General features: G+C 61.0%; 52 protein-coding genes, 2 tRNA genes and 2 pseudogenes (1 of these 56 cut by a window edge). 20 read left to right on the forward strand and 36 right to left on the reverse strand.

Annotation, left to right across the window (positions count from 1 at the left end):
• Nucleotides 1-99 precede the first annotated feature (99 nt).
• From ACM6JM_RS03645 to ACM6JM_RS03655, 3 genes are read left to right on the forward strand one after another with little or no spacing between them, the layout of a single operon-like run.
• Nucleotides 100-759 (forward strand): paraquat-inducible protein A, encoded by a 660-nt coding sequence (locus ACM6JM_RS03645; protein WP_414881354.1) that lies wholly within the window; start codon nt 100-102, stop codon nt 757-759.
• A complete protein-coding gene (locus ACM6JM_RS03650; protein WP_007951771.1) occupies nt 746-1369 on the forward strand; it encodes a paraquat-inducible protein A in 624 nt (207 codons plus the stop codon). The genes ACM6JM_RS03645 and ACM6JM_RS03650 overlap by 14 nt, the downstream gene beginning before the upstream one ends.
• A complete protein-coding gene (locus ACM6JM_RS03655; RefSeq protein WP_210710072.1) occupies nt 1362-3665 on the forward strand; it encodes a PqiB family protein in 2304 nt (767 codons plus the stop codon). The genes ACM6JM_RS03650 and ACM6JM_RS03655 overlap by 8 nt, the downstream gene beginning before the upstream one ends.
• Nucleotides 3666-3734: 69 nt before the next feature.
• Here the strand turns inward: ACM6JM_RS03655 and mksF are convergent, their stop codons facing one another.
• The 3 genes from mksF to mksB are packed head-to-tail and all read right to left on the reverse strand — an operon-like array spanning nt 3735 to nt 8543.
• Nucleotides 3735-6575, reverse strand: a complete 2841-nt coding sequence (gene mksF / locus ACM6JM_RS03660; protein WP_039766389.1) for an Mks condensin complex protein MksF — start codon at nt 6573-6575, stop codon at nt 3735-3737.
• Nucleotides 6572-7273: an Mks condensin complex protein MksE gene (mksE, locus tag ACM6JM_RS03665; protein WP_011335946.1), complete on the reverse strand. Its 702-nt coding sequence runs from the start codon at nt 7271-7273 to the stop codon at nt 6572-6574. The genes mksF and mksE overlap by 4 nt, the downstream gene beginning before the upstream one ends.
• Nucleotides 7263-8543 (reverse strand): Mks condensin complex protein MksB, encoded by a 1281-nt coding sequence (gene mksB / locus ACM6JM_RS03670; protein ID WP_162803847.1) that lies wholly within the window; start codon nt 8541-8543, stop codon nt 7263-7265. Before mksB ends, mksE begins: the two co-directional genes overlap by 11 nt.
• Before the next feature lie 218 nt (nt 8544-8761).
• Here mksB and ACM6JM_RS03675 point away from each other — a divergent pair, with 218 nt between their 5' ends.
• Nucleotides 8762-9508 carry a hypothetical protein gene (locus ACM6JM_RS03675; protein ID WP_039766385.1) on the forward strand — a complete coding sequence of 249 codons (747 nt, stop codon included), beginning with the start codon at nt 8762-8764 and terminating at the stop codon, nt 9506-9508.
• Entirely contained in the window at nt 9501-9953 is a 453-nt protein-coding gene (gene rimI, locus ACM6JM_RS03680; protein WP_039766383.1) for a ribosomal protein S18-alanine N-acetyltransferase, read from the forward strand. The genes ACM6JM_RS03675 and rimI overlap by 8 nt, the downstream gene beginning before the upstream one ends.
• A 15-nt stretch (nt 9954-9968) precedes the next feature.
• On the opposite strand, the gene ACM6JM_RS03685 is transcribed toward rimI, so the two are convergent.
• Nucleotides 9969-10373 (reverse strand): hypothetical protein, encoded by a 405-nt coding sequence (locus tag ACM6JM_RS03685; RefSeq protein WP_039766381.1) that lies wholly within the window; start codon nt 10371-10373, stop codon nt 9969-9971.
• Nucleotides 10374-10514: 141 nt separating this feature from the next.
• Between ACM6JM_RS03685 and can the strand changes: the two genes are divergently transcribed.
• Entirely contained in the window at nt 10515-11159 is a 645-nt protein-coding gene (can, locus tag ACM6JM_RS03690) for a carbonate dehydratase (protein WP_007951756.1), read from the forward strand.
• A gap of 8 nt (nt 11160-11167) precedes the next feature.
• On the opposite strand, the gene ACM6JM_RS03695 is transcribed toward can, so the two are convergent.
• From ACM6JM_RS03695 to ACM6JM_RS03715, 5 genes are all read right to left on the reverse strand, one after another.
• Nucleotides 11168-11695 (reverse strand): lysine methyltransferase, encoded by a 528-nt coding sequence (locus ACM6JM_RS03695; RefSeq protein WP_039766379.1) that lies wholly within the window; start codon nt 11693-11695, stop codon nt 11168-11170.
• Between the two features lie 177 nt (nt 11696-11872).
• Nucleotides 11873-13045: a hypothetical protein gene (locus ACM6JM_RS03700; protein WP_085668212.1), complete on the reverse strand. Its 1173-nt coding sequence runs from the start codon at nt 13043-13045 to the stop codon at nt 11873-11875.
• A gap of 62 nt (nt 13046-13107) precedes the next feature.
• Nucleotides 13108-14835 (reverse strand): J domain-containing protein, encoded by a 1728-nt coding sequence (locus ACM6JM_RS03705; RefSeq protein ID WP_414881355.1) that lies wholly within the window; start codon nt 14833-14835, stop codon nt 13108-13110.
• 11 nt (nt 14836-14846) lie between these two features.
• Nucleotides 14847-16544, reverse strand: coding sequence for a molecular chaperone HscC (locus ACM6JM_RS03710; protein WP_414881356.1), 1698 nt, complete (start codon nt 16542-16544; stop codon nt 14847-14849).
• 200 nt (nt 16545-16744) lie between these two features.
• Nucleotides 16745-18163: a short-chain fatty acid transporter gene (locus ACM6JM_RS03715; RefSeq protein WP_039766372.1), complete on the reverse strand. Its 1419-nt coding sequence runs from the start codon at nt 18161-18163 to the stop codon at nt 16745-16747.
• Between the two features lie 199 nt (nt 18164-18362).
• Here ACM6JM_RS03715 and ACM6JM_RS03720 point away from each other — a divergent pair, with 199 nt between their 5' ends.
• The 4 genes and pseudogenes from ACM6JM_RS03720 to ACM6JM_RS03735 all read left to right on the forward strand — a co-directional run bounded on the left by ACM6JM_RS03720 (nt 18363) and on the right by ACM6JM_RS03735 (nt 21794).
• Nucleotides 18363-19676, forward strand: a complete 1314-nt coding sequence (locus ACM6JM_RS03720; RefSeq protein ID WP_414881357.1) for an MFS transporter — start codon at nt 18363-18365, stop codon at nt 19674-19676.
• 208 nt (nt 19677-19884) lie between these two features.
• A pseudogene (locus ACM6JM_RS03725) lies at nt 19885-20523 on the forward strand (PAS domain-containing protein); the annotation flags it as partial.
• A 156-nt stretch (nt 20524-20679) separates the two neighbouring features.
• Nucleotides 20680-21111: pseudogene (locus ACM6JM_RS03730) on the forward strand (methyl-accepting chemotaxis protein); the annotation flags it as partial.
• Between the two features lie 83 nt (nt 21112-21194).
• On the forward strand, nt 21195-21794 hold the full coding sequence (locus tag ACM6JM_RS03735; RefSeq protein ID WP_074692318.1) for a flavin reductase family protein: 600 nt from the start codon (nt 21195-21197) through the stop codon (nt 21792-21794).
• Nucleotides 21795-21931: 137 nt separating this feature from the next.
• Here the strand turns inward: ACM6JM_RS03735 and ACM6JM_RS03740 are convergent, their stop codons facing one another.
• A complete protein-coding gene (locus ACM6JM_RS03740) occupies nt 21932-22303 on the reverse strand; it encodes a helix-turn-helix domain-containing protein (RefSeq protein ID WP_039766364.1) in 372 nt (123 codons plus the stop codon).
• Between the two features lie 187 nt (nt 22304-22490).
• Entirely contained in the window at nt 22491-24323 is a 1833-nt protein-coding gene (ggt, locus tag ACM6JM_RS03745; protein ID WP_414881358.1) for a gamma-glutamyltransferase, read from the reverse strand.
• A gap of 155 nt (nt 24324-24478) precedes the next feature.
• On the opposite strand from ggt, the gene ACM6JM_RS03750 reads away from it, so the two are divergent.
• Nucleotides 24479-25585: a DUF2817 domain-containing protein gene (locus tag ACM6JM_RS03750; protein WP_414881359.1), complete on the forward strand. Its 1107-nt coding sequence runs from the start codon at nt 24479-24481 to the stop codon at nt 25583-25585.
• 76 nt (nt 25586-25661) lie between these two features.
• Here ACM6JM_RS03750 and ACM6JM_RS03755 read toward each other — a convergent pair whose 3' ends face one another.
• The 4 genes from ACM6JM_RS03755 to ACM6JM_RS03770 form a co-directional block, all read right to left on the reverse strand.
• Entirely contained in the window at nt 25662-25913 is a 252-nt protein-coding gene (locus ACM6JM_RS03755) for a bacteriocin immunity protein (RefSeq protein WP_039766356.1), read from the reverse strand.
• Nucleotides 25914-25919: 6 nt separating this feature from the next.
• Nucleotides 25920-27170 (reverse strand): S-type pyocin domain-containing protein, encoded by a 1251-nt coding sequence (locus ACM6JM_RS03760; protein ID WP_414881360.1) that lies wholly within the window; start codon nt 27168-27170, stop codon nt 25920-25922.
• 225 nt (nt 27171-27395) lie between these two features.
• Nucleotides 27396-27472: transfer RNA gene (locus ACM6JM_RS03765), tRNA-Met, on the reverse strand.
• A 115-nt stretch (nt 27473-27587) separates the two neighbouring features.
• Entirely contained in the window at nt 27588-29645 is a 2058-nt protein-coding gene (locus tag ACM6JM_RS03770) for a methyl-accepting chemotaxis protein (protein ID WP_414881361.1), read from the reverse strand.
• A 333-nt stretch (nt 29646-29978) separates the two neighbouring features.
• Here ACM6JM_RS03770 and ACM6JM_RS03775 point away from each other — a divergent pair, with 333 nt between their 5' ends.
• Complete coding sequence (locus tag ACM6JM_RS03775; protein ID WP_414881362.1) at nt 29979-31196, forward strand: MFS transporter; 1218 nt, start codon at nt 29979-29981, stop codon at nt 31194-31196.
• A 63-nt stretch (nt 31197-31259) separates the two neighbouring features.
• On the opposite strand, the gene ychF is transcribed toward ACM6JM_RS03775, so the two are convergent.
• The 8 genes from ychF to ACM6JM_RS03815 all read right to left on the reverse strand — a co-directional run bounded on the left by ychF (nt 31260) and on the right by ACM6JM_RS03815 (nt 38184).
• Nucleotides 31260-32360, reverse strand: coding sequence for a redox-regulated ATPase YchF (gene ychF / locus ACM6JM_RS03780; RefSeq protein ID WP_007951727.1), 1101 nt, complete (start codon nt 32358-32360; stop codon nt 31260-31262).
• A gap of 22 nt (nt 32361-32382) precedes the next feature.
• Nucleotides 32383-32967: an aminoacyl-tRNA hydrolase gene (pth, locus tag ACM6JM_RS03785; protein ID WP_007951726.1), complete on the reverse strand. Its 585-nt coding sequence runs from the start codon at nt 32965-32967 to the stop codon at nt 32383-32385.
• Nucleotides 32968-33138: 171 nt separating this feature from the next.
• On the reverse strand, nt 33139-33741 hold the full coding sequence (locus ACM6JM_RS03790; protein WP_011335926.1) for a 50S ribosomal protein L25/general stress protein Ctc: 603 nt from the start codon (nt 33739-33741) through the stop codon (nt 33139-33141).
• Between the two features lie 141 nt (nt 33742-33882).
• Entirely contained in the window at nt 33883-34824 is a 942-nt protein-coding gene (locus tag ACM6JM_RS03795; RefSeq protein ID WP_003171603.1) for a ribose-phosphate pyrophosphokinase, read from the reverse strand.
• A gap of 47 nt (nt 34825-34871) precedes the next feature.
• Nucleotides 34872-34946: transfer RNA gene (locus tag ACM6JM_RS03800), tRNA-Gln, on the reverse strand.
• A gap of 37 nt (nt 34947-34983) precedes the next feature.
• The gene (ispE, locus tag ACM6JM_RS03805; protein ID WP_039766349.1) at nt 34984-35835 is read right to left on the reverse strand and encodes a 4-(cytidine 5'-diphospho)-2-C-methyl-D-erythritol kinase; all 852 of its coding nucleotides are present in this window, start codon (nt 35833-35835) and stop codon (nt 34984-34986) included.
• A gap of 3 nt (nt 35836-35838) precedes the next feature.
• Nucleotides 35839-36456 (reverse strand): lipoprotein insertase outer membrane protein LolB, encoded by a 618-nt coding sequence (gene lolB / locus ACM6JM_RS03810; RefSeq protein ID WP_039766346.1) that lies wholly within the window; start codon nt 36454-36456, stop codon nt 35839-35841.
• Nucleotides 36457-36459: 3 nt separating this feature from the next.
• On the reverse strand, nt 36460-38184 hold the full coding sequence (locus tag ACM6JM_RS03815; protein ID WP_414881363.1) for a tetratricopeptide repeat protein: 1725 nt from the start codon (nt 38182-38184) through the stop codon (nt 36460-36462).
• A 182-nt stretch (nt 38185-38366) separates the two neighbouring features.
• On the opposite strand from ACM6JM_RS03815, the gene hemA reads away from it, so the two are divergent.
• The 6 genes from hemA to ACM6JM_RS03845 all read left to right on the forward strand — a co-directional run bounded on the left by hemA (nt 38367) and on the right by ACM6JM_RS03845 (nt 43727).
• A complete protein-coding gene (hemA, locus tag ACM6JM_RS03820; protein WP_039766341.1) occupies nt 38367-39653 on the forward strand; it encodes a glutamyl-tRNA reductase in 1287 nt (428 codons plus the stop codon).
• Nucleotides 39650-40732: a peptide chain release factor 1 gene (prfA, locus tag ACM6JM_RS03825; protein ID WP_085668187.1), complete on the forward strand. Its 1083-nt coding sequence runs from the start codon at nt 39650-39652 to the stop codon at nt 40730-40732. The genes hemA and prfA overlap by 4 nt, the downstream gene beginning before the upstream one ends.
• Nucleotides 40733-41563: a peptide chain release factor N(5)-glutamine methyltransferase gene (gene prmC, locus ACM6JM_RS03830; RefSeq protein ID WP_163976459.1), complete on the forward strand. Its 831-nt coding sequence runs from the start codon at nt 40733-40735 to the stop codon at nt 41561-41563.
• The gene (locus tag ACM6JM_RS03835; protein ID WP_039766333.1) at nt 41557-42312 is read left to right on the forward strand and encodes a molybdopterin-synthase adenylyltransferase MoeB; all 756 of its coding nucleotides are present in this window, start codon (nt 41557-41559) and stop codon (nt 42310-42312) included. Before prmC ends, ACM6JM_RS03835 begins: the two co-directional genes overlap by 7 nt.
• On the forward strand, nt 42305-43096 hold the full coding sequence (gene murI / locus ACM6JM_RS03840; protein ID WP_163976457.1) for a glutamate racemase: 792 nt from the start codon (nt 42305-42307) through the stop codon (nt 43094-43096). Before ACM6JM_RS03835 ends, murI begins: the two co-directional genes overlap by 8 nt.
• Nucleotides 43097-43208: 112 nt before the next feature.
• Nucleotides 43209-43727 carry an acyloxyacyl hydrolase gene (locus ACM6JM_RS03845; RefSeq protein ID WP_039766327.1) on the forward strand — a complete coding sequence of 173 codons (519 nt, stop codon included), beginning with the start codon at nt 43209-43211 and terminating at the stop codon, nt 43725-43727.
• Nucleotides 43728-43784: 57 nt separating this feature from the next.
• Here the strand turns inward: ACM6JM_RS03845 and ACM6JM_RS03850 are convergent, their stop codons facing one another.
• From ACM6JM_RS03850 to ACM6JM_RS03905, 12 genes are all read right to left on the reverse strand, one after another.
• The gene (locus ACM6JM_RS03850; protein WP_007951707.1) at nt 43785-44090 is read right to left on the reverse strand and encodes a YkgJ family cysteine cluster protein; all 306 of its coding nucleotides are present in this window, start codon (nt 44088-44090) and stop codon (nt 43785-43787) included.
• A 52-nt stretch (nt 44091-44142) separates the two neighbouring features.
• Nucleotides 44143-44634: a DUF2878 domain-containing protein gene (locus tag ACM6JM_RS03855; protein WP_039766325.1), complete on the reverse strand. Its 492-nt coding sequence runs from the start codon at nt 44632-44634 to the stop codon at nt 44143-44145.
• The gene (locus ACM6JM_RS03860; protein WP_414881364.1) at nt 44627-45898 is read right to left on the reverse strand and encodes a class I SAM-dependent methyltransferase; all 1272 of its coding nucleotides are present in this window, start codon (nt 45896-45898) and stop codon (nt 44627-44629) included. The genes ACM6JM_RS03855 and ACM6JM_RS03860 overlap by 8 nt, the downstream gene beginning before the upstream one ends.
• Nucleotides 45885-46700, reverse strand: a complete 816-nt coding sequence (locus tag ACM6JM_RS03865) for a DUF1365 domain-containing protein (protein WP_414881365.1) — start codon at nt 46698-46700, stop codon at nt 45885-45887. Before ACM6JM_RS03865 ends, ACM6JM_RS03860 begins: the two co-directional genes overlap by 14 nt.
• Nucleotides 46697-47944, reverse strand: a complete 1248-nt coding sequence (locus ACM6JM_RS03870) for an NAD(P)/FAD-dependent oxidoreductase (protein ID WP_414881366.1) — start codon at nt 47942-47944, stop codon at nt 46697-46699. Before ACM6JM_RS03870 ends, ACM6JM_RS03865 begins: the two co-directional genes overlap by 4 nt.
• Nucleotides 47941-48723: an SDR family NAD(P)-dependent oxidoreductase gene (locus tag ACM6JM_RS03875; RefSeq protein WP_039766318.1), complete on the reverse strand. Its 783-nt coding sequence runs from the start codon at nt 48721-48723 to the stop codon at nt 47941-47943. Before ACM6JM_RS03875 ends, ACM6JM_RS03870 begins: the two co-directional genes overlap by 4 nt.
• The gene (locus tag ACM6JM_RS03880) at nt 48720-49142 is read right to left on the reverse strand and encodes a nuclear transport factor 2 family protein (RefSeq protein ID WP_039766317.1); all 423 of its coding nucleotides are present in this window, start codon (nt 49140-49142) and stop codon (nt 48720-48722) included. The genes ACM6JM_RS03875 and ACM6JM_RS03880 overlap by 4 nt, the downstream gene beginning before the upstream one ends.
• Nucleotides 49135-50580 carry a deoxyribodipyrimidine photo-lyase gene (gene phrB, locus ACM6JM_RS03885; RefSeq protein ID WP_178082884.1) on the reverse strand — a complete coding sequence of 482 codons (1446 nt, stop codon included), beginning with the start codon at nt 50578-50580 and terminating at the stop codon, nt 49135-49137. The genes ACM6JM_RS03880 and phrB overlap by 8 nt, the downstream gene beginning before the upstream one ends.
• A gap of 20 nt (nt 50581-50600) precedes the next feature.
• Nucleotides 50601-51542 carry a MerR family transcriptional regulator gene (locus ACM6JM_RS03890; RefSeq protein ID WP_074690983.1) on the reverse strand — a complete coding sequence of 314 codons (942 nt, stop codon included), beginning with the start codon at nt 51540-51542 and terminating at the stop codon, nt 50601-50603.
• Nucleotides 51542-52504 (reverse strand): YbgA family protein, encoded by a 963-nt coding sequence (locus ACM6JM_RS03895; RefSeq protein WP_074690984.1) that lies wholly within the window; start codon nt 52502-52504, stop codon nt 51542-51544. The genes ACM6JM_RS03890 and ACM6JM_RS03895 overlap by 1 nt, the downstream gene beginning before the upstream one ends.
• Before the next feature lie 112 nt (nt 52505-52616).
• Nucleotides 52617-52832 (reverse strand): TIGR02450 family Trp-rich protein, encoded by a 216-nt coding sequence (locus tag ACM6JM_RS03900; protein ID WP_039766311.1) that lies wholly within the window; start codon nt 52830-52832, stop codon nt 52617-52619.
• On the reverse strand, nt 52829-53815 hold the full coding sequence (locus tag ACM6JM_RS03905; RefSeq protein ID WP_039766309.1) for an NAD(P)/FAD-dependent oxidoreductase: 987 nt from the start codon (nt 53813-53815) through the stop codon (nt 52829-52831). Before ACM6JM_RS03905 ends, ACM6JM_RS03900 begins: the two co-directional genes overlap by 4 nt.
• Nucleotides 53816-54012: 197 nt before the next feature.
• Here ACM6JM_RS03905 and ACM6JM_RS03910 point away from each other — a divergent pair, with 197 nt between their 5' ends.
• Together ACM6JM_RS03910 and hemH are read left to right on the forward strand one after the other, a co-directional pair.
• On the forward strand, nt 54013-54915 hold the full coding sequence (locus ACM6JM_RS03910; protein WP_039766308.1) for a TIGR01777 family oxidoreductase: 903 nt from the start codon (nt 54013-54015) through the stop codon (nt 54913-54915).
• A gap of 13 nt (nt 54916-54928) precedes the next feature.
• Entirely contained in the window at nt 54929-55954 is a 1026-nt protein-coding gene (gene hemH / locus ACM6JM_RS03915; RefSeq protein ID WP_039766307.1) for a ferrochelatase, read from the forward strand.
• Between the two features lie 175 nt (nt 55955-56129).
• On the opposite strand, the gene ACM6JM_RS03920 is transcribed toward hemH, so the two are convergent.
• Nucleotides 56130-56407 carry the end of a uracil-xanthine permease family protein gene (locus ACM6JM_RS03920; RefSeq protein ID WP_039766305.1) on the reverse strand. 997 nt of this gene lie beyond the right edge of the window, so the window shows 278 of its 1275 coding nt (coding positions 998-1275); its start codon lies off the right edge, out of view; it ends in the stop codon at nt 56130-56132.

Here is a 56407-nt window from a genome sequence, read left to right on the forward strand (position 1 = left end):
CGTTGAAAAGTTTTTACTCGCGACAGCGAACAAATTTGCACAGTTATTTTCGAATCAGAACACTAGAATAGCCCCACCTTTTTCGGAGCCAGAGCCTTTATGTCAGATCCGGTTGGCGCCCAAGGGCTGTCAGAATTACCGCTGGAAGACTTGGTGGCCTGTCACGAGTGCGACCTGCTGATGCGCAAGCCAACCCTTGCTCATGGCGAAAAAGCCCTCTGTCCACGTTGCGGTTACGAACTGTATGCCCATCGCCATAATGTGGTGCAGCGTAGCCTTGCCCTGGTGATTGCGGCATTGCTGTTGTATATCCCGGCAAACTTTTTACCCATCATGCAGCTCAATATCCTCGGGCAATCCTCGCAGGATACGGTATGGAGCGGTGTGCTCGGTCTGTTCAACACTGATATGCAGGGCGTTTCGATCGTCGTGTTTCTATGCAGCATGGCTATACCGCTGCTCAAGCTGCTCTGCCAGTTGTTCGTTTTACTCACAATCCGCTTCAATATCGGCCGCAGCTATGGTCTGTTGCTCTACCGCATTTATCACCACCTCAAAGACTGGGGCATGCTTGAGGTCTACCTCATGGGCGTCCTTGTCGCGATCGTCAAACTGGCGGACATGGCGGCCATCACCGTCGGCCTCGGTCTGGCATGTTTCATCGGTTTGTTACTGGTTCAGGTCTGGCTTGAAGTGGTGATGTCGCCGCACCAGATCTGGCAGGCGTTATCAGGAGAAGATGCCCATGCGGGCGATTGATGCAGGCATTCTGATCTGTACCGAATGCCACGAACTGAACAGGCAGGATACCGACAGCGATGTGCAGACCTGCACCCGATGCGGTGCGCTGGTTCACGCCCGGCGGCCCAACAGTCTTGCGCGAACGTGGGCGCTGTTGATCACGGCCGCGATTATCTACATCCCGGCCAACGTGCTGCCGATCATGACCGTCAGCTCGCTTGGTCAGGGGGATCCGAGCACGATCATGTCCGGTGTCATCCAATTGGTGCAGCACGGCATGATTCCCATCGCCGCCGTGGTGTTCATCGCCAGTATCCTGGTGCCGACCTTCAAGCTGGTGGGCATCGCGCTGCTTCTGTTTTCCGTACAGCGCCGCCAGCCCTTGTCCGCACGTCAGCGGATCTGGATGTATCGCTTCATCGAGTTTATTGGCCGCTGGTCGATGCTCGATATTTTCGTGATCGCCATTCTGGTGGCGGTCGTCAACTTCGGCCGGCTTGCCAGTGTCGAAGCCAATCTTGGCGCCATCGCCTTCGCCAGTGTGGTGATTCTGACGATGCTCGCCGCTGTCACTTTCGATCCCCGACTGATTTGGGATAACACGGAGTCGGACGCCGACCATGACTGATTTGCCTGTAGCTAAAACCCGACCGGCTTCGAACTGGTCTGCCATCTGGGTGCTGCCCCTGATCGCTCTGATTATCGGCGGCTGGCTCGGCTGGCGTGCCTACAATGAAACCGGTATCGAGATTCAGGTGCGTTTTGAAAGCGGTGAAGGCATTCAGGCCAACAAGACCGAAGTGGTCTACAAAGGCATGCCGGTCGGCAAGGTGAAAACCCTCAAGCTCGATGATGAAGGCAACTCCAAAGGTGTCATCGCAACTATCGAGATGAACAAGGATGTCGATCAGTACCTGAAGACCAGTACCCGTTTCTGGCTGGTCAAGCCGAGCGTGACGCTGGCCGGGATCACGGGGCTGGAAACTCTGGTATCGGGTAACTACGTCGCTATCAGCCCTGGTGAAGGCGAGCCGACCCGAAAGTTCAAGGCCCTGGCCGAGGAGCCGCCGCTGTCGGACTCCAAACCCGGTTTGCACCTGACGATCAAGGCTGATCGCCTCGGTTCGCTGAACCGTGGCAGCCCGGTGTTCTACAAGCAGATCAAAGTCGGTCAGATCAAGAGTTACGTGCTGTCGGAAGACCAGAGCACGGTCGAACTGAAGGTGTTCATCGAACCGACCTACGCCAAACTGGTGCGCAAACACACACGGTTCTGGAACGCCAGCGGCATCAGCATCGACGCCAACCTGTCCGGCGTGAAAGTGCGCAGCGAATCCCTGGCCAGCATCGTCGCCGGCGGTATTGCCTTTGCCACCCCGGAGAACCGCAAGGACAGCCCGCCCACCGATCCAAGCCTGCCGTTCCGTCTCTACGAAGACTTCGATGCGGCCGCCGCCGGCATCCGCGTGAAGGTCAAACTCAGCGATTTCGAAGGCCTGCAAGCCGGGCGCACTCCGGTGATGTACAAGGGCATTCAGGTCGGTAACCTGAAAGCGCTGAAGATCGATCCGGATCTGTCCAGCGCGACCGCCGAACTGACCCTCGACCCGCTGGCCGAAGACTATCTGGTGACCGGCACGCAGTTCTGGGTGGTCAAACCATCGATCTCCCTGGCTGGCATCACCGGTCTGGAAGCGTTGGTAAAAGGTAACTACATCGCCGTACGCCCGGGCGACAAGGGTGGTGCGCCACAACGTGAATTCGAAGCCCGGCCAAAAGCGCCGCCGCTGGATCTGCGCGCACCCGGTCTGCATCTGGTGCTGTTCACCGACACCCTCGGCTCGATCGATGTCGGCAGTCCGATCCTCTACAAGCAGGTCAAGGTCGGTTCGGTGCAGAGCTATCAGTTCTCCAAGACCCGCAAACAACTGGTGATCGGCGTCCACATCGAGAAGGAATACGAAAACCTGGTCAACGCTTCGACCCGGTTCTGGAACGTCAGCGGCGTCACGCTGACCGGCGGTTTGACCGGTGGGATTCAGGTCAAGAGTGAATCGTTGCAGACCCTGATGGCCGGCGGCATCGCTTTCGAGACGCCGCAAGCCAAGGCCCCGCTACAAAAGCGCATCCCGCGCTTCCGTTTGTTCGCCAACCATGATGAAGCGAATCAGAAAGGCGCCGTCGTCACCATCAAGGTCGATCGCGCGGACGGTTTGCGCAGTGGCACCCCGGTTCGCTTCAAAGGCCTGGACGTGGGCAAGATCGAAAGTGTCGACCTGACCGATGATCTGCAATCGGTAATCCTCACCGCGCGCATCACTGAAGTGCCGGAGAAGATTGCTCGAGTCGGCAGTCAGTTCTGGGTGGTCAAACCGGAGTTGGGTCTGATCAAGACCTCGAACCTGGAGACCCTGGTCACCGGCCAGTACATCGAAGTGCAACCTGCGGCGAAGAACCTCGGCCCGCAGAAGAACTTCGTGGCCCTGGCCAATCCGCCGGAAGTCACCAAGCAAGAGGCCGGCTTGAGTCTGGTATTGAGCGCTGCCCGTCGCGGTTCGCTGAAGCCGGGTGTGCCGGTCACCTACCGCGAAATCACCGTGGGCAAAGTCACCGGTTACGAACTGGGCCAGACAGCGGATCGCGTACTGGTGCACATCCTGATCGAACCGAAATACGCGCCACTGGTGCGCAGCGGCAGTCGCTTCTGGAACACCAGCGGCGTCGGTTTCGACATCGGCCTGTTCAAAGGCGTGACCGTACGCACCGAGTCTTTGGAGACAGTGATTCAGGGCGGTATCGCCTTCGCCACGCCGGACGGCGAGCAGATGGGCAACCCCGCGCGCGCCGAACAAACCTTCCCGCTCTTCGACAAGTTCGAAGACGAGTGGCTGAACTGGGCGCCGAAAATCCCTCTCGGCAAATAATCCAGAGCCCATGAAAAAGGGCCGCGATCCAATGGATCGCGGCCCTTTTTTGTGCCCGTCAGTTACGCATCAAACCGCATCCAGCTCCGGCTCGTCGGCCTGGACATTGATGGTGGCCTTCACCACATCGTGGCGACGGATGTACTTCCAGTCCGCCTCGTCGATGTAGATACCGGCCGGGCCGCTGCCGCCTTCCAGGTCGATGGCGACACTGGCGCAGACCTGCGGCTTCACGCTCGCCAGAATCGGCACGAAGCCCAGTTGCAGGCTGGTTTCCAGCAGCGCAGCCTGGTTCTTCTCGTCGATGTCCGCCGCCTCGTCGAGGTAGTACGGCAGGCGCACGCGACCGGCCAGGTCGCGGTCCATCAAGTGCAGCAACAGGTACATGTTGGTCAGCGCCTTGATGGTCATCGTGGTGCCGTTGGACGCTGCGCCATCGATGTCGGTGTGGATAACCGGCTGGCCGTTGACCTTGGTGATCTCGAACGCCAGTTCGAACAAGTCCTTGAGACCGAGCTGGTTGTGGTTCGCCGCCACCAGCCGCGCCAGGTATTCCTTGGCCTCTTCGTTCTTGTTGTCCTGTTCCGCACTTTGGCTCAGGTCGAACACCGACAGGGTTTCGCCTTCCTCGTACTGACCGGCGCTGTGGATGATCTGGTCGATGTGCTTGAGCGCTTCCTTGTTCGGCGCCAGCACGATACGGAAGCTCTGCAGGTTGGACACCTGACGCTTGTTGATCTCGCGGTTGAACAGCGCCAGTTGGTGCTCGAGGCTGTCGTAGTCGCTGCGGATGTTGCGCAGGGTCCGTGCGATATCGGTCACGGCTGCACGACGGGCCTTGCCCAGGGTCAGGGCTTCGTCGGTACGGTGCGCGTAAGCGTTGATCAGCAGCGACAGACGACGCTCCATGTCGTCTTCACTGTCGAACTTGGCTACGCCTTTAAGGCGCACCTGCGCGTACAGCGCTTCGATCTGGCCATCGGCGCGCAGCAGGCCTTGCCAGCTGTCCTGATAGTCGTTGAGCAGCGGCAGCAGGTTGTCCATCGAATCGTCGACCGGATCCATGAACGGCGTACCGAACGGCAGATCTGCCGGCAGCAGCTGACGACGACGCAGGGCATCGTCGAGGGTGCGCTGCTTGGCTTCCATGTCGGCAATCTGCCGGCCGACCAGTTGCAGCTTGGCCGACAGCTGCTGGACGCGCTCGGTGAACGCATCGCTGGAGCGCTTGAGTTCGTCCTGCGCGGCTTCCATCTGCGCCAGTTGCTCCAGCTTGTCGCCTTCTTCGGCGCTCAGCGTCTGGGTGCGGCGGAAGTCTTCCAGCGCCTTCTGCGCATCCAGCACCTGCTGGTACAGCGCTTCGGTCTGGGTCTTGCTCGCGGCGCGGTCGGCGGCCACCGCTTGCTGGGTCTTGAGTTGCTTAAGCTCTTTTTCCAGACGCTCTTTCTGGTCGCGCAACGCGGCACGGTCGGCCAGCGCTTGCAGGGCCGGCGGCTCGATGTGCGAGATGTCGATCGACAGGCCCGGCACTTCGAAACGCTCGCCCTTGAAGCCGTCGAGGATCAGCTCGACGGATTTCACCCACTCGCCGTCCTCGTCGAGAGTGATGCCATGTTCGCCCAGCGGCAGGCTGAACAGTGCGCTGTTGAACAGGCGCATCAGGCGCTCGACGTCCTGTTGCGAGAATTCTTCCCGCAGGCGGGCGTAGCTGTTGTTGTCGGCGTGATCGAGTTGCTGCTTCACCGACTTCAGGCGTTTTTCCAGATCGCGAAGACGTTCTTCGAGATCCTCGGCACTGAACTGACGAGACTGCGCCAGCGCACCGGCCAGTTCGTCGTGAGCGTCCTTGGCCGCCAGCAGTTGCTGCTCAAGAACCTTGACGTCATCGACCAGGGCGAAGCGGTTCTTCAGAACGGACAACTCGCCGAGCCAGCGCTGGATGCCGGAGATTTCCCGTTCCAGACGCATTAGTTCCTGAGTGCCGCCACGCTGATCGTTTTGCAGATCGTCCTGCTCACGACGGTAATGCTCGGCCTGAATGGTCAGCTCTTCCTTGCGCGCCGTGGCGTAATCCGACCAGGTGCCGAGCAACGAGTCGAGCAGCGGCGACAGGCGATGCAGTTTGCCGCGCAGTACATCGCGCTGTTTCACGCCGTTGGCCAAGGCTTCGACCAGCGGGCCGGCAGCCACCAGCGAGTTGTAGTCCTGTTCCATGCGACGTACATCGCGGAAGGCTTCTTCGCACGCCGCAATGTAGTCGACGCTGCCGGAACGCAGGCTGTGTTCGAACGCATCGAGGAACAGCTGCTTGAGCTTGGCCGCGGTGATTTCGCGCATGTGCAGCAGGTTGATGAACAGCGCGCGGAAGGTCTTCAGGCTCTGCTCGCTGGTGGAGCGCAGCGGGATCAGCGTCAGATCCAGCGGGATCGACGTGTGACCGCCAACCAGCAAGCGACGCAGCTCATCAGGCTTGAGTTCGTAGGCTTTCAGGCCTTCTTTCTCAAGGTTGCTGAATAGCTCTTTCTGCCGCAGGCAAGTGTCGTTTTTCTGGTAGTGCGCCAGATCGAGCTTGCCGGCGTAGGCAAAGAACTGGTGACCGAAACCGCCGCCCGGGCCGCGACCGACCACGCCGATCACGTGCGGGCCATGAGGCAGGTTCACTTCGACGAGGATGTAGCTGGTGTCGGAGGCAAAGTAGAAGCGCCGGGACTGCTCCAGGCTGTACTTGCCGAAACTCATGTCCGACATGCGCGCCAGGATCGGGAACTGCAAGGCGTTGATCGAGGCGGATTTACCGAGGTTGTTTGCGCCGTAGACCGACAGCGGTTCTTCCAGCGGGAACAGGCCGAGGCTGTAACCGGCGGTGTTCAAAAGGGCAAAGCGGCGGATGCCGTAGCGTTCCTGGCTCATGCGTCGGACTCCTGTTCTTCGGCAATGGCGCGGGCCAGTGCGTCTTCTTCGCTCTCTTCCTCAAATTCGCTGAGATCGAGCGGGTCGTCGGTGGCGAGGAATTTCGCCTCGGCCTCTTCGTCGATCAGCACCGGTGCCGGCAGCGGCAGAACGCTGTGCACGCTGGCCGCCAGATCGCGGTCCTGCTGAACCGACAGGCAGACGTCGAGGAACCGGTGCATCGGCGGCAGGAAACGGTACACGCCGTTTTCTTCGCTGGCGAAGCCGAGCTGGGTCATGCGGCGCATGATTTTTTCTTCGAGTTCTTCGACGGTCTGCACTTCGGCCTGGATGAACAGGTCGCGGTACTTTTCCAGCAGCGATGGCAGTTCTTCACGGCCGAGGCTGCCACCGTCGAGCACGGCGATCGGGTCGCGGCCCTGATCGGCCAGATGTTCGACCAGGATGAAAGTGAACAGCGCCAGACGCTGGGCAGTCTTGTTCACCGCCGCTGCGGCCATGTCCGGGACGAAGTAGTAGAAACCACGGGTATCACAGACCAGTTCGAAACCCAGTGCCTTGAACAGCGTGCGGTACTGGTCCTGGAAGTTCGACAGTTGTGCGTACAGCTCCGGATCGCGGCGGCTGACGTGGTAACCCTTGAACAGCTCGCGGAAGATCGGCGCGAGTTGCGACAGTTCGGATAGATCAAGATGCATTGGGGATGCTCGCAGAATCCTCGGCGGCGGTGTCGCCGGCCGAGAGCAGGGCGAAGGAGCGCAGGCTGACCTGGTGCTCGTGAGTGTGGTATTCGCGGCGTTCCAGACGCTCGCGCTTGAAGCGTTTTTCCCGCGACAGGCGCGAGAACCAGTACAGCAATTCGTCGGTGGCGCCGTCCGGTTCCTGCTCCAGCAGCCAAGTCATCAGATCCGGCATCGGCAGGGACTCTTCGCAGCGGTCGACCATCTCGCGCACGGTGCGCGGTGCACGCGGAGCATCGCCAGTCTTCTGCGACTTGTGCGCCTTGGGGAAACGCGCCGGTTTCGGCTCGAAACGGGCCAGGGCGTAGACGTAGGCTTCAACCTGGCTGGCGCTGCCGAGGAAGGTGCTTTGCGGCCGGGTGAACAGCGGCATCGCGGCTTGCGGCACGGCGTCGATGCCTTTGCGGCGGATCGCGGCCAGCGCCAGCGCAGCGCCACGGGTCACGGCGTTGTGTCGGCGGGCTTCTTCACGCAGCGGCAGCAGCAGCTCGCGGGCGTGACGCAGGGTCAACTGGGCGCTGGTCTGCATTTCGAGGATGCGCGCATGGGTGCGCAGCAGCATGTCGTCATCGACCAGATGGCCGAGGCGCTGCTGTTCGCTGAGCATCTTCAGCAGCACGGTTTCGACCTTGCGCACGCCTTGCTCGAAGGCGCCGTCGGCGTTCACCAGATCGATCATCGGCTCGACATATTCGTCCCAGGTCGCCAGCACTTCGGCATAACGCTGACGCAGCGGGATCTGCCGGTCGCTGGTCTTGGCCCGTTCGGCCACGGCCACCAGCGCCTGTTCGTCGTTGTCGAGTTTCTTCAGAACGTCGCGCACGCGCATGTCGAGCAGACGCAACTGACGCGCCAGATCATTGCCGTCACGGACATCGAACGCGTCCTGGATATAACCGGCCAGACGCTCGAGGTGACGCAGATAGGCTTCGATTTCCAGGCACAGGCCCAGACGGTGTTCCCGGCGCAGGTAGGCGAGGAAGTCGTGAATCTGCGCATTGAGCTCGAAACGGTTCGGGCTCTTGGCCACGGGAACCAGAATGTCGAGGCGGATCCACACGTCGAGCAGACTGGTGATGTCCTGCGGCGTGCTGTCCAGTTGTTGGGCGGCCAGTTGCGTGCGCAGTTCGTTGAGGCTCAGGGTGCCCTGGTCGAAGTGCTCGCACAGTGGCTCCAGAAGTGCCCAGTGTTCAGCGAGGGCGCGCAAGACGCGCTTGGGTTCGATCATCGGAATGGCCGGCTGGTTGGCGATTAAAAGCCGCGATTGTACTGCATCACGAAGGATGCGATTCACTCTCGGGACGGGCTGTCGCTTTTCTTTGCGTCAAGGTATCGATCAACAGCGGGCGATCTTGAGCGAAGGGCTGTAGAATCAGCGCACTTCAGTTATCCACAAGTGGCCGACCCTTGCTAATCGAGTCCCGCCGCCGCGCCTATTTGAACGCCATGCAGGTGGTCAACTGGCTGCCGCGCACCGAATTGCCCTTTGCCGCACCGTCGCGGCCCGAGCTGCTGGACATGCCCGAGCCCGAGATTGCCGCGCCGGTGATTCCGGCAACCCCGGCCGAAGCGCCGGAGCAGCCGGCCGCGCGTCCGGTCGAGCGGCCGAAGATCGAGGTTCCGCGACCTTCGCTGGCCAGCACCCGTACGGGCGCCAAACCGGTCGAAGAAGTCGACGACACACCCGTGGTGGCCAAGCCGGCGCCGGTACCGCCACCGCGTTTCGCCCTGCAATTGCTGCGCGCCGGCCGTTGCCTGCTGCTGGTGGAGTTACCCACAGGCGAAGCCTTCCAGTCGCGCGATCCTGCTTATCTGTTGCTCAAGGACATGCTGCGTGCCGCCGGCCTGCCGGACGCGCCGCAGATTGTCGGTGAGCCGGTGCGCTGGCCATGGCTGAATCGCGGCACGATGGATCAGGGACCTGAAGCGGCCCGGGATTTCGTCCAGGGTTTCCTGTCGGTGCAGATGGAGGCGGCGCCGTGCGTCTGCCTGTGGCTGATCGGCCTGCCGGCGGTGCGCTTTGCCGGTGAGGCGGATGCCGAGGCGTTCAACCGTGAATTGCAAATCGAGGGTCTTGGCCTGGCGTGGGCCGTGCCGGGGCTGGAATTGTTGATGGAAGAGCCACAGCGCAAGGCCGCCGTGTGGCAAGCCATGCGTCGGCTGATGGCGCGCTGGAAAGAATCGAATGAGTGACGCTGTATCGTTTCGCCCGATGACCGAGGCGGATCTGGACGCTGTGTTGAAGATTGAATTCGCCGCGTACAGCCATCCATGGACTCGCGGGATTTTTCTCGACGGCCTGGGCAAGTACCAGATCTGGCTGATGTTTGAAGGCGAGCAACAGGTGGGACACGGAGTGGTGCAAATCATTCTGGACGAGGCGCATCTGCTCAATATCACGGTCAAGCCGGAAAACCAGGGGCGCGGGCTGGGGCTGACCCTGCTCGAATACCTGATGTCACGCGCCTACGCCGCCAATGCCCGGGAATGTTTCCTGGAAGTGCGCGACAGCAACACCTCGGCGTTTCGCCTGTACGAACGTTATGGCTTCAACGAGATCGGCCGGCGCCGGGATTACTACCCGGCGGTCGGCGGGCGTGAAGATGCCGTGGTCATGGCTTGCACGCTCGTCGACTGATCGCGGCAGGAGTCCTCAGCGCTTGCGATCCAGCGGATCGCGGCGCGCCAGTTCCGCTTCATCCAGCCCATTGCCGCCGCCGATGTCGTCCTCGTCGACCACGCTCAGATCCCAATCGGCCTGATTGCCTTCTCCGAGTTCCTGGGCATCCCGGGCACCGTCCTCATGGATCAGGGTTTCCGGGCTGAGGTCGTCGTCGGTGGGCTCGTGATCGGCGGTCGATGCCCCGGTCAAACCGGCTTCGCGCACGCGCTCGCGTGGCATAAGCTGCTCGCGCTCGCGTTCGGGCAGTTCATCGCCGATCTTCGCACTGGGCTCTTCGTCGTCGAAGTCCAGCTCGTGCACCGAACCCATGCGGTCTTCGTTGTCATCGATGGGCTCCGGTTGCACCGCATCATATGGACGTCGTGAATCAGTCATGGCAAATCCTCATACTGTGGGCCTTACTGAGGTGGACTCACCGGGCGCACGAGAATTCAAAGCAAATCACCCGCGATTCCTGCGTGACCCCGACGGGCGGTCGACTGTCCTACCAGCGCATCTTTCTTGAGGCCTTACAGCATGCATGACTTACAAGACCTGATTGATAACAACGAGCGTTGGGCTGACGCGATCACCAAGGAAGACCCGGATTTCTTCGCCAAGCTGGCCCGTCAGCAGACGCCTGAATATCTGTGGATCGGCTGCTCCGACGCACGGGTGCCGGCCAACGAAATCGTCGGCATGCTGCCGGGCGATCTGTTCGTTCACCGCAACGTCGCCAACGTGGTGCTGCACACCGACCTCAACTGCCTGTCGGTGATCCAGTACGCGGTGGACGTGCTCAAGGTCAAACACATCCTGGTGACCGGGCACTACGGCTGCGGCGGCGTGCGGGCTTCGATGCAGGATCGCCAGTTCGGCCTGATCGATGGCTGGCTGCGTTCGATCCGCGACCTGTACTACGAAAAACGCGAAGAACTGGCCAAGCTGCCGACCGAAGAAGAACAGGTCGACCGTCTGTGCGAACTCAACGTGATCCAGCAAGTGGCTAACGTCGCCCACACCAGCATCATCCAGAACGCCTGGCATCGCGGGCAGAGCCTGTCGATCCACGGCTGCATCTACGGCATCAAGGATGGTCGCTGGAAAAGTCTGAACACCACGATCAGCGGTTTCGAGCAATTGCCGCCGCAGTACCGTTTGCGTCCGGTCGGCGCGCCTTGATCGGTCGTTCAGCGTAAACCTTGCCGACGCCGCCAGTTCAGCAAATAGCGCTGGCCTTCACGATTGGGTGTTTCGTCGTAACCGGTGATCCACCCACGGCAGTTCGAGGACCCGCAACCACAGGCAAACTGCCGCAGCAGTTTGTCTTCGGTGGCGGTGTAATCGATGGTCAGCCTTTCACCCTCCACAATATCGCGCAGGGCCCACACCCATAACTCGCTCATGTCGAGAAAGGTGTTCGGGTCGCAGCAATGCTCGAATGCGCCACAAAAACGCGGGTCGTACAGATGGATGCCGGCCAGCAGTTGCCTTGTCTGCCGGCAGCGATAGGGCAGCAGTTGGCCCGAAAACCGGCATATTCGAGTGATACGCAGAAATTCTCGGCACGCTACCACAGCGATGGCCAAGCCCTCGGGATCGTGAACAATCTCGAAATCCTGCTTCGACGGAAATCCCAGGCGGACGGGGAGTCCGGCAAAAGGATAAATGCCCTCTGTATCGCGTGCCGGTTTACCCGATAATGCGTAAGTGTTCATAACGCTCCCTGTTGGCTCGGTGTCGCGACATCCCTCGGCTGACGTCCTGTCAGTCCTGCAACACAGTGATTGGATCCAAGATCTCCTAAATGATACTGGCGGTCTACTGTCAGATCTGACAGGCGAGATAGACGCTTTCCCGAGTCAGCCAAGGCTGACACGGGAAACGTTGGCGGTTTAGAGCGCGGGGGCCGGTGCGGAGGTGGTCGGCAGCGGACTATTGAGTTGTTGCAGCTGAGTCTTGATCGGCGCAGTGGCGCACTTGGCCGTGGCCTGTTCTGGGCTCAGGTTGCGGATCGAGGTGTAGAACAGTTCGCAGGTCTTGACCTTCTGCGTCACTTGCCAGGTCTGCGTGCAGCTGTTGAGCAGTGTTTTCGGGTCGGTACCCGGTTTGCTGCCCATCCCGGCCTGCCAGCAGGCGGCGCTCAAGTCCTGCCCCATCACCTTCAGACCCGCGGCATCGGCCTTGGCCTGGGCATCGTCGCCGGTGTAGCTCTCGGGATCGGCGGCATACCAGATGTAGCTCGGGTGGTTGGAGCCCAGCACCGGCACATTCACCCCCGCGCTCGGGCTGATGCTCGCCAGGCCCAGCACATTCACGGTTGCACCATATTGCTGCTTGAGCCAGTTGCGCACCGGCGCACCGAAGGCAACCATCGGCAGCGCGGCACCGCTGGCGTTCTGGCTGACCTGCTTGACCATCGTGGTCTGGTAATCCTTGAAGTAGTCGTACACGCCTTCCAGATCCTTGCCGGCGCTGGCGGGCGCGGCGATCGGGGCAATGTCGACGATGGTCTGGTAGGCCGGCGTCTGCTCGGCGGGGATGCCATTGTCGGTCAGCAGCGCTGCCCAGCGGTCGGTGGTGTTCGAGCGCAGGTAATCCTGGGCCTGGGTCAGTGAGTAATCCGGCGGGAAGTGCAGCAGCTCGACACTCTTGCGGTTTTCCAGGGCCATGCCCAGTGGCAGGAACAGGTACCAGCTGTACGCCCATTTGCCGTCGGCGTTGAGCTTGCTGGCGCCGGTGTAGGCCAGATCGCCGGCGTCCAGCAGCGCGGTCAGCGGTTTGTCGTAGCCCTGTGGTACACCGCTGATTTCGGCATAGAGCTGATCGTTGTCGTTTTTCACCAGCACCTTGGCGTTGGTGTAGCCGTCACGCTGCACGCTCTGGCTCAGGTAATGGGCGACGGTCTGCTCCAGCGTCCAGTTGCGAAAGCAGATCACGCTGCAATTGTTGGGGTAGGCGAAGAGGCGGGTGACGCGTTCGGTGCTGCCCAGTTTCAGGTCGACATCGGCGTGGGCCGCAGCGCTCAGCGTGAGCGCCGCGAGGGTGAGGCCTGCAAGTTTCAACATGCTCAGATCCTTTTCAGCGAGGGTAAAACCTTGGTGGAGGGGCAATCCGGCCCGCATCAAGCCTAGCCGGGGAACAGATGTTTCAGCGAATAACCAAGCTGACTCGCAAGAATCACGCCGGTCATGACCACCAGAAACAGCAGTTGCAACGGGCTGAAATGCGCCCAGTGCAGTGCGGTCAGCCACGGGTGCTTGTCGCTGAACTCCGGGTCGAGCGTGCCGATGCGCCGCTTGTGCCAGAGCCCGATCACGATTACGCCGATGTAGGTGAAGGCTCCCAAGGCACCGAGCATGACCGAGAACAGCAGGATCATGACGGCTTGCGGCACGCCATGGCGCAGCACGAGCCAGCGGGTGTCAGGATTCCATCGGCGTGGAATGACTCTTTCGGTCAACCACAGGTCCTGAACGATCAAATGGGCGCTGATCAGAAACCAATAACTCAGGCCGATCCGGAAAAACCACACAGGAACGCAGGCGAAGGCCAGGGGAATGACGATGCTCATCGCCGTGGTTTTGTGCTCGGCGGGCAGATAGAACAGCCACAGTGCTAACGCTATCGCGGCCCAAGACCGCAACCAGGTTTCGGCGGCGATGTAGCGCGGCAGAAACCGTCGCCAGTAGAAAACGTCGGCATAGGGCAAGCGGGCAAGCAGGTCGGGGAAGCGCCACTTGAGGGTTTCCGACAACTGTTGGCAGGCCTGCCAGTCCGCCGGAATGAAGCGGTCGGTCAGGTCTTTGTGTTGCCGCGGCTTCATCGGGCTGATCAGCATCCGTGCGGCCAGCGCATCGGGCGACCCGTTGCGCTGATCTTCGGCCCGGGAGCAAAGAGTGTCGTAGAGGCTTTCCTGGTTGCAGCGCTCGATCAGCGCCTGCCAGAGCCAGTCCGGTTGCGGATGAATGCCCTTGGTGTCGTCCCAGCCAAATAATTGGGAGATACGGTCGAACAGCGGAACGCTCCACTCTCTGTCCTGCAGCAGTTGCAGAATGATCTGCTGCCAGTGTTCCCGACGGTCGAACACCTGGAGCCAGGGTTGGGCCGTGTAAGTCTTGAGCAGCGCGAGAAATTCGCGCTCGTTTTGCGAGGCGAGGAGGGTTTCCAGCGATTGCCGGTAATCCGTCAGCAACTCGCTGGCGAGAATGCTGCGCTGCCCGTCGCCGATAACGATCTCCTGCCACGGGCCCAGCCAACCTAGGTGCTGCACCGCCCAGCGGGCAATCGAAAGGCGCAGGGCGGGCTGATCGAAGCACAACGTCAGCAACAATGTCTGGAACGCCTGCGCACAATCCTGCTGGCGCGCTTGCTCCCAGCGCTCGTCCAGGTTGGCTTCCGAGAGGCCGTTCAGCAATTGCGATGCGGCTTCAATGGCCGGGTCGGCAGTCGGCTGCTCGGGTTCCAGGTTAAGAGGCTCCGGATTCAGGGGCTGTACCCGCAAGATCGGCGACTCGAGCGGTGCTTCGGGCGCGGCCGGGGTCACCGGTTCGAATAGCGCCGCAGGGTAATCCCACGCATCGGTCCCTGTCTTCTGCAGCGGCTGGGCCATGGACTGCTCCTGTGCCGCCAGCGCGGCGATACCCGGAGCAAGCATGACGTCGCCGTGCTCGTCGGTCTCCTCGTTTTCAAGGCGCCACTGGGCAATCGACAGAGCACGCTCATAGGCCTCGCGCAGGCGCTGGAAGCCTGCGGCATCCTCATCGGGCCGGAAGACTTTCAGCAGACGCGCATAGCTGCGCTTGATATCGCGCAGCCCGGCGTCTTCGGGCAGTTGCAGGACGGACCAGCATTCCATGTCGTGCTTCCTTACTGCCAGGGGCTGCGGTCGAGGGCGCTCAACTGCTTGCTCAGTTCGGTGCGGGTCTCACGGATCTGCCGCTCGTCCTGAGAGTCCAGGGCGTGCTGGAATTGCTTGGCCCAGTGGCCGATCTGATCACGCAGGTCGCCCAGGCTTTCCTGATACAGACGTTCCAGCCGTGCACTGAGCAGGGTGTTCACTTGCTGCTCGCGTGGATGGATCTTCAATTGCGCCAGAGCTTGCAGACGCTGCTGGATTTCCTCGGGCGTCAGCACGCCGGGGTTGTTCTCGATGACCAGCGAATGCTGCTGACCGGTCAGGGGGATGCTGACCTGGGCTTCGAGCAAGCCGTTGTTGTCGTAGGTGAAACGCACATCCAGCTCGACTTCGCCGGCCTTGCGCTTGGGCACCTTGATGTCCAGTTGGCCGAGCGCCACGTTGTCTTTGACCAGGCGGCTTTCGCCCTGAAAGATTTTCACGACCACCTGTTCCTGGTTGTCGTGAAGGGTCTGCACGGTTTTCACCCGGCTGACCGGAACGATGCTGTTGCGTTCGATGATCGGCAGGTAATGACCGCTCTCATACTGGCGACCGACCTGGGTGGAGGTCTCGATCCCCAGGGTGTAGGAGCAGACATCGGTGAGCACCACTTCTTCCAGCGCGGCCGAACGGGCCTTGAGCGCAGCTTGAATCGCAGCACCCTGAGCGACCACCTGATCCGGATCGAGGCTGATCGAAGGGAAACGGCCGAACAGCCCGGCGGCGAGTTTGCGCACCAGCGGCATGCGGGTGGTGCCGCCGACCAGCAGGATTTCATCGAGGTCGCTGACGCGGATGCGTGCGTCGCGCAGGGCCCGTTCGATCGGTGCGCGCAGGCGTTCGAGCAGCGGCATGTACAGCGTCGCCATTTGCGCCTGGGTGATGGTCTGCGTCCATTGTTTTTCGCCGACCTGCAATCTGAATTCGGCGCTGGCGTCCTGGCCCAGTGCACGGCGCACACGTTCTGCCTCGCGGCGCAGCGGCTGGAGGATGCTGGAGCGCTCGGGGAAATCCGACACGTTGCGATGCTGATCGATAAAGTGCTCGAGCAGCACGTTGTCGAAATCCTCGCCACCGAGGAAGTTGTCACCGGCGCTGGCGCGCACTTCCATGACACCTTCGAAGAGTTCGAGAATCGACACGTCGAACGTACCGCCGCCCAGGTCGAACACCAGGAACGAGGTTTCCTTGTCCCGCTGGTGCAGGCCGTAGGCGAGTGCGGCGGCGGTGGGTTCGTTGATCAGCTTTTCGACTTTCAGGCCCGCCAGCTCACCGGCGATGCGCGTGGCCTTGCGCTGGGCGTCGCTGAAGTAGGCCGGAACGCTGATCACGGCTTCCGTGACGGTCTGGCCGTAGGTGCGCTCGACGTCTTCTTTCAGGCTCTTGAGCACCAGCGCCGACAGCTCTTCCGGGCGGAATTTTTTATCCCCGAGGTAAACCTCCGTGGCGCTGCCCATGTGTCGCTTGAACAGCGAAGCCGTCAGGCGCGGATGAGTGTGCAGACGCTCACGGGCGGCTTGTCCGACCAGAATCCGGCCCTGATCGTCCAACCCCACCACGCTGGGTGTCAGGAACTGCCCCAGGGCGTTGGGCACCAATTCAGTGGCGTCGCCGCGCCATACGGCAACAAGGCTGTTGGTGGTTCCCAGGTCAATCCCGACGATCATTGCAACGAACTCCCTTTGCGCTCAGACAAAAAATGAAACAGATATTGGCGCGCAAGAATATTACCGAGGCAGTGGCGCGGTAAAGAAAGATGATGGCGCTGAGCCATTATTTGCGACAGGCAACCGCAGAAAGGATCGTTCGGGGCGTTTTTGTCGAAGAGCAAGACAAGGCGCCGGAGCCGGCACCCTGTCGTCATCGTTTACGGCATCACGGGCGGTAGATAGGAAAGCGTCGTGCCCAGCGCCCACAGCAGCACCAGCACCAGCGGTGTGTGCACCAGCAATTGCACAAACGAGAAACCGATCAGATCCCGTGCCTTCAGCCCCAGCACGCCCAGCAGCGGCAGCATATAGAACGGGTTGATCAGATTCGGCAGGGCTTCGGCGGCGTTGTAGATCTGCACCGCCCAGCCAAGGTGATAGTTCAGATCGTTGGCCACCTGCATCACGTACGGCGCCTCGATGATCCATTTGCCGCCGCCGGACGGAATGAAGAAACCGAGAATCGCCGAGTACACACCCATCAGCAATGCATAGGTGTCGTGGGAAGCGATGCTGACGAAGAACGTCGAGATGTGATGGGCCAGGGTCTGGGCGTCGGTGCCCTTGACCGTGGTCATCAGCGCGGCGATCGAGCCGTACAGCGGGAACTGGATCAGCACCCCGGTGGTGGTCGGCACGGCGCGCGCCACTGCATCGAGGAAACTGCGCGGGCGCCAGTGCAGCAACGCGCCGAGCATGATGAACAGGAAGTTGTAGGTGTTGAGCCCGGAAATCGCGGTGATCGCCGGTTTGGTCGAGAACTCGTGGAACAGCCATCCGGCCGCCAGCAGCACCAACAGGATGATCAGCAGCGGGCTGTGTTCCAGCCATTCGCCGGGGCGAGTACGAGGTTGCAGCGGCGGCAGGTTGAAGGCCGGGTCGATGCCGCAGGCCTTGGCATCACGCGCCGAGTTCGGGCCGGGCGCGGTGGCGTAGGCGATGATGATCGAAATCACGATCAGCGCCAGCAGCATCACTCCCGACTGCCAGAGGAAAATCGTCTGGGTGAACGGAATCACCCCGGTGATCGACAGGATCGACGGCGGCAGGCTGGCCGGGTTGGCCTGCAACTGCGCGGCGGACGACGAAAGGCCCAGCGCCCACACGGCGCCGAGGCCAAGGTAGGCGGCGGCACCGGCGGCGCGGTAGTCCATTTTCAGATCGGTGCGGCGGGCGAGGGCGCGGACCAGCAGACCGCCGAACACCAGCGACAGGCCCCAGTTGAGCAAGGACGCAACCATCGAAATCAGCGCGACCCAGGCCACGGCCGAGCGACCGTTTTTCGGTATCCGCGCCAAGCGGTCGATCAGCTTTACGGCGGGCGGCGAACTGGCCACCACGTAACCGCCGATCACCACAAAGGCCATCTGCATGGTGAACGGGATCAGGCTCCAGAATCCGTCCCCGAAGGCCATGGCGGCGTCGGTGGGTTTGGCGCCCATGGCCAGGGTCGCCAGCGCGACGATGATCACCGCCAGTGCGGCGAATACCCAGGAGTCGGGAAACCAGCGTTCGGCGAAACTTGAACAGCGCAAGGCAAAGCGCGCAGAGCGGCTATCTTCGATATCAACGGCCACGGGAATACCTCGGATTTTTATGTTTATTGTGGTCTTCGGGGCCTGGCCGGCCCGTCTGGACAGGTGCCAACAGTAAATCAACCGGCGGATTTTTGTGACCGTGTTTTGCTGAATCAGACTATGGTCTAACGGGTTGTCCGGCGGCCCGTTTGCGTAGACCATGGGCGCCTTGGTTTTTTGCCTGCCAGAGTTCTTTGCCATGACTGCCCATTCCACTGCCCGACCGGCGCCGTTCAGCCGTTCCGACTACAAGACCCTCGGCCTTGCGGCCCTGGGCGGGGCGCTGGAGATCTACGATTTCATCATTTTCGTGTTCTTCGCCCTGACCCTCAGCCAGCTGTTCTTCCCGCCGGAAATGCCCGAGTGGCTGCGCCTGCTGCAAAGCTTCGGGATCTTCGTGACCGGCTATCTGGCGCGCCCGCTGGGCGGGATCCTGATGGCGCATTTCGCCGACCGGCTGGGGCGCAAGAAGGTTTTCAGCCTGAGCATCCTGATGATGGCGCTGCCGTGCCTGCTGATCGGGATCATGCCGACCTACGCGCAAATCGGCTATTTCGCACCGCTGTTGCTGCTGGCGCTGCGCATCCTGCAAGGCGCGGCGGTGGGCGGTGAAGTGCCGAGCGCCTGGGTGTTCGTGGCCGAGCACGCACCGGCCGGCCATCGCGGTTATGCCCTGGGCTTTCTGCAGGCCGGGCTGACCTTCGGTTACCTGATTGGCGCGTTGACCGCGACTTTTCTGGCACAAGTGTTCACCCCGGCCGAAGTGCTCGATTACGCCTGGCGCTATCCGTTCCTGCTCGGCGGTGTGTTTGGCGTGATCGGTGTCTGGTTGCGCCGCTGGCTGAGCGAAACCCCGGTGTTCATGGCCATGGAGGCGCAGCGCGAGGCACGGGTCGAACTGCCGCTGCGCACCGTGCTGCGCGATCATCGCCTGGCCATGTTGCCGGCGATGCTTCTGACCTGCGTGCTGACCTCGGCGGTGGTGGTGTTTGTGGTCATCACCCCGACCATGATGCAGAAAACCTTTGGCATGACTGCCGGCCACACCTTCGCGTTGAGCGCATTGGGCATCGTCTTCCTGAATATCGGTTGTGTGATTGCCGGTCGACTGGTCGATCGCATCGGTGCCTGGCGCACGGTCATGCTCTACAGCCTGCTGCTGCCGCTGGGCATCGGTCTGCTTTACACCTGCCTGATCAGCGGCGGTGACTGGGTCGGTCTGGCTTACGCCGTCGCCGGGTTGTGCTGTGGCGTGGTCGGGGCGGTGCCGTCAGTGATGGTCAGCCTGTTCCCGGCGCGGATCCGTGTCTCCGGGATCTCCTTCACCTACAACATTGCCTACGCCGCCTGGGCGAGTGTCACACCGTTGCTGCTGATCGGTCTGATGCCGTGGAGTCCGTGGATCTGCGTGATGTTCTGCGCCGTGATGGGCGCGGTAGGTGTCGCCAGTGCGGCGTATTTTGGCTCGCGAATGCCACGCGCGGAGCAGTGTGCAGTGGCCCGCACCGCCTGAGTTGTCCAGGCTTAACTATTTTTGTAGGACACGCCTCAAACGCTCTTCAGAAAAGATTTCCAAGGCCGATGGTTAGGCTGCATACCCGCTATCCATCCAGTCCATCGGTGCTTTCCCCATGTTCAACAAACGCCTGAAGCAAGAGCTGGCGGCTCTTCGTGAAGAACTCTCCAGCCTTCTGCAAGTGAAGGAGAGCCTGGAAAGCGAGATGCTGGTGCTTACCCTTGAGCCCGACGGACGGATTCAGTCGGTCAACCAGAACTTCCTCAATGAAATGCTCTACAAGAGCCACGACCTGATCGGCCGTGCCATCGAAGACATCGTGCCGTCCCATGTGAAGTCCGATGAGTTTCATCACCGCTTCAAGGCCGCTTTGACCCGTGGCGAGCATTTCGCCGGCGCTGTGCGCCTTTCCCGCGGTAACGGCGAAGAGGCGTGGTTGCGTTCGATCGTGCAGCCGATTCGCTCTTCGGATGGCCGGATCAAGCACTTCTCGATTTTCTCCAGCGACCTGACCCGCACCATCGAGGCCTCCCGCGAACACGAAAACCTGATCGGCGCGCTGGTGCGTTCGACTGCCGTGATCGAGTTCGACCTCAGCGGCAACGTATTGAGTGCCAACGACCGGTTCCTGCAGGGCATGGGTTACAGCCTGGCGCAGATCAAGGGTAAACATCACCGCCAGTTCTGCGAGCCGGAGGAGTACAACAGCGCCGAGTACCAGAACTTCTGGCGTCGCCTGAATAACGGCGAATTCGTTGCCGGCCGTTTCAAACGGGTCGACAGCCATGGTCGCGTTGTCTGGCTGGAGGCGTCCTACAACCCGGTGCTCGACGCCAACGAAAAACTCTACAAAGTGGTGAAGTTCGCTACGGTGATCACCGATCAGGTCAATCAGGAACAGGCCGTCGCCGACGCCGCCAATATCGCCTACAGCACGTCCCTGCAGACCGACAGCACGGCCCAGCGCGGCACCCGTGTGGTGACTGAAGCGGTCAATGTGATGCGTGATCTGTCCAGGCACATGCAGACCGCCGGCGAAGGCATCGAGGCGCTGAACGAGCAATCCCAGGTGATCGGCACCATCGTCAAGACCATCAGCGGCATCGCCGAGCAGACCAACCTGCTGGCGCTCAACGCTGCCATTGAAGCCGCTCGTGCCGGTGAGCAGGGCCGAGGCTTTGCGGTGGTGGCCGACGAAGTGCGGCAACTGGCCTCGCGCACCAGTCAGGCGACCGAGGAAATCGTCGGCGTGGTGCGCCAGAACCAGGACATGGCGCGCAACGCCGTGGCCCTGATGACCGACGGCAAGCAACAGGCCGAACAAGGGCTGGCGCTGGCGGCCGAGGCCGGTACGGTGATCGTCGAGATCCAGGACGGCGCGCAGAAAGTGGTGAACGCGGTCGGCCAGTTTGCCAATCAGTTATCCAGCTGATGCGAGGCGAAGGGATTGTCCATGGCAATCCCTTCGCGGTTTTTATCCCGCTACAATCGGCTCTTTTTCCCGGAGCAGATCCCATGAGCGAGTCCTTCCGTCGCCCGGTTCCCCTGAACAAAGCCTACCGCCTGCTCAATCACGGGCCGACCGTGCTGGTCAGCGCCGCCCATGCCGGGCAGCGCAACATCATGGCCGCGGCGTGGGCCATGCCGCTGGATTTCGAACCGCCGAAAGTCGCGGTGGTCCTCGACAAATCCACCTGGACCCGGCAACTGCTCGAGGCCTCGGGCACTTTTGTTCTCAACGTTCCCTGTGTGAATCAGGCGGACATCGCGCAGACCGTCGGCTCGACATCGGGCCTGGAAATCAATCGCGATCAAGGTCAGGACAAGTTCCAGGCTTATGGCCTGCCGACCTTCGCTGCTGAGCAGGTTGATGCTCCGATGCTGGACGGTTGCGTGGCCTGGCTCGAATGCCGGTTGCTGCCTGAGCCGCGCAATCACGAACAGTACGATCTGTTTCTGGCCGAGGTGATTGCGGCGCAGGCTGATTCGCGGGTGTTCAGCGATGGACGCTGGCACTTCGAGGGGCATGACGGCTTGCGCACTCTGCACCATGTGGCCGGCGGGCATTTCCTGACAATTGGCGATTCGGTGGATGGCAAGATGCTCGAGGTTTGAGCGCCGCTGAATGACAAGTCATGGCCGGATGTTGCAATACAAAAAAGGCTTACCTCTCGGTAAGCCTTTTTCAGTTGGAGGGTGGGGGAATTCAGGGTAGGCAATACATGTTGAGGTGCCTGCATGGCTGTTTTTTATCAGACCGATTTCATGGGTTTGATCAAACTCTCTGCCGGAATACCGAACAACTCGTGAAGTTTCCAGATCATGGGAAGCGTCAGCGCGCGTTTGCCATTCAGAACCTCATAAACGCGGTTTGTCCGGCCAATTGCAGGAGCGAGATCGGCTGCTGACAGCCCGGACTGCTCCATCCGAAACCTTATGGCGTCAATCGGGTTGGGCAGGTCGAGTGGGAAGTGCCGGGCCTCATAGGCTTCGATAAGGGTGATCATGATGTCGAAGTAATCACCTTCAGGCGTGCCGGGCTCTGGCTCATTCTCGAAAAAAACGGACACGTCTTTGAGTGCCGCACGGTAGTCTTCTTCGGTGTGAATCGGACGTATGTTCATGGGTTACTCCATTTCGACGGTATCAGCGTCGATTGCGTCGTACTGTTTGTGAGAACTCTGCAGCACTCTATCCCGGACAACATTTTTCCGGTGTAGGAAAAGGCAGCGTGATTTAGCCGAATTGGATTTATGGACATACAAAAAAGGCTTACCTCTCGGTAAGCCTTTTTCAGTTGGCAGAGTTGATTCAATCCCCCAACGCTACTCCTTCGCGCCGAGGATCTGCCCCACCTGACAGCGTTGACTTCCCCTGAGCATCCTTGACCCGCACGATGGCCTGAGTGCCGCTGGTCATGTCGATTTCATTGACGGTGTGGCCCTTGTCCTTGAGCGCCTGGATCAGCGTCGGGCTGAACTGGCCTTGTTCCAGTTCCGTCGGGCCGTTGCGGCTGCCGAAGTTGGGCAGGCTGATGGCGCTTTGTGGGTCGAGGTTCCAGTCGAGCAGGCCGACGGTGGTTTTGGCCACGTACTCGATGATCTGCGAGCCGCCGGGAGAGCCAACGGTGGCGACGAACTCGCCACTGTTGCGGTCGAAGATCAGGGTCGGCGCCATCGATGAGCGTGGGCGTTTGCTCGGCTCCACTCGGTTGGCGACTTTCTGTCCGTTCTCTTCGGGGATGAACGAGAAGTCGGTCATCTGGTTGTTGAGCAAGAAGCCCTGAACCATCAGGTGCGAGCCGAATGCCGCTTCGATGGTGGTGGTCATCGATACCGCGCCACCGAAGTCATCGACGGCCACCACTTGCGAGGTGGAAATGCGCAGCGGCGAGCGATCCGGCGCGTAGGCAACCTGCACGCCCGGCGGTGTGCCGGGTTTGGCGCTGCCCAGGCTGCGTTCGCCGATCAGGCTGGCGCGGCTGGCCAGGTAACCCGGATCGACCAGGCCCTTGACCGGCACCGGCACGAAGTCGGTATCGGCTACGTATTGCGCGCGGTCGGCGTAGGCCAGGCGCTCGGCTTCGGCGATCAGGTGCACGGCTTGCGGTGCCGGTTCGATGCCGGCGGGTTTATCGGTCTTCACAGGCTTGAGCGGCGTCAGGGACAGGCGCGGATCGCGGGTCTCCAGCGCCTGCAAGGTGCCGAGAATCTGCGCCACCGCAATCCCGCCCGATGACGGCGGCGGCATTCCGCACACCTGCCAGCGCTTGTAGTCGGTGCACAGAGGCGCGCGTTCCTTGGCCTGATAGTGCTGAAGGTCGGTCAGCGACAGGCTGCCGGGGTTGGCGTGGCCCTGAACCTTGGCCACGATCTCTTCGGCGATCGGGCCTTTGTACAGTGCGTCCGCACCTTCGTTGGCGATGCGTTTGAGAACGGCGGCCAGCGCCGGGTTTTGCAGTCGCGTGCCGACGGCTTTGACGCTGCCATCGCTGTTCAGAAAATACCTGGCCATGTCCGGCGAGCGGCGAATCACCGGGTCGGACTCCAGCAGCGAATGCAGGCGCGGCGAGATCGCAAAACCCTGCTCGGCCAGTTTGATCGCCGGCTCGAACAATGTTGCCCACGGCAAGCGGCCGTGCTTTTTGTGCGCCAGTTCCAGCGCTCGCATCACGCCCGGCGTGCCGACGGAGCGTCCGCCGATCTGCGCCTGCGGGAACGGCATCGGTTTGCCGTCGGCCTGCAGAAACAGCTTCTCGGTCGCACCCGCCGGTGCGGTTTCGCGACCGTCGTAGGTGCGCACCTGTTTGCCATCCCACAGCACGATCATCGCGCCGCCACCGATGCCGGAGGATTGCGGTTCGACCAGGGTCAACACGGCTTGCATCGCGATGGCGGCATCGATGGCGGAACCACCCTGACGCAACATCTCGCGACCTGCTTCGGCGGCCAGCGGATTGGCAGCCGCGGCCATGTGTTTTTCAGCGTGGCTGGCTTGCAGGCCGGTGCGGTAACCGGAGGCGGCTTCCGGCGCCAGCGGCAGGGTCGAGGAGGGCGGTGCGTTGCAGGCCGTGAGGGCAATGGCACTGACGATCAGTGTCAGGGCGGGCAGGCGAAAGCGGTTCAGGGGCAGGGCTGGAAACACGCGGGGCTCTCCGTCCGTGGGATAAAGGTCTGACGGACTGTATCGGCCGACCGTGCAGGACGCAAACCGCAGGCACCTTTGTCCTTCATGCCTTGGCGGATTTTCTGTAGGGTCAGGGGCAAACGTGAAGCCAGAACAATCAACAAGAGGCCGCCATGCACAACGAGTTTCCGACCCAGCCCAGCTATCGCGAACAGCGCGAGCGCTTTCTTGCCGCCGCGAAGGTGACGGGTGCCACGCTCTCTTCGTACGCGCATCCGCTCAATGGGCCGTTTGGCGAGTCTTTGAGTACCGATGTCGCGGTGCTGGGGGATCCAACGGCCAAACGGCGCCTGGTGGCGCTCAGCGGCACCCATGGGGTTGAGGGTTATTACGGTTCGGAGTGCCAGATCGACTGGCTGAAGCATTTCACGCCGGACTCGCTGCCGAAGGATGTCGCGGTGGTGATGATTCACCTGATCAACCCGTGGGGCACGGCGTGGCTGCGGCGGGTCAATGAAGACAATATTGACCTCAACCGCAATCACCTGGATTTCAACCGACCGCTTCCGGACAACCGCGCTTACGCGGCGCTCCATGGAATCTACGCCTGCACCGATTTGAACGGCCCCGAGCGACAAAAGGCTGATGCCTTGCTCGATGCGCAAATTGCCGAGCGCGGCTGGCCGGCGGTGATGTCGATTGTCGAGGGCGGTCAGCACAGTCATCCCGACGGATTGTTCTTTGGCGGACTCGCACCAAGCTGGTCGAATCGCACGCTGCATTCAATCATCGAGAGTCATCTGGCCGGTGCTGAAACCGTGATGTGTTTCGACCTGCACACCGGCGCCGGTGAGTACGGGCATCCGATGTTGCTGACGATTACCCAGGCGCCGTATCCAGCGCTGGCAAAGGCGCAGTCGATTTACGGCCCGTGGCTCTACACGCTGCACACCGGCGCCGAAACCTTGAGTGAAACCGGCGTTGCCGCGACCGCCACCGGCTACACCTCGCAGGCACTGCTCAATGCGCTGCCGAATGTGCAACTGATGCCGTTCGTGATCGAGTGCGGGACTTATCCGGGGCCGGACGTGCATCGTTACCTGCGCGACGATCACTGGCTGCATCTGCATGGCGATCCGCTGGATGCGACGGGGCGGGCGATCAAGTTGAATCTGCTGGAGCAGTTTTATCCGGCGGATCCGGACTGGCGGGCGATGGTCGGTTTGCGGACGCGGCAGATTTGGGCGAAGGGGCTCAGGGCGTTAGGGGGCGAGGCATAAACAAACGGCTTGCCTTTCGGTAAGCCGTTTTGACTGCTTGGATATTTACAGTGGTGGGACTATGGCCGGCTGATGTTCACTGCTTGAAGCCTGGCAGTCCGTTGGTAGCAAGCCATTCTTTTACGGTCTTCGTAATGCCCACGGCAGAGTTGTCCTCTCCTGGTTCGGGATAAAAAATCAAGTCGGTGCCGTCCGGGTGGCCGGTAAGCTTTCTGAATTGTGCCAGCAGCTCGCCAAGCTCCGTATCCGATCCACTTTTATTGGTGGCACGTATTTTTTCGATGAAACGGATAAATTCGGTTTCAGTGTATTCAGATATTTTTTCCATGTGCGTTCACTGTTTTTTGTGTTGAAAGATGTGATTTTTAGGGGTGTTGATTCGGAGGTTGTCTATGTCGTAGACAGCGCCACCATCAGTGATCCGCTCGACGTGATGTATTTCAAATACCCCTCTTGTGCCTACAGACTCCCTGTCTCGAACCGCGGATGCGTTGCCCGACATTAAACGATCTTGGGCATCCGAATTGAACTGATCGAAAAGTTCTGGATCATCCCGCACGGCTTGCCAGAATGCTTTTCTGAACGCGTCGAAGTTTGAAAACTCCCTCCCTCTGAGTCTGTCCGCAATCCGCGTCGGAATCGGCACTCCAATCCCTGTTCCAGCTCCTGCCAGCCATACACCGGAAACATCCTCACCAATCCCCGTCACCGTCCCCGGCATCAATCTCGCCGGTTTCGAAAACACCACATACAACGACTTCAGCCCGGTCTCAGCCGGAAACACCAGAATACAATCCTCGGCGGTGATGTCTTCGCCGGGCAGGATTTCTATCTGGCTGTCGGTGTTCGCGGCGATCGGGTGGACGAGGATCGTGCTCAGTGGTTCGCCGTGCTCCGGATAAACCAGCGGCGGCATCGATCCCAGCGGCCCGCGTTGCGGCGTCCACAAAATCGTGATGTCGTTGAGCTTCGCCTCCATGGCGCTCTTGTCGTTGTTCCACTCGACTTTTACGGTACGCACCGAGTCGTCGCCCGAGGCTCCGGTGTGGATGCCGTAAACCTGCATGACGCCTTCGGCATCGCGTCGGAACTGGAACCGCACGCGAGTTTTGGCGCGGCTCATGCTGCGTAGCTGTTCATCAGTGTGAAGCGTGCCGTCGCCCATTCGGGTCGGAAGCATCCCGAGGATGAACACGCTGGCCGGGCCTCCCGCACCGCGGATTGCCCAATTAAGGCGCTGCTGCAGGATTCCACCACCGGCCATGCGCCCCAACGCCAGATCGGCACCGATTGCCTTCGCTACGGCGTGACTGGCAGCGGGAATGCGCAGCGCGCCCGCCACCATGACTTTGCCGAAATGAAAGACGGGCTCAGGTGTTGTGCCCGCATCCGTCCGGCACCAGTTGCCCGGCGTGCAGGACTTGGCAAAAACCAGATCGTCGCGAGGCTTTGGCGATGGCCATTCGTCTGTCGGGACGCAGACAGGCTCTGGCTCCGGGGGCGGATTCCAGGCAGCCCATGAGGCGCCGCCGTTCGGAAGCTTTCGGCGCCAGATATCATCGAAAAGGTCTTGGTCCAGGTCCATGACAACTCCCTGTCTGTCTTTGGAACGAGACGGGGGGAGCTTGTCGGTCAATCGCGATGGCGATCAAATCGACTTGCCGGGATGCGCGTGCCTGAACGAACGAAAAATCCTCTTCGTACGCTTTTCGCACCCTGTTCCTACGGAGCCAGTCGATTCACTGAGGAAGGGCACTTTTCTCGAGGCATAAAAAAACGGCCTACCTTTCGGTAAGCCGTTTTTAGTACTTGGTGGCTACACAGGGACTTGAACCCCGGACCCCAGCATTATGAATGCTATGCTCTAACCAACTGAGCTATGTAGCCAAGTGGCGCGCATTATTCCCCTGAAATGGAAAAGCGTCAAGCGTAAATTCAAAATATTTCTTCTTATTTTCAACCGCTTATCCTCCCGCGCCGAAAATCGGCGCGGGAGGGGCTTTCAACGCAGCTGAAATCTTCCGGTGTTGGCACTCAAGGCATGGCTGCCCTGGCTCAAGGTGTCCGCCGCAAGATTCACGGCCCGCGCGCCTTCGAGCAGGCGAACCGCCGCCTGATCCACCTGCTGGATATTGCTGCTGACCTCATCGGCGGTGCTCGCCTGTTCTTCGACTGCCGTGGCGATCTGGGCGAGGGTGTCGGTGACGCTCTGCACGGCGCTGGCGATTTCCCCCAGGCGTTCGCCCAGTCCGGTGACCGCTTCCGCGTCTGATTGCGCCTGACCGCACGCAGCCTCCATCAGGCTCACGGCTTCGTTGACCGTATTGCGCAGACTGTCGACCGTACCGGCGATCTGCGCCGTGGACGATTGCGTACGTTGCGACAGGCTGCGCACCTCGTCGGCCACCACCGCAAAACCGCGACCCTGTTCACCAGCCCGCGCGGCCTCGATGGCGGCGTTGAGCGCCAGCAGGTTGGTCTGTTCGGCGACGCCGCGAATGGTGTCGACCACCAGTTGAATCTGCTGCCCTTGCTCGCTGACCCGGCCGAGCGCTGCGGCAGTTTCGTTCAGGCGCTGATTGAGCTGCTGGATGCTCGCCGTGGTGCGTTGACTGTCACGGCTGCTGTCGGCAGCGATGCGCCGGGTGTGCTGGGCGCTGCCGGAAGCCTGTTCGCAACTCTGCGCCACGCCTTGGGAAGTCGCTGCCAGTTGCGTGGCCGCTGCGGCGATCTGACTGATCTGCAATTGTTGCGCTTCGACTTCGCTGAGAGCGCCGCTGGAGTGATCGTTGAGGCTGCGCACCGCGTTGCTCAGTTGCGAAGTTTCGTGATCGACACCCAGCAGGCTGGTGCGCAGTTGCACTACGGCCACGTTGAGCGCGGTGCTGATCGACGCCAGTTCATCACGTCCCACGACCGGCACTTGCAGGCTCAGATTGCCGTCGCGCAGGGCTTCGGCCAGCAGCGTGATGCCGCTGGCGCTGCGGCGGATCGAGGCTTGCAGGCAGACGAACAAATACAGCGCCGCCAGCAACAGGAAACCGAAGACCGCCGCGACAACGATGAACTGACGAATCGCCGATCCGTGGTAGTCATCCAGCCGCTGATCCAGCGACACCAGCGATTGCTGGCGCAGCGTGGCGAGGTTGCCGAGCAGGGCATCGAGAGTGCGCTCGAACTCTTCAGGTTTGAGATTGATGCTGCCGCCGAACACGCCGTCATCCAGCACTTTCAATCCGGCGTCCAGCTGTTTGAGGCTGTCGTGATATTGCCCGGCCCAGTTTTGCAGGGCTGGCGGCAGACGCGCTTCAAGCAGGCTCGCGGTTTTCACCAACTGCTCGCGCGCATCGCCGATGCGGCTGCGCAGGTCACGCAGTTGCAGACGGCTTTGCAGGGTGAACTGACCGGAAACCACGGACGCCTGGCCGACGGCTGCCAGTCGGCCGACCCGCTCGATCAGGTCCGGTGCGTGCTGGGTGGAAATCTGTGTCAGCAGATAGGTTTCCAGCCACGGTGCAAGGATCAGACGGTTGTCCATCGCGATCTGCTCACGCAAGGCTTGCAGCGCGCTGAGGGCGTTCGTGAAGCGGTCGTAACCGTCCGGCCACCAACCGACACCGGAAAGGCTTTTCGAGTCCAGGCCATTGAGCGCGGCTTGCAGGGCCTGATAGCGAGTCAGGGTTTCACCTTCCGCGCCTTCGGCTTGCAAGGCACTGCCCAGCTCCAGCGTCGCCTGGGCAACAGCAGGCTGCACGCCATCGAAGGCGGCCACGGCGGCCAGAGTCGCGGGTGTCGGCTGGCGGTTGGTTTCCGTGGCGCGCCAGCGGGCGGCGCGATCGCGCTGGGCGGCGAGCAGGTTGTCGAGTGCATCGAGGGCGAGCAACTGCCGCACACCGGCACGTTCGCCGGCGATCAGGTTGAGTTTGTCGCGATAGTCCTGGCCGATCATCAACAGGCTGCCGGCCAACGGCAGGATAAACAGCAGAAACAACAACTGGAATTTACGCGCGAAGCCAAATCGCCCCAGCAACCTGATCCCCGGTGATAAAAAAGCCTGCATGCCCCATGACTCCTCTGGACACCACGCACCATCGGCGTGCATCGCGGTCGTTGCGACCGGGATTGGTGCCCTGCTAAAAGGCCTCGAAAGTTCACCCTTGCCCGCTCTGTAGGCCGGCTCTGTAGCGAAACTTCCCATTCTCGATACCCTTTGTAAGGGCGCCGCGTTCAAGCGGATAAGCAAGGCAAGATTCAGACCATGGCGTTGCGCTATCACTTGTGGCGCGACGACTGAATAGTTCGTTAGCTGGCTAAGGGGATGGCGCTGGCGCACCGAAAAATGGCACATTGACGCACCTGCCCGCGTGCACCCATCTGCAGTCCGGAAATTCCCATGGCTATCAGCAACGTTCAGACCGCCGCTGCCTCGGCGTCCGCTCCTCCCCAGAGCAGCCCTTTGGTGATGCGCATCATCGGCGCGGTGGCGCTGGCGCATTTGATCAACGACCTGATCCAGTCGGTGCTGCCGTCGGTCTATCCGATGCTCAAGGCCAACTATGGCCTGAGCTTCACCCAGGTCGGCCTGATTACCCTGACCTTCCAGTTGACCGCGTCGCTGTTGCAGCCGTGGGTCGGTTATCACACCGATCGGCATCCGAAACCGTGGCTTTTGCCGGCAGGTTCCGTGTGCACGCTGATCGGCATTGTGATGATGTCGATGGTTGGCAGTTTCCCTCTTATCTTGCTGGCGGCGGCGTTGATCGGTATCGGCTCTTCGACCTTCCACCCTGAAGCTTCTCGTATCGCGCGTCTGGCGTCGGGCGGGCGCTTCGGTCTGGCGCAATCGACCTTTCAGGTGGGCGGTAACGCCGGCTCGGCCTTCGGCCCGTTGCTGGCGGCGGCGATCATCATTCCTTTCGGGCAGGGCAACGTGGCGTGGTTCGGGCTGTTCGCGGTGTTTGCGTTGTTCGTGCTCTATCGCATCAGTCGCTGGTACGCCCATCACCTGAACCTGTTCAAGCTCAAGGCCGGCCAGGCCGCCACTCATGGACTTTCGAAGGGTAGGGTGGTCAGTGCGCTGGTGGTGCTGGGTCTGCTGGTGTTCTCCAAGTATTTCTACATGGCCAGCCTGACCAGTTACTTCACCTTTTACCTGATCGAGAAGTTCGACCTGTCGGTGGCAAGCTCGCAGCTGCATCTGTTCCTGTTCCTCGGCGCGGTGGCGGCGGGAACGTTCTTCGGCGGGCCGATTGGCGACAAGATCGGGCGTAAAGCGGTGATCTGGTTTTCGATCCTCGGCGTGGCACCGTTCACGCTGCTCATGCCCCATGTCGACTTGTTCTGGACCAGCGTCCTGAGCGTGGTGATCGGCTTCATCCTGGCTTCGGCGTTCTCGGCGATTGTGGTGTACGCGCAGGAGCTGGTGCCGGGTAACGTCGGCATGATTGCCGGGGTGTTCTTCGGTCTGATGTTCGGTTTCGGCGGGATTGGCGCGGCGTTGCTCGGGCATCTGGCGGACATTCACGGCATCGAATACGTGTACTTCCTGTGCTCGTTCCTGCCGCTGTTCGGGGTGTTGGCGATCTTCCTGCCGAGAACCAGGAAGGCCTGACGGGCCGAATTTCAGGCACAAAAAAGCCGCGTATCAAACGCGGCTTTTTCTTGGGTGCTGCTTTTACACGTTGAAGCGGAAGTGCATCACGTCGCCGTCCTTGACGATGTAATCCTTGCCTTCCAGACGCCATTTACCGGCTTCCTTGGTACCGGCTTCGCCCTTGTACTGGATGAAGTCGTTGTAGGCGATCACTTCGGCGCGGATGAAGCCTTTCTCGAAGTCAGTGTGGATCACACCAGCGGCTTGCGGTGCGGTGGCACCGACGCGGACGGTCCAGGCGCGGACTTCTTCGACACCGGCGGTGAAGTAGGTCTGCAGGTGCAGCATTTCGTAGCCGGCGCGGATCACGCGGTTCAGGCCAGGCTCTTCCAGGCCCAGGGCCTCGAGAAACATGTCTTTCTCTTCGCCGTCGTCCAGCTCGGCGATTTCCGCTTCGATCTTGTTGCAGACCGGAACAACCATCGCGCCTTCTTCTTCGGCGATGGCCTTGACCACGTCCAGGTGCGGGTTGTTCTCGAAACCGTCTTCAGCGACGTTGGCGATGTACATGACCGGCTTGGTGGTCAGCAGGTGGAAGCCCTTGATGATCGCTTTTTCGTCGGCGCTCATGTTCTTCATCAGGCTGCGCGCAGGCTTGCCTTCGCTGAAGTGCGGGATCAGTTGTTCCAGCAGAGCCTTCTGGGCCACTGCATCCTTGTCACCGCCCTTGGCGTTGCGCGCGACTTTCTGCAGTTGCTTCTCGCAGCTGTCGAGGTCGGCGAAGATCAGTTCCAGGTCGATGATTTCAATGTCGCGCTTCGGGTCGACGCTGTTGGAAACGTGGATCACGTTCTCGTCTTCGAAGCAGCGCACGACGTGAGCGATCGCGTCGGTTTCGCGGATGTTGGCCAGGAACTTGTTGCCCAGACCTTCACCTTTCGACGCGCCGGCAACCAGGCCCGCGATGTCGACGAATTCCATGGTGGTCGGCAGGATGCGCTTCGGATTGACGATGGCCGCCAGAGCGTCCAGACGTGGATCCGGCATCGGCACGATGCCGCTGTTCGGCTCGATGGTGCAGAAGGGGAAGTTCTCCGCCGCGATCCCGGATTTGGTCAGGGCGTTGAACAGGGTGGACTTGCCGACGTTAGGCAGGCCGACGATGCCGCAATTGAATCCCATGGTGTTTCCCCTCGGATTAGAGTCAGGCCTTCTGGCTGTGCAGGTTTTTCATCGCGCGGTTCCATTCACCGGCGAGGATATCCGGCAGCACGCCGAGGGCAAAGTCGATGCTGGCATCGAGTTTTTCCTGTTCGGCGCGTGGCGCACGACCCAGGACGAAATTTGAAACCATACTGGCGACGCCCGGGTGGCCGATGCCAAGCCGCAGGCGGTGGAACGTATTCTGATTACCCAATTGCGCAATGATGTCGCGCAACCCGTTGTGACCGCCATGGCCGCCGCCGACTTTGAGTTTGGCGACGCCCGGAGGCAGATCGAGTTCGTCGTGTGCCACCAGGATTTCTTCGGGCTTGATGCGGAAGAAACCGGCGAGTGCCGCCACGGCCTGGCCGCTGCGGTTCATGTAGGTGGTGGGAATCAGCAGACGAACATCCTGACCCTGATGCGAAAAACGCCCGGTCAGGCCGAAATACTTGCGATCGGCCACGAGATTCACGTTCTGTGCGTGGGCGATGCGCTCAACAAAAAGGGCCCCTGCGTTATGCCGGGTCTGTTCGTATTCAGCGCCTGGATTTCCCAGGCCAACGATCAGTTTGATGGCAGTCACGATAGGGGCCCTTCCTTTGAGTGGTGGATAACATCGCCGCGATCAGGGAAGGCGGCGAAAGTGGACGAAAAATGCTCATTTACCATGGATGTAAACTCCGCGTTCCCGCCCGCTTTCTCGCTACGTTCCAGTCCGCGATGTTACCTGCTCACTCAGGCATGACAGAGTGAATTACTCTGCTGCGCCTTCTTCGGTAGCTTCTGGAGCAACACGTGGAGCGTGGACGTTGGCAACAGCCTTGTCATCGCCGTGTGCCAGAGCAACGAACTCAACGCCTTTAGGAGCCTTGATGTCCGACAGGTGAACGATGGTGCCGATTTCAGCGTTAGCCAGGTCGACTTCGATGAACTCAGGCAGATCTTTCGGCAGGCAGGAAACTTCGATCTCGGCAACAACGTGCGAGATTTCGCCGCCTTTCTTCACTGGAGCAGCTTCGTTGATGAAGTGCACAGGAACGATAGCGGTCAGTTTCTGGCCAGCTACAACGCGTACGAAGTCAGCGTGCATCACGTGGCCTTTGGCCGGGTGACGCTGCAGAGCCTTGATGATCACGTTCTGCTTGGTGCCACCAACGTTCAGTTCGATAACGTGGCTGTAGGCAGCTTCGTTTTCGAGCAGTTTGGCAACTTCTTTGGCCAGCATGCTGATGGATTCAGGGGCTTTGTCGCCACCGTAAACAACAGCTGGAACCAGGGCAGCGAGACGACGCAGGCGGCGGCTCGCACCTTTCCCCAGGTCGGAACGCAGTTCAGCATTCAAAGTAAAATCGTTCATTTTGTATCTCCAAAATAGCCATGACCGAGTGGCGTTTGCGACCAGCGCCGAACACGGTATGGGCAAAAAAGCCCCGCCCCGGCAGGAATGCCGGGGCGGGGCGCTTTTCGTCAACGAGACATTTCGAGAAGGGCAGGGCCCTTAACGGAACATCGCGCTGATCGATTCTTCATTGCTGATGCGGCGAACCGCTTCGGCAACAACCGGTGCGATATCCAGTTGACGGATACGTGCACAGGCTTGTGCTGCAGCGGACAGCGGGATGGTGTTAGTGACCACCAGCTCGTCCAGCACGGAATTTTCGATATTCTCGATGGCCCGACCCGACAGCACAGGGTGTGTGCAGTAGGCAAAGACCTTGGCTGCGCCATGCTCTTTCAGGGCCTTGGCCGCATGGCACAGAGTGCCGGCGGTATCGACCATGTCATCGACCAGGATGCAGGTACGCCCTTCGACATCACCGATGATATGCATCACTTCAGAGTGATTGGCTTTCTCACGGCGTTTGTCGATGATCCCGAGATCCACGCCCAGGGATTTGGCAACGGCACGTGCACGCACGACGCCACCAATGTCCGGGGACACGATCATCAGGTTCTCGAAGCGCTGATCTTCGATGTCATCCACCAGAACCGGGGAGCCGTAGATGTTATCTACCGGAATATCGAAGAAGCCCTGAATCTGGTCAGCATGCAGATCAACCGTGAGAACACGGTCGATGCCGACTACGGTAAGCATGTCAGCAACGACTTTCGCGCTGATAGCCACACGTGCGGAACGCGGACGGCGATCCTGACGGGCATAACCAAAATAAGGAATAACAGCAGTGATACGAGTAGCCGAGGAGCGGCGGAAGGCATCAGCCATCACTACCAGTTCCATCAGGTTATCGTTGGTCGGAGCGCAAGTCGGCTGAATAATGAAGACGTCTTTACCGCGAACGTTTTCATTGATCTCGGCTGTAATTTCGCCGTCGGAGAATTTACCGACAGAGATGTCACCGAGAGGGATATGCAGCTGACGTACGACACGCCGAGCCAGATCGGGGTTAGCGTTCCCCGTAAAGACCATCATCTTGGACACGCGCAGTACCTGAAGGCTGAGGGTATACCTGGATGAGTATAGGAAAATGGCAGGGGCGGCTGGATTCGAACCAACGCATGGCAGGATCAAAACCTGCTGCCTTACCGCTTGGCGACGCCCCTGTATCTGTTGCTTGCAAGTGCCGGGCACTTGATTCCTTTAGAGCAGACTTTGCAGCTTGCGATGCAACATCGAAACGTTGCTTCCTTTTGCTACAAACCCTGTAAGGGTCTCTGTCAGAAGGGCCGAGACTTTATCAGCTTCAGCTTTGCTTGGGAAGCCCCCAAACACACAACTTCCAGTTCCGGTGAGTTTTGCTTCGGTAAAATTACCTAACAAATTCAATGCGTTACGTACTTCTGGATAACGCCTCGAGACCACCGGCAAGCAGTCATTTCGACTGTTTCCCTCGGGAACGGGGCGCACTTTAATGGGCGGCGTGTTACGTGTCAACAAAGGATCTGAAAAAATTTCTGCCGTACTAACAGAGACTTGCGGAACGAGCACGACGTACCACGGTTCGGCGGGCTCGACCGGGGTCAGTTTCTCGCCGACACCTTCGGCGAAAGCTGCGTGGCCACGCACGAACACCGGCACGTCCGCGCCCAGTGTCAGGCCCAGTGCAGCCAGTCGATCTTCATCCCAACCCAGTTGCCACAAATGATTGAGGCCGAGCAGGGTGGTGGCCGCATTCGAGCTGCCGCCACCAATGCCGCCGCCCATGGGCAGGATCTTGTCGATCCAGATATCCATGCCGAGCGAGCATCCGGATTGTTCCTGCAGTTTCTTCGCCGCGCGCACGATCAGGTTGCTGTCGTGGGGCACGCCATCGAATTCGGTGTGGAGGCGGATCACGCCGTCGTCACGCACGGCGAAGGTAATTTCGTCGCCGTAGTCGAGGAACTGAAAAAGCGTCTGCAACTCGTGATAACCGTCTTCACGGCGACCGAGAATGTGCAGCATCAGATTGAGTTTGGCCGGCGAAGGCAAAGTGAGGCGTGGAGCGGTCATGCGTTATTGCCCCAATTTGCGCGGTTGCCAGGTCTTGATGACCAGCGTCACGTCCAGATCGGTGCCGTGCAGCTTGATTCGCTCGGGCAGCCAGTAACCGTTCTGTTCGGCATAGCTGAGGTATTCGACCTGCCAGCCATCCTGATCCAGATTGGCCAGACGGCTGTTGCCATCCAGGGTCAGACGGCTTTTGCTGTCCGGTGCCGGGAGGCCGCGAACCCACCACGCCAGATGCGAGACCGGCAGTTTCCAGCCCAGTTGCTCTTCGACCAGCGCTTCCGGAGTCGGCGCTTCATAACGGCCCTGATTCGCCACTTCCAGCGACACCGCGCCCGGACGGCCGGTCAGTCGCGCCGCGCCACGACCCAGCGGGCCGGACAGGCGGATGTCGTAGTAATCCTGACGTTGCAGCCAGAACAACGTGCCGCTGCCCGAATCTTTCGGGGCGCGGATGCCGATCTTGCCGTCGATCTGCCAGCCGTCGAGGCCGGTCAATTGCTGTTTGTGCTCGCGCCATTGGCCCGGATTGCCGTGGCCTTCGACCGATTCACGGGCACCGAAGCCCGCGCAACCGGCGAGCAGGGCGATGAAGCTGAAAACTATGACGTGGCGCAAAAACATGAGTTAAAGAGTCTCGGATCCGGTCAGGCGCTTGATGGTGCTGCGCAGGATGGTGCTGTCAGGCTGGTCTTTGAGGAACTTGCCCCAGATTTGTTTTGCTTCGCGCTGTTTGCCCTTGGCCCACAGCACTTCGCCCAGATGCGCGGCGACTTCATGATCGGGGAAACGCTCGAGGGCCTGACGCAGGTATTTCTCGGCGTCTTCCAGATTGCCCATGCGAAAGTTCACCCAGCCGAGGCTGTCGAGCACTGCCGGATCTTCCGGGTTGATCTGGTGCGCCTGCTCGATCAGCGCCTTGGCTTCGGCGTAGCGGGTAGTGCGGTCGGACAGCGTATAGCCGAGGGCGTTGAGGGCCATGGCGTTGTCCGGATCACGCTTGATGATCAGGCGCAGGTCTTTTTCCATCTGCGCCAGGTCATTGCGTTTTTCCGCCTGCATCGCGCGGGTGTAAAGCAGATTCAGATCGTCCGGGTACTGCTGCAAGGCTTGTTGCAGGACTTTCCAGGCCTTGTCGCCCTGATTATTGGCGGACAGGGTTTCGGCTTCGATCAGGTACAGCTGGATCGCGTAATCTGGCTGCTCGTCACGCTCGGCGGCCAGTTTGCTCTGGGCTTCGGCGGTCTTGCCGTTGTTCATCAGAATATCGGCCTGACGCAGTTGCGCCGGCAGATAGTCGTTGCCCGGGCCGACCTGGGCATACTCAATGAGCGCGCCTTGCGGGTCGTTGCGCTCTTCGGCGATGCGGCCCAGGTTCAGGTGCGCCGAATCGACATGGCTTTCCCGGGCGATCAGGTCTTCCAGATAGCCCTTGGCCTCGTCCCAGGCCTTGGCTTCCAGGCAGACCAGCGCCAGGGAATAACGCAGTTCGTCGTCTTCCGGGTATTGCTGAACCAGGGTGGAGAACTCGACCTTGGCGTCGTCCATCCGGTCCTGTTCCACCAGCATCCGCGCGTAGGTCAGGCGCAGGCGCTTGTCGTCCGGATACTTCTTGATGCTCTTTTGCAGCAGCGACAGCGCTTCGTCGCCGCGATTCAGCCCTTGCAGCAGGCGCGCGCGCAGCAGGATCGGGGCGATCTCGCCGTCTTCCGGCGGATGGTCTTCGAGCAGGGCAAGGGCACCTTTGGTGTCGCCATCCTGCTGCATCAGCAGGGCCTTGCCGAAAATCAGCTGATTGTTGTTCGGGTGACGCTGCAACAGGCGGTCGAAGCTTTTCATCAGGCCGTTGCGGGTTTCCTGATCGGTGTCGGCAGCCGACAGCGCGAGGAAGTCGAAATGGGTGTCGCCCTTGCCCTGCAGGACTTTCTCCATATAGACCATCGAGTCGTCATAGCGCCCGGCGCGGGCCAGTTGCACGGCGGCGGCGCGTTGCGCTTCGAGGTCGTCCGGGGCGTTTTTCGCCCAGATCAGCGCGGTATCGAGGGCCGGCTGGTCGGCGCCCAGGTACTCGGCGATGCGGAACGCACGCTCGGAAACACCCGGATCCTGGGTGTTGATGGCCTGGGTCACGTAGTTGTCCAGGGCAATATCGAAACGATTGCGCTGGCCAGCGAGTTCGGCGCTCAGCAGGCTGAACACCGTCTCCTGGCTGAACGAGCTGTAAACCTTGGGCTTTTCAGGGGCCGGCGTGGTGTCTTCGACCGGTGAGGCACCGTCCTGCGGAACGGGGGCCAAGGCCTGGCAGCCGCTGAGGAAGACAAAAGCGAGGAGCAACGCGGAAGATCTATTCATATAGGAAGAGGACGACTAACCTGCGGTCGGATCATCATGACACAAGCCTTCGGCCAAACATAACCGAGTCTCGATTGTGGCCATTATAGGGGCCGGCAATTGGGACAATAGTCAGCGGTAGTTGTTCTGAATCTGACGAAGTAGGACAATTGCCGGCTTCACGTCACCATCAGCGACCTTGAATGGCCTTCCTTGCACTCGGTATCAACCACAAGACTGCTTCAGTAGACGTCCGCGAGCGCGTGGCATTTACCCCTGAGCAGTTGGTGGAGGCCTTGCAACAGCTCTGCCGACTCACCGACAGCCGCGAAGCTGCGATCCTCTCCACCTGCAATCGCAGTGAACTGTATATAGAACAGGATCACGTGTCGGCGGACATCGTGTTGCGCTGGCTGGCCGAATACCATCAATTGAGCCTCGAAGAGCTGCGCGCGAGTGCTTATGTGCATGAAGATGATGCGGCCGTTCGTCACATGATGCGCGTCGCCTCCGGGCTCGACTCGCTGGTGCTGGGCGAACCGCAGATTCTCGGCCAGATGAAATCGGCCTACGCCGTGGCCCGCGAGGCCGGCACCATCGGGCCGCTGCTCGGGCGACTGTTCCAGGCGACCTTCAATGCCGCCAAGCAGGTGCGCACCGACACCGCCATCGGCGAAAACCCGGTGTCCGTGGCATTTGCCGCTGTCAGCCTGGCCAAGCAGATTTTCAGCGACCTGCAGCGCAGCCAGGCCCTGCTGATCGGTGCCGGCGAGACCATCACTCTGGTCGCCCGCCATCTGCATGAACTGGGGGTCAAGCGCATCGTGGTCGCCAACCGGACGCTGGAGCGCGCCAGCCTGCTCGCCGAGCAGTTCGGTGCCCACGCGGTGTTGCTCTCGGACATTCCGGCCGAACTGGTACGCAGCGACATCGTTATCAGTTCTACCGCCAGTCAGTTGCCGATCCTCGGCAAGGGCGCGGTGGAAAGCGCGCTGAAGCTGCGCAAGCACAAACCGATCTTCATGGTCGACATCGCCGTTCCCCGTGACATCGAGCCGGAAGTCGGCGAACTCGACGACGTTTACCTCTATAGCGTCGACGATCTGCACGAAGTGGTCGCCGAAAACCTCAAGAGCCGTCAGGGGGCAGCGCAGGCGGCCGAAGAGATGGTTTCGGTCGGCGCCGACGATTTCATGGTGCGCCTGCGCGAGCTGGCGGCGGTCGATGTGCTCAAGGCCTATCGTCAACAGAGCGAACGCCTGCGCGACGAAGAACTGCAAAAGGCCCTGCGCCTGCTGGCCAACGGCGGCAACGCCGAAGACGTCCTCGGGCAATTGGCCCGCGGCCTGACCAACAAACTCCTGCACGCCCCGAGCGTGCAGTTGAAAAAGCTTTCTGCCGAAGGCCGCCTCGATGCGCTGGCCATGGCTCAGGAACTCTTTGCCCTCGAGGGCTCACCGGATAGCTTTTCGGATAAAAAACCGCAATGAAAGCGTCACTGCTCAATAAGCTGGACATTCTCCAGGACCGTTTCGAGGAACTGACCGCGCTGCTCGGCGACGGCGAAGTGATTTCCGATCAAGCAAAATTCCGCGCCTATTCCAAGGAATACGCCGAACTTGAGCCGGTGGTACAAGGCTATAAAAAGCTGCTCGGCGTACAAAGCGATCTTGAAGGCGCGCAGGCGCTGCTCAAGGACAGCGACCCGGACATGCGTGAAATGGCCGTGGAAGAAGTCCGCGAAGCCAAGGAATTGCTGATCACGCTGGAATCCGACCTGCAACGCATGCTGCTGCCCAAGGATCCCAACGACGGGCGCAACGTGTTCCTCGAAATCCGCGCCGGCACCGGTGGCGACGAGGCGGCGATCTTCTCCGGCGACCTGTTCCGCATGTACTCGCGTTACGCCGAACGGCGTGGCTGGCGGGTGGAGATCCTTTCGGAAAACGAAGGCGAACACGGTGGCTATAAAGAAGTCATCGCCCGCATCGAAGGCGACAACGTTTACGGCAAGCTGAAATTCGAATCCGGCGCGCACCGCGTACAACGTGTACCCGCCACCGAATCCCAGGGCCGTATCCACACCTCGGCCTGCACCGTGGCGGTATTGCCCGAGCCGGACGAGCGTGAAGCCATCGAGATCAACCCGGCGGATTTGCGCGTCGACACTTACCGCTCCTCCGGGGCCGGTGGTCAGCACGTCAACACCACCGATTCGGCGATCCGCATCACCCACATCCCGACCGGCACCGTTGTCGAGTGCCAGGAAGAACGTTCCCAGCACAAGAACCGCGCCCGGGCGATGGCCTGGCTGGCGGCCAAGCTCAACGACCAGCAGACGGCTGCGGCGGCCAACGCCATCGCCAGCGAACGTAAATTGCTGGTGGGTTCCGGTGACCGCTCCGAGCGCATCCGCACCTACAATTTTGCCCAGGGCCGGGTCACCGACCATCGCGTCAACCTGACCCTGTATTCCCTCGACGAAATCCTCGCCGGTGGCGTCGAAGCGGTGATCGAGCCGTTGCTGGCCGAATACCAGGCCGACCAGCTCGCAGCGATAGGTGAGTAAATGACCATCATCGCCAGCCTGTTGCGCGCCGCCGAATTGCCGGATTCGCCCAGCGCGCGTCTGGACGCCGAATTGCTTCTGGCCGCCGCGCTGGGCAAGTCGCGCAGTTTTCTCCACACCTGGCCCGAGCGCATCGTGCCCAGCGAAGCCGCACTGGTCTTCGCCGAGTACCTGCAACGCCGCCGCAGCGGCGAGCCGGTGGCCTACATTCTGGGCCAGCAAGGTTTCTGGAAGCTCGATCTGGAAGTCGCACCGCACACGCTGATCCCGCGCCCGGACACCGAACTGCTGGTGGAAGCTGCGCTGGAGCTGCTGCCGGCGACCCCGGCCAAAGTGCTTGACCTCGGCACCGGCAGCGGGGCGATTGCCCTGGCCCTGGCCAGCGAACGCCCGGCGTGGAAAGTCACCGCCGTGGATCGTGTGCTGGAAGCCGTGGCCCTGGCCGAACGCAATCGCCAGCGCCTGCACCTGAACAATGCGACGGTGCTGAGCAGTCACTGGTTCAGCGCCCTTGAAGGCAAGCGTTTCGAGTTGATCATCAGCAACCCGCCGTACATCCGCGCGGCCGATCCGCATCTGGTGGAAGGCGATGTGCGCTTCGAGCCGGAAAGCGCCTTGGTGGCCGGCATCGACGGGCTCGACGATCTGCGGCTGATCATCGCCCAGGCGCCGGCGCATCTCGAGGCCGGTGGCTGGCTGATGCTCGAACACGGTTATGATCAAGCCGACGCCGTGCGCGATCTGCTGCTGACGCAAGGTTTCGAAGAAGTCCACAGCCGCACCGATCTGGGCGGCCATCAACGGATCAGCCTGGGGCGCCTGCCGTGCTGAATGATCAGGAATTGTTGCGCTACAGTCGGCAGATCCTGCTGCAACACATCGACATCGATGGCCAGTTGAAGCTCAAGGACAGCCGGGTATTGATCGTCGGCCTCGGCGGTCTCGGCGCGCCGGTGGCGTTGTACCTGGCGGCGGCGGGTGTCGGTGAATTGCACCTGGCGGATTTCGACACGGTCGACCTGACCAACCTGCAACGCCAGATCATCCACGACACCGACAGCGTCGGCATGACCAAGGTCGACTCGGCGCTCAAGCGCCTGAGCGCGATCAATCCCGAAATCAAACTGGTGCCTCATCGTCAGGCGCTGGACGAGGATTCCCTCGCTGCAGCCGTGGCGGCGGTGGATCTGGTGCTCGACTGCTCGGACAATTTCTCCACCCGCGAAGCGGTCAACGCCGCGTGCGTGACGGCGCGCAAGCCCTTGGTCAGCGGCGCGGCGATCCGCCTCGAGGGGCAACTCTCGGTGTTCGACCCGCGTCGCGCCGAAAGCCCGTGCTACCACTGCCTGTACGGTCACGGCAGCGAAGCCGAACTCACTTGCAGCGAAGCCGGCGTGGTCGGGCCGCTGGTCGGTCTGGTCGGCAGCCTGCAAGCGCTGGAAGCCTTGAAGTTGCTGGCGGGTTTTGGCGAACCACTGGTGGGCCGTCTGCTTTTGATCGATGCGCTGGGGTCGCGCTTCCGTGAGCTACGGGTCAAGCGCGACCCCGGCTGCAGCGTCTGTGGTTCGCAGCATGCGTGAAGCGCCGATCGCCGTATTCGACTCCGGCGTAGGTGGCGTGTCGGTACTGGCGGAAATCCAGCATCTGCTACCGAATGAATCGCTGCTGTACCTCGGCGACTGCGGCCACATCCCTTATGGCGAGAAAACCCCGGAATTCATCCGCCAGCGTTGTAGCGTGATGGCCGGTTTTTTCCGCGAGCAGGGCGCCAAGGCGCTGGTGATCGCGTGCAACACCGCCACCGTGGCCGGCGTCGCCGATCTGCGCCGGGATTTTCCTGACTGGCCGATTGTCGGCATGGAGCCAGCGGTCAAACCGGCCGCTGCCGCCACCCGCAGCGGCGTGGTCGGCGTACTTGCCACCACCGGCACCTTGCAGAGCGCCAAGTTCGCCGCGTTGCTCGACCGCTTCGCCACGGATGTGCGGGTTATCACTCAGCCGTGTCCCGGACTGGTCGAGCGCATTGAAAGCGGCGACCTGCACAGCCCCGAGTTGCGTGCATTGCTCAAGCACTATGTTGACCCGCTACTGGCCAGCGGCTGCGACACGATCATTCTGGGCTGCACCCATTACCCGTTTCTCAAGCCGATGCTCAAGTCGATGATCCCCGAGAGCATCAGCCTGATCGATACCGGCGCGGCGGTAGCGCGGCAACTGCAGCGGCTGCTGGCCGAGCGTGATCTGCTCGCCGTAGGTCCGAACCGACCGGTCAGATTCTGGACCAGTGCCGATCCCGCGTCTTTACGCAACACCTTGGTCCTGCTGGGGCAAGTCGCCGGCGAAGTCGAGAAATTCAACTTGTAAAAAAAATGTGAAATAACTAAAAATTCAGCTGAACTTCTGACCAAGCGCAGATTTCTATAGCGCAGAGTGACCTAGAAAACCAAACGATCGTTCCGGAAAAGGAAGTTTCAAAGTGAAGCGACTATTCTGCTTGGCCGCGATTGCGGCTGCACTGATGGGGCAAAGTTTTACCGCACAGGCTGCTGGCGTCGAGTTTGCAGTGGGTGCTACCAGCGATTCGACCATGACTTATCGCCTGGGCATGAATTTCGACTGGGACAAGAGCTGGCTGCAAAGTGACGTCGGTCGTCTGACCGGTTACTGGAGCGGGGCCTACACTTATTGGGAAGGCGACAAGACGTCGAGCAACAACAGCCTGTCGTTCTCGCCGGTATTTGTTTACGAGTTTGCCGGTCAGTCGGTCAAACCGTATGTCGAGGCAGGGATCGGCGTGGCGCTGTTCTCCAACACCGAATACGAAGACAACAAGCTCGGCGGCTCCTTTCAGTTCGAAGACCGTATCGGTTTCGGCCTGCGCTTCAATGGCGGGCATGAGGTGGGGATCCGTGCGACGCACTATTCCAACGCCGGTCTGAGCAGCGACAACGATGGGGTGGAAAGCTACGCATTGCATTACACGATGCCGCTGTAAGCACCCGGAAAGTCAGTTCAAGAAAAAAGGAGCGCCAGGCGCTCCTTTTTTTTGTGCTCAGCGGTACGCCGTAGCAATCCCCTGGCGTTCGTCGATGCATTCCGGTGCGCCCATTTCAAACTCGCGACAGATCAGCGGGCGCTTCTCGTAAATCGTGCACATCATCGTGTCGCGATCCAGCGCCGCGCACCAGCCGTCGTCCAGACGCAGCATCACCTCACCACCCCAATCGTCGGTATCGATAAAACGCTCGGGTACGCCGGTGTCGGTGATCAGCATCACTTCAAGCTGACAGCAGCAGGCCGCACAGGTCGAGCAGGTGACCTCGGGCTCGGCAATTTGTCGATGGGGAATGGTTTTCATGGCGCCAGTGTACGGCAGTGGCCGATGACCGTGTGAAAGGCCTGACAGGCGTTTAACGCGCCAGCCGCCGGGACAACTGGTGCAGCAGCGGAAACAGCAACGCCCACAGCAGCGCGATGCCGATCAGGGTAGGGAGCTCACCGAACGGAAACTGCACGCCGGCCAGTCGTCCGCCGGCGCCATAGGACAGCGCGCCACCTGCCGCGCCGAGCAGACTGGCCAGCCACCACGGCGTCGCGCTCCATTGCAGACAATGACGCAAAGTCGTGGCAAACAACGCCCAGAGCAACATCAGCCATAGCGGAATCAGCGGCGACAGGTCCTTGAACTCGAATACCCCAAGGCCGCGCAGTACGCTGTCTACAGCCGTGCCGATGATCACCACACCGAGGATCAATCGACCTTCCTGCGCCCAGTTGCTGATCCAGCGCAGATGGATCACCAGCACCGCCAGCGCCAGCAGCAACCAAAGGCTGTCGCCACCGAGCACGCAGGCCAGCCAGCCGATCTGGAACAGCACCGCGTTGGCCAACCGTTCAAGCATCGAACCGGCCCAGCAAAGGCGCGGTCATCGCCGCCGGTTTGGCCAGCACCAGTTGTGCGGTGCCGATGGTGCGCTCGAGAAATCCACCCTCGCAGTAACACAGGTAGAACTCCCACAACCTGAGGAAGTAATCGTCATAGCCCAGTTCGCTCAGACGGCCGTGAGCATGGCGAAAGTTCTCGTGCCACAGACGCAGGGTGCGGGCGTAATGCAGGCCGAAATCTTCCATGTGCAACAGGTTCATGTCGGTGTCGCGGCCGACGATTTCGAGCATTTTCTGCACGCAGGGCAGGGCGCCACCGGGGAAAATGTAGCGCTGGATGAAGTCCACGCCACGGCGCGCCTGTTCGTAGCGCTGTTCACGGATGGTGATCGCCTGCAACAGCATCAGGCCGTTGTTCTTGAGCAGGTGCGCGCACTGTTTGAAGTAGGTCGGCAGGAAGCGGTGGCCGACCGCCTCGATCATTTCGATCGACACCAGTTTGTCGTACTGGCCGGTGAGGTCGCGGTAGTCCTTGAGCAGCAGCGTCACTTGATCCTGCAAACCGAGGCGTTCGATGCGGGCCGCGGTGAAGGCGAACTGCTCCTTCGACAGCGTGGTGGTGGTGACTTTGCAGCCGTAGTGCTGCGCCGCGTAGAGCGCCATGCTGCCCCAACCGGTGCCGATTTCCAGAAGGTGGTCACCGGGCTTGAGCGCGAGTTTCTGGCAGATCCGCTCCAGTTTGTTCAGTTGCGCCTGCTCCAGGCTGTCGTCGGGGCTGAGAAACTGCGCGGCGGAATACATCATGGTCGGATCGAGAAACTGCTCGAACAGGTCATTGCCGAGGTCGTAGTGTGCGGCGATGTTTTTCTGCGAGCCCTTGCGCGTATTGCGGTTGAGCCAGTGCAGCCCGCGCACCAGCGGGCGACCGAGCCGGGCCAGGCCACCTTCCATGGCGTCGAGCACTTCAAGGTTGCTGACGAACACACGCACCACCGCCGTCAGATCCGGCGAGCGCCAGTAGCCATGAATAAAGGCCTCACCGGCACCGATCGAACCATTGCCGGCGACCAGCCCCCAGACGGCGGGATCCAGTACCTGAATTTCCCCCACCAGCGTGCTGCCCGGCGTACCAAAGACGTGGCGTTCGCCGTCCTCGATGACGATCAGTTGACCCTGCTTGAGCTGCTCCAGCTGGCGCAGTACTCCCCGGCGCAGCAGCGAACCGCTCAGGCCGTGAGGGCTGAGCAGGCTGGCTTTGGCCGAGACGCTAGTGGATTTCATGGTGGCGTTCCTCGGTCGGTACGGTGGCGGTTCGAAAATGGTCGTCGGCGCGCTGGTGGTCATACACCGGGGTGCGCTTGAGCAACAGGCGCAGCGCCTGCCAATAAATCGCCAGCGCGGTCTTGGCGGTCATCCAGGGAAAGCGCCACAGGTGCCGGTGCAAGTGGCGCCGGTCAAGGGTTTCGCGTCGCAGATCGAGGGTGGCGTCGAACAGTTTTTGCTCGCCTTGCCAGTCGGCCATGTGCACGCCCAGGTTCTGCGCAGCAGGGCTGAAGCTCATGCGGTATTCCAGGTCCGGCGGCAGGAATGGCGAGACATGAAACGCCTTGGCCACGGCAAAATGCTGGTGGAAGTCCTGCAGATGGGTCAGCGCTCGAGCCGGCAGCACGTAGTGATAACGCTCGCGCCACGGAGTGTTGCGGACTTCGCAGAGAATCGCCGCCAGTTGGCCGTCGGCCTCGTGGCAATAGAAAAAACTCACCGGGTTGAACGACAGACCCCAGCTGCGCGGCTGGGTCAGCAGGCAGATCGAACCTTGCGGTGCATGGCCCACGGCTTCGCCGACCAACTGGCGCACCGCATCGCTCAGGCGCACGCCCCGGCCGGTGAAGGTTTTCAGGTAGTCGGTTTCGCGGAATGAAAACGGCGCAAAGCGGCTGGTGCCTGCCAGGCGGGACAGGCCCAGTACGGTCTCCTGTTCAGCCAGATCGAGATACAGCATGCCGATCCGATAACGAAACTCATGACGGCGCGGGGCAAATCGCCGATGGGCGATCCAGCCACTGTAGAGCGCGCTGTTCACAGGCTTTCTCCGAAGGACGCGGCCACGCGCAGGGCGCTGACCACGCCGTCCTCATGAAAACCGTTGGCCCAGTAGGCGCCGCAATAATGCGTGTGTTGCGCGCCGTCGATTTCAGCCCAGCGCTGCTGTGCCGTCACCGCCGCGAGGCTGAATTGCGGGTGGGCGTAGGTGAAGCGCGCCAGCACTTTGGACGGCGTGATGCCAGCGCTCTGGTTGAGGCTGACGCAGAACGTGGTGCCGCTCTGCAGGCCTTGCAGAATGTTCATGTCATAAGTCACGGCCGCCCGGGTATGACCCGCTCCGCCGAGGCGATAATTCCAGCTGGCCCAGGCCCGTTTGCGCGTGGGCAGCAAGCGGGTGTCGGTGTGCAGCACCACTTCGTTGTCGGCGTAGGGCAGGGCGCCGAGGATTTCCCGTTCGACCTTGTCGGGGTTGCCCAGCAGTCGCAGGGCCTGGTCGCTGTGGCAGGCCAGCACTACTTTGTCGAAACGTTCGATACCGGCCGGGCTGTGGATAACCACACCGTGCGCATCGCGATCGATCCGGCCCACCGGGCAGTTCAGGCGGATGCGTTCCTTGAACGATGCGGTCAGCGGTGCGATGTAGGCACTGGAGCCACCCTCGATCACCTGCCATTGCGGACGGTTACTGACCGACAACAGCCCATGGTTCTCGAAAAAACGCACGAAGAACTGCAACGGAAAATTGAGCATTTCAGCCATCGGCATCGACCAGATCGCCGCGCCCATCGGCACGATGTAATGCAGGATGAAGCGCTCGCCGTAACCGCCGGCCTTGAGGTAATCGTCGAGGGTGGTGTCGGTGGCGATCCGCTGTTCGGCAAGGTCGCGCCGAGCCTCTTTGTTGAACCGCAGGATGTCGCGCAACATGCCCCAGAATCCGGGGGACAGCAGATTGCTGCGTTGGGCGAACAAGCTGTTCAGGTTGTTGCCGTTGTATTCCAGGCCGGAGTCCGGGTCGTTGACTGAAAAGCTCATTTCGGTGGGTTTGAACGTCACACCCAGTTGGCCAAGCAGACGAATGAAGTTCGGATACGTCCAGTCGTTGAACACGATAAATCCGGTGTCCACCGCGTACTCGCGCCCGTCCACGGTGACCGGCACCGTGTGGGTATGGCCGCCGATCCGGGCGTCGGCTTCGAACACGGTGATTTCGTGTCGGCGTGCGAGCAGGTACGCGCAGGTCAAACCGGCGATGCCGCTGCCGACGATGGCGATTTTCATGTCGCATCCCTTAGCGGCGGGCTGCTGCGCACCATGCGTTTGCCAATCGCCAGTTGTACTCGGGCGGGCATTTTCGACAGGGGCCACAGGACCGCCATGAACAACGCCGGAAAGGCGATTTCCAGTGGCCGGTCTTTCAGCTTGGCGAAGATATGCCGCGCGGCTTTATCCACAGGCCAGCTGAGCGGCATCGGGAAGTCATTCTTGGCGGTCAGCGGCGTGTCGACGAAACCGGGACTGATCACCGTGACTTCAATGCCTTCGTCCGCCAGATCTATGCGCAGGGATTCGAACAGATAACGCAGCCCGGCCTTCGACGCGCCATAGGCTTCTGCCCGTGGCAGCGGCACATAGGTCACCGAGCTGGCCATCCCCACCAGATGCGGTGCCGTACCTTTGCGCAGCAAGGGCAGGGCGGCTTCGATGCAATAGCTGCTGGCGAGCAGGTTGGTACGCACCACGTGCTCGATGATCGAGGCGTCGAACTGGTGAGCGTCGACGTATTCGCAGGTCCCTGCATTGAGGATGACGGTATCCAGCGAGCCCCAGTCCGCGGCTATCTGTTCGCCAATTTCGCGTACGGTCTGGCTGTTGGTCAGATCGCCGGGCACCACCAGAACCTGTCCCGGATACCGTTGTGACAGAACCTTGAGCGGCGCGACCTGGCGGGAACTGACCGCCAGCTGTGCACCGCTTTTGAGAATGTCTTCCGCGAGTGCTGCGCCGATGCCACTGCTGGCACCGGTCAGCCAATAACGCCGTGGAGCTGTACGACTCATCCCAATCTCCTTTTCAGCCAGGCAATCACCCGACCCAATACGGGTAAATGTTCATAAAGCAGCGCTCCGGCATCGAAATAATCCCGGTGGCGGTAAACCTTGTCGCGCCAGAGCAGATGCGAGCAGCCGGCGACGCGGATCAGTTGCCCACCGCTCAGACGCGGGTGGCGGTAGCTCATGACCCAACGCAAATAGCCTTCGCCTTCGCCGATCTGGTCGAAGCCGTGGAAATCGAAGCGCAGTTCGTTGACGTTGGCGTACAACTCGCTGAAGTAACCGCGCAATTGCGTCAGTCCCTGCACTTCATGCAGTGGATCGGTGAAGTGAATGTCCTCGCTGTACAGTTCGTCCAGGGTGCGCAAATTGTCTTTGTTCAACTGTGCGAACCGCTGGGCGAAACTGCGTAGAAATTCACTCATCACTCGCTCCTTGAGATGCGCGCGACGGCAGGTTCTTGAACGCTGCCAGCGCCCGCTCCCGTGATGCACTCAGATTAACGATCGGCGCCGGATAGTCGGCGACGCCGAACAACCCGCCAGCACTGGCCGGGTTGTGCACTTCTTTCTTGTTCAGCCCGGCCAGCTCCGGCAACCAGTGCTTGATGAACAGACCTTCGCTATCGAATTTTTCCGACTGGCTGAGCGGGTTGAAGATGCGGAAATACGGCGCCGAATCGGTGCCCGTCGAGGAACTCCACTGCCAGCCGCCATTGTTGGCAGCCAGGTCGCCGTCGATCAGGTGGCGCATAAAAAAACGTTCGCCTTCACGCCAGTCGATCAGCAGGTTCTTGGTCAGAAACATCGCCACCACCATCCGCAGGCGGTTGTGCATCCAGCCGGTTTCCAGCAGTTGGCGCATGGCGGCGTCGATGATCGGCAAGCCGGTGCGCGCCTCTTGCCAGGCGGCCAGATCCTCCGGGGCGTCGCGCCAGGCCAGGGCTTCGGTTTCCGGACGGAATGCGCGATGGCGTGAAACCCGCGGATAACCGACGAGAATATGTTTGTAGAACTCGCGCCACAGCAGTTCGTTGATCCAGGTGACGGCGCCGACCTTGCCGCTTTCGAATTCACCCTGATTGCTTTGCAGGGCGGCGTGCAGGCATTGGCGCGGCGAGATCACGCCTGCAGCCAGATAGGCCGAAAGCTGGCTGGTGCCGGGTTTGGCCGGGAAGTCGCGTTCGCTCTTGTAGTAATCGATCTGTGCATCGGCGAACGTGTCGAGGCGACGCCGGGCTTCGGATTCACCGGCGGGCCACAGGGCGCGCAGGGATTCGCCGGGTGTCGGGAAACTTTTGATGGCTGCCGGGACCGGGTCGCTGGTGATATTCAGCGCCGATTGCTTGCCCGGCGGCTGTTTCAGCGACGGCATCGAGCGGTGCAGGCGTTCGTAGCAAACCTTGCGGAACTGGCTGAACACCTGAAAGTAAGTGCCGGTTTTGGTCAGCACGCTGCCGGGCTTGAACAGCAATTGGTCGAGATAGCTGTGGAAGGTTATGCCTGCCGCTTGCAACGCTTTGGCAACTGCCTCGTCGCGACGGCTTTCGTTGATGCCGTATTCTTCGTTGACGTGCACCGCCTCGATCTTCAGTTGCCGACACAGTTCGAGCAGCACGGCGGGTGCCTGATCCCAGTGAGGCGCGGTGCGGATCAGGAGCGGGATGTTCAGGTCGCCAAGGGTTTTGCTCAACTCACGCAGATTGCGCAGCCAGAAATCGATCTTGCACGGAGCATCATCATGTTCCTGCCATTGCTGCGGGCTCAACAGGTACACGGCGACGGTCGGGCCACGCTCGGCGGCGGCCGCGAGGGCGGTGTTGTCATGTTGGCGCAAGTCGCTGCGCAGCCAGATCAATTGCATGTCGGTCTCTGTCGAAATCATTAAATCAACCCACGCTCAATGAGTGCCCGATGTGCCGAAAGGGGGTCTTCGGCCAGGAACAGATCAGCGAGTTCGGAAGTCTTTGTGGACAGCTCGGCGTGGTGGATACACACCGTTGGTCCGACAATCAGTTTTGGGCAGCTGACACCGTTGAACAGTTTCGGTAGCTGCGCCAGGTTCAGGGCTTTGCTGGAATACAGCAGTACGCCACGGGCTTGCAGGGTATCGGTTGCCAACGCCAGTTCGCCGGCCGGCAGCGGCCAATCGAATACCTGCACCGGGCAATCGGCGCTGCTGATCAGCCAGGCGCAGAGCCACAGATGCGGCTCCAGTGGCAGGTCCGACTGGTTGATCAGCAGCAGCGGCGCGGTGCGCAACTGACGATTGTTATGGTAGATGCGTGCGCCGAATTTGCTGCGCAACCAGGCATAAAAGAACACCCGCTCCATCTGCGCGCCGAACTGGCCCTGCCAGCGCTGTTCAAGATCGCTTAGCAGCGGCAGCAGCAATTGCTCGCATAGAGTGCGTGGCGGATACAGCGCCATCGCCTGGTTGATGCCGTCGTCGAGGCTGCGCTCGTTCAGGTGGGTAACCGCCAGCAGGGCGGCCTGGCGCAGTGGATGCCATTCGTCCTGCGCCGGTTCGTTGAACGTCTGCGCGGTGTCGAGCAGCGGTTTGACCTGGCTGACCGCTACGCCACGGTTGAGCCAGGTAAGGATGTTCTGGATACGTTGCACATGCTCGGCGTTGTACAAGCGATGACCCTTGGGCGTGCGCTGCGGAACGATCAGCCCATAGCGCCGTTCCCAGGCGCGCAGGGTGACGGCGTTCACGCCGGTCTGACGGGCGACTTCGCGGATCGGCAGCCAGCCCTCGTCGAGGGCTTTCTTGAAGTCGGCGCCGAGGTCTTCACGGGCGCTGGTGTCGAGTGAGTCATTCATCAAATGGCGTTTCGCAGGCTGAGGTTTTCCGGATGCGGTTGCAGGTACACCTGCTGCGCAATGTAGGGATCCGGGTGGAGGCGAAAGTGATGCTTGAGCAGGGTCAGCGGCACCACCAGCGGAACGATGCCGTGCCGGTACTGGCCGATGATGTGCTGCACTTCCTGTTTGTCTTCAGGGCTGATCGCCTGTTTCAGGTAGCCACTGATGTGCTGCAGGACGTTGCTGTGGGTACGGCGGGTGGCGCATTTTTTCAGTGCCGCCATCAGTTCGCTGAAATAGCGCGGGCCCAGCTCGGCCGGGTCGGTCTGGCCCATGTTGCCCAGCAGATTGCCCAGCGCCTTGTATTGCACCGGGTTGTGGGCCATCAGCAGGTATTTGTAGCGCGAGTGAAATTCGGTCAGTGCACGGCGGCTCAAGCCCTGCTCGAGCACCTGCTGCCATTCGCGGTAGGCGAGCACGCGGGTGATGAAATTCTCCCGCAGCACCGGATCGTTGAGACGCCCGGCTTCTTCCACCGGCAGATCCGGATGCTGTGCACAGAACGCCTCGGCGTAAATGCCACGCCCACCACCATTCACCGGTGCGCCGTTGGCGTGGTAGACCTTGACTCGCTCAAGTCCGCAGGACGGCGATTGCTGCATGAAGATGTAGCCGCAGATGTCATTGAGCTCCCCGGCCATTTTCTCGCCGTAGGCGGCCAATGGCTGGGTGACGTTGATCGACGGATTGACGGTGCCGACTGCATCAGGCTTTTGCGGATCGCCCACCAGACGAATCGGCTCGCGGGGAATCCCCAGACCAATCGCTACTTCAGGACAGACGGGAACGAATTCGAAATGCTCGGCCAGGGTGCGGCTGCACAGCCGCGATTCCTTGTGCCCGCCGTTGTAGCGCACTTCGGCGCCCATCAGGCAGGCGCTGATGGCGATTTTCGGTAGGGACGTCGATGAGTCGGACATGCAGCAACCTCGAATCTGAACCTGTACAGGCAATCTGATCTGTACAACATGCCTTCAGCATAGATTCATGGGTGTACAAGTCAAATTGTTTGTATAAGTTTTTTTGAGGTTTTTAGCGCCAGCCCATTTTCCAGCGTGAATCATCCTGCAGGGCATGCCAGTCGCATTGCTCGGTACGCCGGGTCAGCACCGCCTGCAGTTCGATTTCCAGCACCGTGCCGTCCTCGTCGCGGAACAGTTCGGTCACCAGAAAATGTTTTTCACGGTTTTGCGGGTGAGCTGCTGTCCATTTCGACAGCAGCAATTTGCGCGGATTGATGCGATTCACTGCAGGTGTTCGTGCAAGCGTCTTGCCGCCTCCTGACCACTGAGCCATGCCCCTTCGACCCGACCCGACAGGCACCAGTCGCCACAGGCATACAGGCCCAGGTCGGCGTCGGCCAGGGTGCCCCATTCATGACTGCTTGCCGGCCGGGCATAGAGCCAGCGGTGGGCGAGGCTGAAGGTCGGGGCCGGCATGGCGCTGTGCAGCAACTCGGCGAAGGCACCGTGCAATTGTTCGATCACCGCTTCCTTGGGCAGATCGATGTGCTGCCGGCTCCAGGCACTGGTGGCGTGCAGGACCCAGGTGTCGCACGTGGTGTCGCGTCCCGGTTTGCTGCGGTTGCGAGCCAGCCAGTCGAGGGCGCTGTCCTGGACGAAGCAGCCTTCGATTGGCGTATCCAGCGGTGTATCGAAGGCGAGGGCGACGGCCCAGGTCGGGTCCATTTTCACGCCGGCGGCGGCACCGGCGAGTTTCGGTGCGGAGGCCAGCAGGGCAGTAGCCTGAGGCGCCGGAGTGGCGACCACCACGTGGCTGAACGGCCCGTGGGTGAAACCTTCGGCATCTTGCAGGTGCCAGTGTTCTTCGCCGCGATAGACCTCGGTGATCCGGCAGGCGAAATGCACTTCCAGGCCATCGAGCAGGCCCCGGGTGATGGCGCTCATGCGCGGCGTGCCGACCCAGCGGGTCTGTTCGTCCGGCGACAGGTTCAACTGCCCGCCATGAAAGGTGTAGAGCTGCGGTGCCCATTCGGCGACCCAGCCTTTGCTTTGCCAGCGCTGGACTTCGGTCACGAAGCGCCGATCACGGGCGGTGAAGTATTGCGCACCCATGTCCAGCGAACCGGCATCGCTGCGCTTGCTCGACATGCGCCCGCCGCTGCCGCGACTTTTATCGAACAACTGAACGGTATGCCCGGCATCTGTCAGCGCCTGGGCGGCGGAGAGTCCGGCAATGCCGGTGCCAATGATTGCGATAGGTACAGTCATAGGGGCCTCGTTTACCTTTCTGTACAGACTACGCCGTGGATGAAACCTGTACAATTATGTTTTTTGGTATAACTTCCAGCGTTCTTGTTCTGACAGCTTGGCCTATGGTTAAACAATAGAGCCTGCCCGATAGAAAAGATCCCTGTTTATAAAAATAGACTAGTGATCGGGGTAAAACGCCACGCGAGGAAGAAGTCATGCACATATTGCTGACCGGCGGTACTGGATTGATCGGACGTCAGCTTTGCCGGCACTGGTCCGCACAGGGGCATCGCCTGACGGTCTGGAGTCGTCGTCCGGAAAAAGTCGCGAAAATCTGTGGCGCCCAGGTGCGTGGCATTGCGCGTCTGGAGGACCTTGGCGACGAACCGGTCGACGTGATCGTCAACCTGGCCGGCGCGCCGATTGCCGACCGGCCGTGGACCCATCGGCGCAAGGCGTTGTTGTGGAGCAGTCGGATTACGCTGACCGAAGCGTTGCTGGCGTGGCTGGAACATCGCGGGCAGAAACCGTCGCTGCTGATCTCGGGCTCGGCCGTGGGTTGGTACGGTGACGGCGGCGAGCGCGAGTTGACCGAGGACTCCCCACCGGTGATTGACGATTTCGCCAGCCAGTTATGCATCGCCTGGGAGGAAACCGCGCAACGCGCCGAAGCGATGGACATTCGCGTGGTGCTGGTGCGCACCGGGCTGGTGCTGTCGGCCGAGGGCGGCTTTTTGTCGCGCCTGCTGCTGCCGTTCAAGCTCGGGCTGGGCGGGCCTTTGGGCAACGGTCGGCAGTGGATGCCGTGGATTCATATCGATGACCAAATCGCCCTGATTGATTTTCTTCTGCACCGCGATCAGGCGAGCGGTCCTTATAATGCGTGCGCGCCGAAACCTGTGCGCAATCGCGAATTCGCCAAGACCCTGGGCAGCGTGTTGCACCGCCCGGCGTTCATGCCGATGCCGGCCCTCGCCTTGAAGGTCGGGCTCGGCGAGATGTCATTGCTGTTGCTGGGTGGCCAACGGGCCACGCCCAAACGCTTGCTGGAAGCGGGATTCACTTTCCGGTTCACGGATTTACGCGCGGCCCTGGACGATCTTTCCAGCCGCCTCTGAAATAGGACGTTGCATGACCGATCACGCCTTGCTTCTGGTCAACCTGGGTTCGCCGGCCTCCACTTCGGTGGCCGACGTGCGCCGCTATCTCAATCAATTCCTGATGGATCCTTACGTGATCGACCTGCCGTGGCCGGTGCGGCGTCTGCTGGTGTCGCTGATTCTGATCAAGCGCCCGGAGCAGTCGGCCCACGCCTACGCCTCGATCTGGTGGGACGAAGGGTCGCCGCTGGTGGTACTCAGTCGTCGCCTGCAACAGCAGATGAAGGCGCAGTGGACTCACGGTCCGGTTGAGCTGGCCATGCGTTACGGCGAGCCGTCGATTGAGACAAGCCTGTTGAAGCTGGTCGCGGCGGGGCACAGACGCATCACCCTAGCGCCGCTTTATCCACAGTTCGCCGACAGCACCACCACCACGGTGATCGAAGAAGCCAAGCGGGTGGTGCGCGAGAAAAAACTCGATGTGCAACTGTCGGTGTTGCAGCCGTTCTACGATCAACCGGAATACCTCGACGCCCTGGTGGCCAGCGCCAAACCGCACTTGCAGCAGGATTACGATCACCTGTTGCTGAGCTTCCATGGTTTGCCTGAGCGGCACCTGACCAAGCTCGACCCGACCGGCAATCATTGCTTCAAGAATGAAGATTGCTGCAAGAACGCCTCGGCTGCCGTATTGGCCACCTGTTATCGCGCCCAATGTCTGCGCACAGCGGCGTTGTTCGCTGAGCGCATGGGGCTGCCGGACGGCAAGTGGTCGGTGTCGTTTCAGTCGCGGCTGGGCCGGGCGAAATGGATCGAGCCCTACACCGAAGCGCGGCTGGATGAGCTGGCCAAAAGCGGCGTGAAGAAGATTCTGGTGATGTGCCCGGCGTTTGTTGCCGATTGCATCGAGACCCTGGAAGAGATCGGCGATCGCGGCAAGGAACAGTTCTGCGAAGCGGGGGGAGAGGAGCTGGTGCTGGTGCCGTGCCTGAATGATGACCCGCAATGGGCGAAGGCGTTGGCAACACTTTGTGAACGGGCGCCATTGGCCCTTTAATGATCGTCGATGATTGATCGTTCCCACGCTCCGCGTGGGAATGCCTCTGGGGACGCTCCGCGTCCAGTGACGCAGAGCGTCACGGGCTGCATTCCCACGCGGAGCGTGGGAACGATCAGTGTGAGGTGATGAGCGTGGGAACGATCATGACGATCAAAGAGGGAACGATCCGTCGTTAGATCAGCGGCTCATCCGCCTTCTTCTGCTTCCAGCCGTCATTACCCGGCAGCAGCAGGTTCAGCGCAATTGCCACCACCGCGCACAGCGCGATGCCTTTGAGACCGAAGTCGTCGGGACCGGTGCCGGTGCCGACCAGCACGCCACCGATACCAAACACCAGGGTCACCGAAACGATCACCAGATTGCGCGCCTCACCCAGGTCGATCTTGTGACGGATCAAGGTGTTCATCCCCACCGCCGCGATCGAACCGAACAGCAGGCACAGAATCCCGC

It is taken from the genome of Pseudomonas sp. IT-P2 (genome assembly GCF_949767575.1).
Taxonomy (GTDB): Bacteria; Pseudomonadota; Gammaproteobacteria; order Pseudomonadales; family Pseudomonadaceae; genus Aquipseudomonas; species Aquipseudomonas pharyngis.

Coding starts and splice junctions, on each gene's coding strand:
- ACM6JM_RS03875 (WP_039766318.1), bottom strand. CDS start 48,723: ATGAGTCGTACAGCTCCACGGCGTTATTGGCTGACCGGTGCCAGCAGT.
- ispE (WP_039766349.1), bottom strand. CDS start 35,835: ATGACCGCTCCACGCCTCACTTTGCCTTCGCCGGCCAAACTCAATCTG.
- phrB (WP_178082884.1), bottom strand. CDS start 50,580: ATGCAATTGATCTGGCTGCGCAGCGACTTGCGCCAACATGACAACACC.
- ACM6JM_RS03895 (WP_074690984.1), bottom strand. CDS start 52,504: ATGTCCGACTCATCGACGTCCCTACCGAAAATCGCCATCAGCGCCTGC.
- ACM6JM_RS03655 (WP_210710072.1), top strand. CDS start 1,362: ATGACTGATTTGCCTGTAGCTAAAACCCGACCGGCTTCGAACTGGTCT.
- ACM6JM_RS03695 (WP_039766379.1), bottom strand. CDS start 11,695: ATGAACACTTACGCATTATCGGGTAAACCGGCACGCGATACAGAGGGC.
- ACM6JM_RS03850 (WP_007951707.1), bottom strand. CDS start 44,090: ATGAAAACCATTCCCCATCGACAAATTGCCGAGCCCGAGGTCACCTGC.
- can (WP_007951756.1), top strand. CDS start 10,515: ATGCATGACTTACAAGACCTGATTGATAACAACGAGCGTTGGGCTGAC.
- ACM6JM_RS03770 (WP_414881361.1), bottom strand. CDS start 29,645: ATGCAGGCTTTTTTATCACCGGGGATCAGGTTGCTGGGGCGATTTGGC.
- ACM6JM_RS03650 (WP_007951771.1), top strand. CDS start 746: ATGCGGGCGATTGATGCAGGCATTCTGATCTGTACCGAATGCCACGAA.
- mksB (WP_162803847.1), bottom strand. CDS start 8,543: ATGATCGAACCCAAGCGCGTCTTGCGCGCCCTCGCTGAACACTGGGCA.
- rimI (WP_039766383.1), top strand. CDS start 9,501: ATGAGTGACGCTGTATCGTTTCGCCCGATGACCGAGGCGGATCTGGAC.
- ACM6JM_RS03760 (WP_414881360.1), bottom strand. CDS start 27,170: ATGGACCTGGACCAAGACCTTTTCGATGATATCTGGCGCCGAAAGCTT.
- murI (WP_163976457.1), top strand. CDS start 42,305: ATGCGTGAAGCGCCGATCGCCGTATTCGACTCCGGCGTAGGTGGCGTG.
- hemA (WP_039766341.1), top strand. CDS start 38,367: ATGGCCTTCCTTGCACTCGGTATCAACCACAAGACTGCTTCAGTAGAC.
- ACM6JM_RS03750 (WP_414881359.1), top strand. CDS start 24,479: ATGCACAACGAGTTTCCGACCCAGCCCAGCTATCGCGAACAGCGCGAG.
- ACM6JM_RS03685 (WP_039766381.1), bottom strand. CDS start 10,373: ATGACTGATTCACGACGTCCATATGATGCGGTGCAACCGGAGCCCATC.
- prmC (WP_163976459.1), top strand. CDS start 40,733: ATGACCATCATCGCCAGCCTGTTGCGCGCCGCCGAATTGCCGGATTCG.
- prfA (WP_085668187.1), top strand. CDS start 39,650: ATGAAAGCGTCACTGCTCAATAAGCTGGACATTCTCCAGGACCGTTTC.
- mksE (WP_011335946.1), bottom strand. CDS start 7,273: ATGCATCTTGATCTATCCGAACTGTCGCAACTCGCGCCGATCTTCCGC.
- ACM6JM_RS03710 (WP_414881356.1), bottom strand. CDS start 16,544: ATGATCGTCGGGATTGACCTGGGAACCACCAACAGCCTTGTTGCCGTA.
- ACM6JM_RS03815 (WP_414881363.1), bottom strand. CDS start 38,184: ATGAATAGATCTTCCGCGTTGCTCCTCGCTTTTGTCTTCCTCAGCGGC.
- ACM6JM_RS03705 (WP_414881355.1), bottom strand. CDS start 14,835: ATGGAATGCTGGTCCGTCCTGCAACTGCCCGAAGACGCCGGGCTGCGC.
- ACM6JM_RS03860 (WP_414881364.1), bottom strand. CDS start 45,898: ATGAAATCCACTAGCGTCTCGGCCAAAGCCAGCCTGCTCAGCCCTCAC.
- lolB (WP_039766346.1), bottom strand. CDS start 36,456: ATGTTTTTGCGCCACGTCATAGTTTTCAGCTTCATCGCCCTGCTCGCC.
- ACM6JM_RS03755 (WP_039766356.1), bottom strand. CDS start 25,913: ATGGAAAAAATATCTGAATACACTGAAACCGAATTTATCCGTTTCATC.
- ACM6JM_RS03775 (WP_414881362.1), top strand. CDS start 29,979: ATGGCTATCAGCAACGTTCAGACCGCCGCTGCCTCGGCGTCCGCTCCT.
- ACM6JM_RS03880 (WP_039766317.1), bottom strand. CDS start 49,142: ATGAGTGAATTTCTACGCAGTTTCGCCCAGCGGTTCGCACAGTTGAAC.
- ACM6JM_RS03720 (WP_414881357.1), top strand. CDS start 18,363: ATGACTGCCCATTCCACTGCCCGACCGGCGCCGTTCAGCCGTTCCGAC.
- ACM6JM_RS03735 (WP_074692318.1), top strand. CDS start 21,195: ATGAGCGAGTCCTTCCGTCGCCCGGTTCCCCTGAACAAAGCCTACCGC.
- ACM6JM_RS03675 (WP_039766385.1), top strand. CDS start 8,762: ATGCAGGTGGTCAACTGGCTGCCGCGCACCGAATTGCCCTTTGCCGCA.
- ACM6JM_RS03740 (WP_039766364.1), bottom strand. CDS start 22,303: ATGAACATACGTCCGATTCACACCGAAGAAGACTACCGTGCGGCACTC.
- ACM6JM_RS03700 (WP_085668212.1), bottom strand. CDS start 13,045: ATGTTGAAACTTGCAGGCCTCACCCTCGCGGCGCTCACGCTGAGCGCT.
- ACM6JM_RS03790 (WP_011335926.1), bottom strand. CDS start 33,741: ATGAACGATTTTACTTTGAATGCTGAACTGCGTTCCGACCTGGGGAAA.
- ACM6JM_RS03855 (WP_039766325.1), bottom strand. CDS start 44,634: ATGCTTGAACGGTTGGCCAACGCGGTGCTGTTCCAGATCGGCTGGCTG.
- mksF (WP_039766389.1), bottom strand. CDS start 6,575: ATGAGCCAGGAACGCTACGGCATCCGCCGCTTTGCCCTTTTGAACACC.
- ACM6JM_RS03910 (WP_039766308.1), top strand. CDS start 54,013: ATGCACATATTGCTGACCGGCGGTACTGGATTGATCGGACGTCAGCTT.
- ACM6JM_RS03645 (WP_414881354.1), top strand. CDS start 100: ATGTCAGATCCGGTTGGCGCCCAAGGGCTGTCAGAATTACCGCTGGAA.
- ACM6JM_RS03890 (WP_074690983.1), bottom strand. CDS start 51,542: ATGAATGACTCACTCGACACCAGCGCCCGTGAAGACCTCGGCGCCGAC.
- ACM6JM_RS03905 (WP_039766309.1), bottom strand. CDS start 53,815: ATGACTGTACCTATCGCAATCATTGGCACCGGCATTGCCGGACTCTCC.
- ychF (WP_007951727.1), bottom strand. CDS start 32,360: ATGGGATTCAATTGCGGCATCGTCGGCCTGCCTAACGTCGGCAAGTCC.
- hemH (WP_039766307.1), top strand. CDS start 54,929: ATGACCGATCACGCCTTGCTTCTGGTCAACCTGGGTTCGCCGGCCTCC.
- ACM6JM_RS03870 (WP_414881366.1), bottom strand. CDS start 47,944: ATGAAAATCGCCATCGTCGGCAGCGGCATCGCCGGTTTGACCTGCGCG.